Consider the following 57,671-nt stretch of genomic DNA (forward strand, 5'->3'; position numbering starts at 1 on the left):
ACCTTAAATCATTACCCTGCTTACTTGCTGATTAAACAGCTGTTATTAGCCTATGTAAATTTTGTTTGAAGAGGTTATACATTCATCATAATGGATTTGCGGGCAGCGGGGTAGAGGCGTTGGAACTGAAATTTGGTTTAAAGCCATTTATTCGATATGATGGAAGGAGATTGGCTAGGCTGTAGAGCTTGGAAGCATGCCATCCATTCAAAACAAGCCGGGAGGAGATTCGAAATGTCAGTTTACGAATATCATGCAACAAATACCAAGGGTCAGGATGTCTCGCTTGATCAGTATGCAGGCAAGGTTCTGATTATTGCAAATACGGCAAGCCAGTGCGGACTTACGCCGCAATATGGAGAGCTTCAGCAGCTGTATGACCAATATAGCCAGCAAGGACTGCAGGTTCTTGGTTTCCCGTGCAATCAGTTTGGCGGACAGGAGCCGGGTACAAGTGAAGAGGCCGAATCATTCTGTCAATTGAATTATGGCGTGAATTTCCCAATCTTTGCGAAGATTGACGTGAACGGGGAAGATACGCATCCGTTATTTCAATATTTGAAATCCGAGCAGCCAGGACCGAACGAAGGCGGAGAGATCGCTTGGAATTTCACAAAGTTTCTGGTAGACCGCGAGGGCAAGGTGGTTCAGCGATTCGAACCGCGAGATACGCCGGAATCGATGAAGGGCGCCATTGAATCTCTGCTTGGCTAGTGGCACAAAGTAACGATTACATTAACAGGGCTGTTTCCTTGGGGGATATTCCTCTGGGGAGAATAGTCCTGTTTTTTTGGATTTTTCATGGCACATTCCGTTAGACCAGTCGAAGCAAGATCCTCCAAGGCAGAACGTATAGGAGAGGATGAACGCTTGAATTTCATGAGGCTGGACTCCTAATAGCTTACCCTGATACAGAACCTGTATTCTTGATCTAATCTTGAGTATTGGCGATGAGAACATCATGAGCATCAATGCTCTTTAGGTCAACATCTTTTATCATTCCAATTATGTGAAATTATGAACAATGTGTGAATAACGCAATTACCTATTGAAATGTGAAATTAATCACATTATAATAAAAGCATTAAGTGAAAACATTCACAAATAATATTACCCGTCACCACATTCATGCTCAACAAGCGTTACCAAGCATGAATCCAGGCAAAAGTGCTCATCTTAATCAAATATACAGCTTCATACTTGGAGGAGGAAAAACCATGAAAGTAGCAGTTATCGGTTGTACCCATGCAGGAACGTCCGCCATCGTGAATACCGCCAAACTTTACCCGGAAGCACAGATCACCGTTTATGAACGCAATGATAACATCTCATTCCTGTCCTGCGGCATCGCGCTTTACGTCGGAGGCGTTGTAAAAGACCCTGACGGTCTGTTCTACTCTTCGCCTCAGAAGCTCGACGAGCTGGGTGTTGAAACCAAGATGAAGCATGAGATCATTTCGGTGGATACGGATAAGAAAAGCTTGAAAGTTCGGAACCTGGTTACAGAAGAAATTTTTGATGATGCCTATGACAAACTGATTATCACAACCGGATCATGGCCAATCGTACCGAAGCTTGAAGGCATCGATCTGAATAATATTCTGCTCTGCAAAAACTATAATCATTCCAATGCGATCATTGAAAAAGCGCAGGAAGCGAAACACATTACGGTTGTCGGCGCCGGTTACATCGGCGTAGAACTGGTCGAAGCCTTCCAACAGAACGGCAAGCAGGTTACCCTGATTGATAGTGCCGACCGCATTCTGAACAAATATCTGGATCCTGAATTTAGCGGCAAGATCGAGGAATCCTTCCGTGAGAAAGGGATTGAGATGGCCCTTGGCCAGACCGTGACTTCTTTCCAAGGCAAGGATGGCAAGGTGAACAAGGTTATCACCGACAAAGGTGAGATCGACACGGATCTCGTGATCCTCTGCATCGGCTTCCGTCCGAATACGGAGCTGGTGAAGGGTCAGGTAGAAATGTTGAAAAATGGCGCCATCGTCGTGGATCAATATATGCAAAGCAGCAAGCAGGATGTATATGCAGCAGGCGATTGCTGCTCCGTGCACTATAACCCGACCGGCAAAATGATGTATATTCCACTGGCTACTAACGCAGTCCGGATGGGTACGCTCGTTGCACGCAATCTTGTGTCGCCGACAACCCCGTATATGGGAACGCAAGGTACGTCGGGATTGAAAATATACGAACACAACATTGCGTCGACGGGATTAACCGAAGGAGCCGCCAAGGACGAAGGCTTGAAGGTGGAGACGGTCACCATTACGGATCATTACCGTCCGGAATTCATGCCTACCTTCGAAGAGGTTACGCTGAAGGTGGTATATGAGCAAGACAGCCGCCGCATGCTTGGTGCACAGGTCATTTCCAAAGTGGATATGACGCAATCGATTAACACGCTGTCGGTATGCATACAGAATCGGATGACGATTGATCAATTGGCCTTCATCGACTTCTTCTTCCAGCCGCATTACAATAAACCGTGGAATTTCCTTAACACGGCTGGACTGCAGGCATTGCCGGCGGTCGAAACAAAAACACCGGTACATTCGTAATTGATTCACCAAGAAGACTCCCTGATTCGGGGGTCTTTTTCTTGTTTTTGAAGGATTATGGATTTTGACAGCGAATTGGAAAATATCCGGACATGTAGATTTCGACTTTCAGGAGGTAGGATAAAGTATGAATAAAAAAGTAATGTTGGCCTCAGCTGCATTGTTCTCCATGCTGCTGACGGCCGCTTGTTCCAATGATCAGGCAGATCCGCCTGCAGAGACTCCGCCGGCTGTTGTGGACAGTGGGGGGACAGGTCAGACGGGGACGTCTGAAGAACAGCCGCCTGCAGAACCCCAAGGTGAAGACCAACCGGCCGACAACGCAGAGGTGAAGCCGATCGGCGAACCTGCCGCAGTGGGCGATACGGTGGATTATCACGGCACGGTCATTACGCTGAACGGCGTACGTGAATCCGATGGTGATGAATATTTGAAGCCCCAGCCCGGCCATACGTTTAAGGTGGTTGACATTACCGTGAAGAACAATGGCCAGGAGCCGCTGGTCATCTCTTCCGCGCTGTCTTTTTCCCTGACGGATTCGAGCGATCTTAACTATACGGTTCCCATTACGGATGACGTGAAAATGCTGGACGGCACCGTTGCCCCAGGCGGCGAGCTGACAGGTGAAATACCGTACGAAGTGAAGCAGGGGGTTAAGGGACTGCAACTGAGTTATGGCGATCCGATGAAAGAAGGAAGAGCCATTTGGGCAGTGGAATAAAAAAATAATATTGGTTTCGGGATGTACGAATGATGAAAGGATTTTGCTGAGGCAAGGTCCTTTTTTCTATGTGATTGTGAAGACGCTGCTTTACATGCGGGAATGTTTTCAGTATGATTAAACCGTACAGTCGGTTTTTTAGCTGTGAGCGGTGTTCATCATCTTCACAGATTCATTTTTATTAAGAGAATCAGGTTTTGGTACGTGAATTCCGGACTATTATTTCCAAGCAAGGAGTGCTTACATCGATGTCTTCAGAAAAAGCGCAGCGAAAGCGCGACATGATTCTGGATAAAGCGAAGGAACTGTTCATCCAGCGCGGGTATGCGGCAACATCCATGGATGAACTGGTCAAGTATACGGGTGCCAGTAAGGGAAGCATCTACTATCACTTTGAGAGCAAGGAAGATTTGTTCGTCAAGCTGCTGGCGAAGCAGAATCAGGAATGGATGGAAGCCTGGGACGATCAAAAAGCCCGTTACGCCAGTTTCGAGGAGAAGCTGTACGGCATTGCCGATCATATGGTCGACGACTTCCAGAATCCGCTGACCAAGATTGCGGAGGAATTCTATATCAATCAGCCGGAGAATAAGACGATTTTGGGCGAGTTGCTGGCCATCCTGCAAGGTCCGCGCACGCTCTACCGCGAGATTTTAGCGGAAGGAGTAAGCGAAGGGCGAATACCTGCAGAGGATGTAGAGGAAATATCCATCATATTTGCATCGCTGCTCGATGGGATGTCGGTGTCGCACTTTGAACGGTCCCAGGAGGAATCAAGGCAGCTGTACCGCAAGGGAGTCACTTATTTTTTAAGCGGTGTGTTATCGAGTCGAGGATCGTAGTGTACCGGAGGATTTATCGGAAACGCTTCTTCTCGATTTGCAAGCGGGGCGGGCGTTTCCGCATAAACATATTTAAACCGAATAGTCGGTTTTAATTAGGGGGATAAAACATGAGGCATTTGTTTGGCAACCGCGCGTTTGTGCTGCTGATGGTTTCGGATTTCATGCAAAATATCGGGATCTGGATCCGCAACATGGCATTGTTGTTCTTCATTATGGAGAAGAGCAACCATGATCCGGTTGCCGTATCGCTGCTTACCGTAATTGAATACGCGCCGATCTTTGTGATCTCCATGATTGGCGGCGTGCTGGCGGACCGTTGGCGTCCCAAGCGAACGATGATCTGGGGGGACATTCTCAGCTTTTTATCCATATTGCTTATCCTGTTCGTAGTGTATGCGGGATATTGGCAGGCCGTGTTTGCGGTGACCCTGGTTTCGGCTGTTGTATCACAATTCTCGCAGCCATCGTCCATGAAGCTCATCAAGCGCTGCTTGCCGGCTGAGCATGTGCCCGCGGCCACGGCTTTGTCCCAGACCTCAATGTCGCTGTTTATCATTTTGGGGCCGATGGTCGGTACGACGATTTATCAAGCTTTTGGATTACAGGCATCATTAATCAGCTTGTTGGTTCTATTCGGTGCTTCGGCGATCGTGCTAATGTTTCTTCCTTCCAGTGTGGATGAACCCTCTAACAATTCGGAATCGACCGGTTCCTTTATGAAGGACATGAGGGCGGGCTTCACTTATATCGGTTCCAGTCGGCTGTTGAAGGTGATGCTGGTGGTCTACGTTTTATTGGCGCTCGGCAGTGGACTTGTTCAGCCGCTTGATATCTTTGTCATCACGGAGCGTTTACAGTTGGCAATGTCCAGCGTTCAGTGGTTCACCGCGCTAGAGGGCCTAGGTATGTTAATTGGCGGCGTCCTGGCTGCTGTCATTGCGGGGAGAGTGAAAGGGAATTACTTGTTGTTCGCCGGGCTTGCCTTCCTTGGCCTCTCGACCTTTGTCGAGGTGCTGTCTCAGTGGCCGATCCTGACCGGCACGATGCGCTTCGCAACTGGGGTGCTGATGGCGATGGCGCAGACGGTTCTGATGGCCGTGATGATGCAGCAGGTGGAAGAGAAATTCATCGGTCGGCTGAATGGCGTGATGACGCCGATGTTTACCGGCATGCTGCTCATCGGCTCCGGGTTTACGGGATGGTATATGTCGGTAACCTCCATTGTGGTCGTGTATTTTACGGCAGGCGCGCTCTTCCTGCTGTCGTCCTTGATTAGCATGAAGCTTCCGATCTCGAACGTTCCGGCTCAGGAAAAGGAAACGCCTGTTAGAGTAGAGACTGCCGCCGAGGCATAGGATAGTGGTTAGAACTTGTTGCTGGTAAATTGGCATAGGCTGCTGGTTTAGAACGTGTTGCTGGTAAACTGGCATAAGCTTGCTGGTTTAGAACAAGAGGGCTGGTAAAAGCACCAACCAAGCGGTGTCGGGATTATTTCCTGGCACCGCTATTTTTATATGTACCGCTGGCTCGAATTGAGCGAATGATTGATCTTAAACGTGATCAGGGCAGCCAGAACACAAGGCTGTCCGATCCTGACGCACAAGGTCGTGATATAATTCACGTTCTTGCTCTGGCGGCTGCGGTACAATATGGGTAACTGTAACTGTAACTGTAACTGTAACTGTAACTGTGACTGTGACAGAAACATCAGAAGCTGCATTCGGAGATTTCAGGACGGAATGCGGGAGAAATGGGGGAACGGCCATGGCCTATAACAAGCCTGATCGCATTGCGGAGATCACCGTGGAGAACGGGGTGAAAAAAGCACATAACTCCGTCATGAACGTAACGATATTAGGATTTTTGGCGGGTGCTTTTATCGCGCTCGGCTTTTTGCTGGATATTCGCGTGATTGCCGGGGCGTCCGAGGCTTGGGGAGGCATTGCCGGTTTTATAGGCGCGGCGATATTCCCTGTCGGACTGATTCTTGTATTGCTCGCAGGCGGAGAGCTGCTGACGGGCAACATGATGGCCGTGTCCCTGGCCAGATTCAAGAAGCGGATTTCCACGAAGGAGATGATACGGAATTTGGCTCTCGTCACGGTAAGCAATATGGCGGGGGCGTTGTTCGTCGCTTACTTCTTCGGTCATGTGACCGGTCTGACAGGCAGCGGCGTTTATCTGGAGAAGCTGGTGGATATGGCGGGACACAAGCTGGACGACAGCTTCCTGCAGGCTTTCTTGTCGGGCATCGGCTGCAACTGGCTCGTAGCGCTCGCCGTGTGGCTGTCCTACGGATCGGACCAGATGAGTGGCAAAATTCTCGGGATCTGGTTTCCGACGATGGCGTTTGTAGCCATCGGCTTTCAGCACGTGGTGGCCAACATGTTCCTCATTCCGGCCGCGATATTTGAAGGGTATTACAGCTGGGGTGAGTATTTCATAAATTTCATTCCGGTTTGGCTTGGCAATTTCGTCGGAGGCGCGCTGTTTGTGGGGGCTGCCTACGGGACCGTATATTTGAAGAAGAATGATAAGGTTGAGGTCATTCCACGCGGCGAACAAGATGCTGCGCTGCCTTCCGCTCCGGCTACCGCCACTGCTCAACAGGTTCATTCTGCGTAGAGTGTTTCTTAATACCGTAAGTCTGGCAAAAGTCAAACAGTGGAAAATAGCTGCGATGGACCCGTCCTTTAAGAAGGGATCGGATGATCGCAGCTTTTTTGTTGTTGGCGGAGCGGACTCTTTGTATAAGGCGCAAAAGAACAAGCCCCCTATTTTTTTAAAATGGTAAGGCACCGTCGTAATAATCACATCTCTCCGATACAGTAAATGTGCACGGATGAGCAAGCTGGATTGATTGTGCAGGAAGTTATGCCAGCCCTTCTTGGGGATGAACTGCGGGATGATCACGGAACCTGGTAGTCGGATTCGCTTGCCTTCCGCTGTACGGTATGGATAATGCCATATAAAACAAATTCGCCATGCCGGTCTCGGGGGAGGAGACATGGGCATGGCGAATTTTTGGGAGTGGTCCATGATTTGGCAAGGAAGAGAAAGGGTCTGGGTTCCTCTTCGTTGCTCTTGATAGGAATATACCCGGAAGGAAGTAGAGTGAATCACCGATGCAGAAAAAAATGTAAGACTTTACTGGAGCCCTGATTTTCTTTTAAGATAAAGGGATATGATTCAGCGTGTACAAGGGGGAATAGACGAAATGACTCAAGCGATGATTCATCAGGAAAACGGCGTGTTTCCGGCGGTCTGTCCGTTGGACTGTCCCGATACTTGCGGCCTGCTGCTGCATAAAGAGAACGGAAAAATCGTGAAGGTTACCGGTAATCCGGATCATCCGATTACGCAGGGAGCCATCTGTAATAAAGTCCGTAATATGGCGCATCGCGTGTATCATCCGGAGCGCGTGCTATATCCGCTGCGGAGGGTAGGGCCTAAAGGTCAGGGAACTTTCGAGCGAATCAGCTGGGATGAAGCGGTTCAGGAGATTACTGAACGCTACAAGAAGCTGATCGAGGAGCACGGCTCTGAGAGCATACTGCCTTACAGCTTCTACGGCAACATGGGGATATTAAGCGTTGACGGCATGGATCGGAGGTTCTTCAACAGGCTGGGCGCCAGCCGGCTGAAGCAGTCGATCTGTAATTCCGCAGGCAATGAGGGCTGGAAATCCGTTATGGGGTTTAATGGAGGCACCGTCCCGGAGGATACCGTTCATGCCGACGTCATCATCGTCTGGGGTGGCAACATCGTCAGCACCAATATGCATCAGGTGGTGTTGGCAGAGAAAGCGCGCAAGGCCGGTGCCAAGGTCGTTGTCATCGACGTGCATAAGAACCAGACGGGGCAATGGGCGGATTGGTTCATTCCGCTGTTTCCGGGCACGGATGCGGCACTGGCCGTCGGCCTCATGCACATCATGTTCCGTGACGCTATGGTGAACGAGGAATTCCTCCGGCGGTATACGATCGGTCATGAAGCCTTGCGTGAGCATGTGAAAGACTATACACCAGAGCATGTATCCTCCATTACCGGAATTCCAGTTGAGGATATCGAGAAGCTGGCCGAGCTGTACGGCCGGGCGGATACTTCCTACATTCATATCGGTAACGGTCTTCAGCATCATGACAATGGGGGCTTGACGGTGCGCAGCATCGCGGCGCTTCCGGCCTTGACCGGACAATGGCTGAAGCGGGGCGGAGGGGCTGCCAAGTCGAACGGCGGGTACAACAGCATGGACAGCGATGCGCTGGAACGTCCCGATCTCCGGCCGAATCCGGATGCACGGACGATTAACATGAACCGGATCGGCGAAGCGCTTGCGATGACCGAGCAGCCGATTAAGTCCGTGTTTGTCTATTGCAGTAATCCGCTGGTTGTTGCTCCTGACACCGAGCGGGTGCGGGAAGGATTTGCACGGGAGGATCTGTTTACCGTCGTGCACGACCTGTTTATGACGGATACAGCCAAGTATGCGGATATCGTGCTCCCGGCAACCTCCTCGTTTGAGAATACGGATCTGTTCGCTTCCTACTGGCATCAGTACATTCAGCTGCAGGAGCCGGTCATCCCGGCGCTTGGGGAGAGCAAGAGCAATGTAGAGCTGTTCTCCCTACTGGGGCGGGCTATGGGGTTCACTGACCCGGCCTTCCATGAGACGGAAGAGGAGATGATGGCAAGAGCGCTCGACTTCCCGGATAACCCTTATCTGAACGGCGTCACGCTGGACAAGCTAAAGGAACACCGCTATGTGAAGCTTGATATGACGCCGCTTGAAACATATCTGGATCGTTTGCCGACGCCTTCGGGCCGGATCGAGCTTTACTCCGCGCAGTTGGAGGAAGCAGGTCTTCCGCCTCTTCCGACCTACGTTCCGCTCAAGGAAGGTTATGACGGTGTAAGGCGCGGCCGCGGGTACAAATACCCGCTTATGTTCATTTCGCCGCCGAACCACAACTTCCTGAATTCGACCTTTGCGAATGTGGAGAAGCATCAGAAGCTGGAGAAGGAGCCAACCCTGCAGATCCATCCGGAGGATGCAGAGGAACGCGGTATAGAGGACGGAGACATGGTTACGGTATACAACGACCGCGGAACCTATGAAGTTCGGGCCAAGGTAACGGATAAAATGCTGCCGGGCACCGTTGTCAGCCAAGGCCTGTGGTGGGAAGGCGAGGGCCGCAAACAGCGTGCCAATGCCCTTACACCCGACAGGCTGTCGGATATGGGCGAAGGGGCTACCTTCTTCTCAACGGTGGTCGAGGTCAGTACTAAAATAACCGGTGCATAAAGATGAATACATTGACTGTCTTGCGGGTCTATATGACCTCAAGGCAGTCTTTTTTTTAGAGATAAGAAAGTATAAACATCCGAGGCTTAGTAACCCCTTATCTCGGAAGAGAAACTTCCGCTAAATGCGTCTGTCTATTGAGGAAGCGTCGATAGACGTTTTTTTGTTGGCTGGAAAGGGTGAAACATTCCGGTAGAAGTATAAAAAATCGGGGTTTTATTATATAGATTCAAAATATTTCCATAGGTAGAATGATACTAAGTCAATTGCAAGCGGTTTCGAAAACGGTAAATATTCAGAGACCCGGCATGCTTTTACATCATTTCGTAACGGGAGGATAACTTATGCCGCAAGCTACTGCAGAACAGCAACCATCGCCCATTGCCCGGCAGCCAAAAGTCCATAGTAAAAATTTTCTTAGGCGATTCATGAAGCAATGGGATGTTCAGCTCATGGTGATACCCGGCGTCATTCTAGTTTTCATTTTTGCCTATCTGCCTATGTACGGCGTAATAACCGGATTTATGGATTATAACCTGTTCACCGGCTCGAGAATTTGGGATAACCCGTGGGTTGGTTTTAAACATTTTGAAGCTTTTTTTGCCGCCCCCGAGTTTGAAAGGATTTTGCGCAACACGATTGTGATCAGTTTATTGAAATTCTTTATCGGATTTCCAGCACCGATTGTACTGGCACTTTTATTGAATGAAGTTCGCCATATGTTATTCAAAAGAGTCATCCAGACGATTACATATCTGCCTCATTTCTTATCATGGGTTATTGTGGCAGGGTTCACCACCGCCTTGCTATCAACGGAGAACGGAAGCATCAACATTCTGCTGGAGAGCATAGGGGCCATTGATGAACCGATCAATTTCCTTTCGTTAAAGGAGTATTTTTGGTCGATCCTGATTTCGGCCAACGTATGGAAGGAGATCGGATTTAACTCGATTGTATTCCTGGCTGCGATTGCGAGTATTGATCCTGCTCTCTATGAGGCTGCCGACATCGACGGTGCAAGCAAGTCCAAGCAAATCTACCTGATTACGATTCCTTCGATTATGCCGGTCATCATTATCTTTATGATTCTTGCGATCGGCAACTTGCTCAATGCAGGCTTTGAGGACATCTTGCTCCTGGCATCCAATCCGGTGCTGCGGCCGGTATCCGATGTTATTGATACGTATGTCTATCGAGTAGGCCTAGGGTCACACCGTTATTCTTATGCGGTTGCTATCGGATTGTTCAAGGCGATTATCAGTGTTGGACTGCTTACGATCGCGAACTATCTGGCTCGAAGATCTGGTAATAGCTTATGGTAACAATCAGCAGCCCTCAGGAGGTACGGCATGTTAAAAAGAATTAGCTTTGGTGATAAGGTCATGCTTATCGTGATTTACGTGTTCCTCAGTTTATTAGCCTTCTCGGCACTCTATCCTTTCTGGAATGCGGTGGCTGTTTCCTTCAACGTAGGTGTCGATACCGCAAAGGGCGGAGTCACCTTCTGGCCAAGAGAATTCACAACCGAAAATTATAAAATCATACTCCAGGACGACCGACTGCTTAACGGGTTCTTCATATCCATAAGCCGTACCGTAATCGGCACCGCAACCTCCATATTCATGACAGCGCTTCTCGCATTCGGGATGACCCGAACTTATCTGATCGGACGAAAATATTACACATTGTTCTTTATATTCACCCTCTACTTTGGTGGAGGGTTGATTCCAACGTATCTCCTTATCCGTTCACTCGGTCTGATGGACAGCTTTCTGGTATTTATTATTCCATCCTTAATCAGTGTGTGGAACATGATTATTTTTCGGACCTTCTTTCGAGCTCTTCCCGTAGGGCTGGAAGAGTCAGCCCATATTGACGGCTGCAGCAATTGGGGCACATTCTTTCGGATTATTCTCCCATTGTCCGGACCGGTTATCGCTACGCTGGCTCTGTTGACTGCCGTTGGACACTGGAACGACTGGTTCCTGCCGAGTATCTACATCACCAGTGATCATTTACTCCCCATTCAGACGATTCTGCGGCAGACCTTGAATGCCAATATTGTATCGGGTTCAAGCTCCGTGCTCGATAGCGCTTCTGTTGCCCTACTGGATCAAGCAAGGCAAATCACTTCAAAATCGCTCACAATGGCGATGATGATCGTGGTGACCTTACCGATCATTCTTGTCTATCCTTTTGTGCAAAAGTATTTTGTCAAAGGTGTACTGGTAGGCTCGCTGAAGGAGTAGTTGACGAACGGTTTAAGGCGAATAGCTTTGAACATATATATTTTTGTTAATGAGAGGGGTTAAGTGAATGAGAAAGACGAAAAAGCCGTTGCTCGTATTGGTCTCGTTGCTATTGATAATGGTTACGGCTCTAGCGGGATGCGGAAAATCGGCAGCTCCAGCTCCAGCACCACCGGCAGCAAACAATGATGGCGAGAAGAAAACCGATCCGCCAGCAGAGGGGAATCGTGACGGCAAATGGGTACTTGGTGAGAAGCCGCTGGAGTTTTCAGCATATTCTCACTATGAGAACTCGGACTTCCCTAAATGGGAAAGCACGCCTGTCGGTAAATATTTAAGTGAAGAAAAACAAGTGAAAATCAACATGATTGCGGCTGCTGGAGCACATACGCAAAAGCTGAGTGCGATGATGGCTTCAGACGACCTGCCGGATATGATCTGGACAGACAAGAACCATCCAGACTTGGAGAGACTCCGCAAAGAAGGAAAACTGGTAGCCTATGATGATTATTTGGATAAGTATCCCAACCTGAAGACATGGATGGGCGATCTGAACATGTTACGTTCAGATGATGGCAAACTGTATATGTTCCCTAACTGGTATTCATCCAATCCTTACGGTAACGCCGGTTACGTAGTTAACAAGAAAATCTATAAAGAGCTGGGCGAGCCTCCGCTCGAAACAACGGACGATCTATATGATTATCTGGTGAAAGTTAAAGATAAGTACGGCAGCAGCATCATTCCGTTCGAGCCGCACCGTGCACAGGAAAGACAGGGACTTGGCGTGTTATACACGGCCTTCGGAGAGGGAGCAAGTTACACGAATCTGAATGCTAGCTTGCTTGCGGTTCCAAAAGACGGAAAACTGACGTCAGTACTTACAGATCCGGTATTCCGAGAGGCTCAGAAATATATTGCTAAACTGTACAGAGAGAAGCTCATCTCTCAAGATGCCTTTAACCAAACGGAAGATCAGATTTTGGAGAAAGTCATGACAGGCAGAGTGGCAGTATTTGCAGGAGCAAGTCCCACAACGATGGCAGGCGAAGCGCACCCTGAATTGATCAAACAAGATCCGGATGGCGGGTATTTCATGATTTGGCCTATTCATAAGCCAGGTCTGGATAAGAATAAGATTTATCCAGGCACCTACACAAGCTTTGGATGGAATGCTGCCTATATTACAACGGCTGCTGAGGACCCTGAAGCGATTTTCGCATTCCTCGACTGGTACACAGGTCCGGAAGGGATGAACGTCCAATTCTTCGGTCCAGAAGGAAAGAACTGGGACGGATTCGATGAAGATGGTAAGCCGAATTTCACCGAGAATTATGATCCGGCAGAAGTAGCAGAAATTCAATCTAAGAATGAGCCTGTTATGTTCGTAGGTAATACGAGTTATATTGACCCTGCCAAATATAAATACATGGAGAATCTCCCCTTCGAAGAGCAGGACTGGAGAACACGTTACCAACAAACGATTACTTGGCCAACTCAATTAAACGTTACAGAATTTGTTAACCTCAATCCGGCTCCAGATTCGGATGAAGGCATTATCAAAGCATCTGTCGATGAACTTTTCCTCGAAATCTATGCTAAGTCCGTCATGGCGAAGAGCGACGAAGAGGTTGATAAAATTCTCGATCAAGGAAACAAGGATTTGATGGATTTGGGCTATGGTCAGCTTCTGGAATGGCGGACGATCAAATGGCAGGAGAATTTAGCTAAATTGAACGGAAAAAAATAACACAGTAATGTCAGGGGGACTTCCCAAAGAATCCATAAGGTTCTTTGGGATATCTCTGTTTTGCGAACATAATTGTCTGGAGGGGGTTCTATGTACAAGGTGCTGCTTGTGGATGATGAAGAACTAGATCTCGAAGGCATGAGAAGATTCATTCCTTGGTCCGATCTGCATATGGAGTTAGTGGGGAGTGTCAATAATGCATTGTCGGCATGTGAAATTATCAAGAGCGAAGATGTTGATATTTTAGTCAGTGACGTCAATATGCCTTATATGTCTGGACTCGAGCTGGCACGGATTGCGCTTGAACATAAACCTAACATGCGAATCATATTCGTCAGCGGATATCAGGAATTCAGCTATGTACAGCAAGCACTCTTATTGAAGGCTTACAGTTATGTTCTCAAGCCGATGAACGATAGGGAGCTTGTTGCTTCCTTAATCAAGGTAAAGCGGGATCTAGATGAAGAAAACAAGCAGCGCGAGGTGGAGATGGCTTATCAGGAGATGATCCCCATTGTCAAAAGCGATTTTCTTATACGTCTGCTTGAGCGGGAAGAATCAGAAGAATTACTGACAAAGATGAGTATCTCTTATGAATTCGACCAGTTGAAATGGCCGGTTCGCGTCGCAGTCATGGAGCTCGATAATGTTTCATGGCGTCAGGCGGGGAGCCTTTCCTCACAGAGGGAATTGGCGAGAATATTCCTGCAACGTATTCAAGAGGCGATTACGGATAGTGGGAGCAGCATGCTTCCTTACTGTAAGCTGTCTTCGCAACGAGTAGCGATACTGCTGGAGGACAGTAACGCTACTCCAACGATAAGCACACTGATGGATAGCGTTCAGCAGCATTTGATGACATCCATGACAACGGGCATTGGTGAACCCGTACGCACCTTGGATCAACTTCACCTGTCGTATAGGCAGGCTGTTGAAGCGGTGGAAGGCAAGATGTTTCTGGGCAAGGGAAGTATTATCAAGTACGAAGACGTCAGTGCCGAGCCGGGAATGCTGGATGCAAGGATGCTTGATGAACGCATGAACGTCCTCTTAAAGGCAATGGAGGAATACGAGCTGGTTCAAATCTGTGATGAACTGGAAAAATTATTCGGCTCTATAAGGAGTCTGCGCTCCCGTTTTACCGTGCATAATATGTCGAATTATATTATATGGAAGCTCGAACAATATTTAAGCAGTCGCAATGAAGACTTGTTTGACCTGTTAGGCATGGATATTCATCATCTGGATATCTTGATGCAGTTCGAAACACTCAGCGATATTCGTTCATGGTTCATCCAGCGTATATTCGAAATTTCCGAAAGATTATATGAGAAATCCAATTCCAAGGATAGTAAATTCATCCGCAGTGTCATCCAAACGATGAAAGAACGAATGAGTGAGAATATAACGATAAAGGATATTGCCCAGCATTTTTCTTTTTCGCCGAGTCATATCGGATTTTTGATTAAAGAGAGGTCAGGAAATACGTTTAATGAACTACTTGTACAACTGCGCATGGAAAAAGCGTGTGAATTGCTAAAACAGCCTGGCCTTAAAGTTTATGAAGTCGCCGATCAGGTAGGATACCGCTATCTTCCTTATTTCAGCCGACAATTCAAAGAAAAATTCGCCATGACACCCATGGAATACCGAAAGAGAGAATTGGGATGAACAATCACTGGATTCCATCATCCGGAACAGACGGCAAGAAGCTGGGGTATATACCCGTCGGTTATAAGCTCATGCTGACCTTTACGGTCTTTACTTTGCTATTGGTTTCTGTAAACTTTTATATTTCGCATTCGATGTATGATGAGACTATGCGCGAACAGACCCGCGTCAACATCCAGGGGACGCTTCAGCAGATTCGGGATAACGTTGCCTATAAGGTGGATGATATCGTCCAGACATCGGCGACATTGTATGATGATCCTGCATTCATTCAGAGCATCCGCCGGGATTTATCGGGTGCTGATAATCATGTCCGTATGAACAATGTGATTCTCCCAAAGCTAGAGAGCGCTGCAAAGGCGGTTGGCCTTAATTTAAGGCTATCCGTCTATTTTCATAATCAAACGGTGTACGAGAAGTATAAAAATTGGAATCTCGAAATCAACCAAGATTTCAACGAACAAACCTATGATATTTACCATATGACTCGGGTTTCCAATGAGTTTTGGTATTTCACACTGCCGGGGGAGAAATACAATGCAACCATGATCTGGAGGCAGGTGGAAGAGGATGAGCGGGATGGACGGATCTCGATGATTCGACGAATGGTGGATATGAACAATCCGCTGCAAATTAAAGAAGTGGGAATCATGCGGTTCAGTGTTCGCTTGTCGCAGCTGTTCGATAGTGTAGATTACGCGAAACTTGGGGACGGAAGTATGTTATCGGTACTGGATCCCTTCGGGAATGTGGTGTTTACCTCTGGCCCATCTGTTGAAGATAATAACGAAACCCTCGTCAAAGTAAATGAACCTACGGGGTTAACAGCACACGATCAGAAGCATTATTTGATCATCGAAGAAGATTTGCCACAGAAGAACTGGAAGATCGTTGCGCAAGTTCCGCTTAATATTATTGAACAGGAAGCCAAGAGAGTACGAACCGTTTTGATAGTCATTTGTATCATCTGCGTAGTGTTATTTACATATACGGGGTATGTTATTTCCCGATCTTTCTCTAAGCGAATTCTGAAGATTGTAGGGGTACTCAATGCATTTCGGGAAGGGGATCTGCATAAACGGATCGCTTATCGGGGCAAGGGGGAGTTCCCTCAAATTGCGAATGCCTTGAATGCGATGGGCGAGGATATCGAAGCGTTAATAAAAAAAGTGTATTTAACCCAGCTACAAAAGAAGGAAGCAGAGCTTGAAATGCTGCAAACGCAGATTAATCCTCATTTCTTATACAATACGCTATCCTCCATTAATCAGCTTGCGAAATTCGGGGAGACGGAGAAACTTCAGGATATGGTGGTGCAGCTGGCACAATTTTATCGGCTTACCTTAAATTCAGGCAGAATATTGATACCCATCGCTTTAGAGATTGAGCAGGCCAATGCGTATCTGGATATTCAAAAAGTAAAATATGGTCAGCGCATGGAAGTCACTTTTGATATCGACACGAATATATGGCCTTACGAGACTATAAAACTGATTTTACAGCCCTTCATTGAAAATGTGCTGAAGCATGCTTGGAGTGGAGATCGTATTCATATTCGGGTTTCAGTCCAAATGGAAGGCGATGATATCCTGTACAGAATCATAGATGATGGCCTGGGTATGAAGCAGGAACGAATCCAAGAGATATTGGATCCCCAGGATCATAGTCACACGGGCTGCGGGATTCGAAACATTGACCAGCGGGTGAAGCTGCATTATGGGAGCGAATACGGCGTGTCCATCTTCAGCAAAGTCGGAATCGGGACTTCGGTTCAAATACGCATACCTGCAAGATCCAGAAATTCAAACCCCGATAAGAAGGCGGCGGGGTAGACGGGGAGCTCTGAACCAAGGGATTCTTCAACAATTGAGGATCCGCTGTTTAGCGTCCTGTTCGCTGTTATGGTAAAGCGTCAATGAATGTGCTTGCTAAAAATGGATCTCTCAAGCGATACTAGGATTTGGGCGATAAGAAGTGACAAGCAATGTTCATTCTTACAGGATTATAGGGACAGCAAAAAGACGGCGTTCGCCTCTTTTTTGAAGAATAATTAGAAAAAGCCCGCATGGGCTTTTTTTTTAACATATTAGAATTTATAAAGTTTTTTGGGGTCCCCGCAAAGTATTTGGAATAAGCATCGGAGCATAGGCTCCACTTTGTGGGGCTATTTTAGGTTATATGCGTAAATTTACTGCTGCGAGGCTGCTGGGAGATAATAAACATGAAATGGTTGGAGCAGTACCCTAAGGAAGTAAAAGGTTTTCTTGTTGCAAGTCTCGTTGCCTCTGCAGGCGGGTCCCTGATGTGGCCGCTGACAACGATGTATGTATTCGATGAACTGGGACGCAGCATGAAGGATGCGGGTTTTGTCATACTGATTCAGTCCATGGGGGGAATTGCCGGTCAACTCCTTGGCGGTGCGCTGTACCACCGGGTTGGGGTGAAAAAGCTCATTGTGGGCTCGCTGCTGCTGAATGCCCTCGGACTGTTCACCCTTCCGTTCATTAATGGACTATGGGGCTTGTTCATCGCGATGATGGGTTTCATCGGATTCTGTAACGCGGTATCGATGCCGGCCATTCAAGCATTTATCGGCTTCCGGTTTGCCGATCGGCGAGGCGAGTTGTTTAATGTCATTTATGTTGCGAATAATATCGGTGTAGCCTTAGGGACGGCCATGAGCGGTTTCCTGGCGGAAATATCGTATCATTTAAGCTTTGTCTTAAACGGCGTCACGTCCTTCGGATTTGCGCTTTTCTTCCTGTCCTATCTGACGAAACTGGTTGGAACGGGCGCATCGCAAGGGTCCCATCATCCCCAGCCCAAGAGTCCGCTACCGGCGGGCCCCGGCGCTTGGGCATTGCTCGGGAACACTCGGATTTATCTCTTTATGGGATTGGGTTCTCTGTTTCTGTGGTTCGGTAATTCCATCTGGAACACAGGGGTGTCTCCGTTCATCATCTCGGAGGGGATGTCCAAGACGGCTTACGGTTATTTATGGACGCTGAACGGGATCCTCATTTTTGCCGCGCAGCCGCTCACGAATGCCATCAAGCGCTGGGCGGCCCGTACGGAGAGCAGTCAGATGACGGCAAGCGCTTTGTTCTATCTGGCAGCTTATGTCGTCATTGTGACGGTGCACAGTTATCCGGGCATGATCTTGGCGATGGTGTTGGCCACACTGGGGGAAATGCTGATTTCGCCTGCGATCCCGGCTTTTATCTCGGAGCGTGCAGGACAAGCGGCTCCGTTCTATATCGGCGTGACAGGCGGCATGGGTGCCGCAGGCCGGGTGATTGGGCCTTATGCGATGGGAACGATGTATGACGGCGGCGGGTTGACGCCGGTGGCATGGTTGGCTGTAGGTGTTGCCGTGTTGTCATTCCTGTCATTTGCCGTGCATGCCCGGATTAGTAAGGACATCCCGCTGCATCAAGACGCTCATGACAAGAATGCAGGTCACCTTAACGCATAGCCCAAGTTCTAATAGTTGATATAATTTCAGGATAGAGATTAAGCAGCAGGCCTTCTTCGGGGCTTGCTGCTTTTTTTGTCTAAGGTTCAGCGTGAAGGGAGCCGATATGTTAGGCGCGGATTTCAAGCGATTGGCCGGAGAGGGCGGCACCGATTGTCGTGGATATTTATGCCTCTATTCATGAACAATAATTCTTGACCCGTGAAACTCGTCTGCAAGAAGCAAACCGGTCTGGTATAATAGAGGGAATGGTTATCAAAGCGAGGGATGGCGATGAAGACCGGTCAAGAGACATTGACCATCCGGTTCTCCGAGATGAAGGATGCAGCTGCACTCATGGAACTCGATGAACTGGTATGGGATCGCAATACGGCCCCTGCCCCATTGGAGTGGAACTCAAGAGATCATTATCTTCTGCATTGTCCGCCAGGCACACAGCTCGTGGCCTTGCATGAGGGGGAACTGTGCGGTTACATCGGATTCCGGTCGCCCACAAGCCTTCACAGTAATCGTCATGTGCTGGAGCTGAACATCGCGGTTCACCCTGCTTATCAACGGCAGGGCATCGGGCAGCGGCTGATCGATGCTGTGAAGGATATGGCGCGCGCAGAGGGCATTTTGAAGCTGAGGCTGCGGGTGTTGTCCAGCAATCCTGGCGCATTTGCTTTTTACAGGAACTGCGGGTTTCAGGAAGAGGGCAGGCTGATTCAGGAGTTTTATGTGGATGGACGTTACGTCGATGATATCTTAATGTGCTGCTTCTTATCATGATTGATCACATTATGGTATCCCTCTAGGCCGGTTACCGAGCGGCAGAGAGATGAAGGTCATAGGGTTGAACAGTCCGGCAGCTTGCCGGGCTGTTTCGTATGTAAAGCCAACCAGGGTTTTCTGGTTGGTCTTATGTTATTTGGCCCGCCACTTAAAACGGCTTCTGGACAAGGGCACACGCTATTGCATATAGTAGATGAAAAGAAAAGAAGGCGGAGGTTATTTACCATGACCATGGGCATTGTATCGCTGAATGTGGGAAAGCCTGTAACGGTTGATTACCAGGGAAAGGACCTGTCCACGGGAATCTATAAGCAGCCTGTGGAGGGTCCGTTGTTCCTAAGTTCATTGAATTTCGAGGGGGATGGTCAGGCCGATCTCGTCAATCACGGCGGCGTGGATAAGGCGGTGTGCGCGTACCCCTCCGAGCATTATCCTTATTGGGAACACTCCTTGGGCAAACAGATGGCGTATGCTGCCTTTGGCGAAAACCTGACGATGCGGGGGATGCTGGAGGATCGGGTCTGCATCGGGGATGTATACCGGATAGGCGGCGCGGTGGTACAGGTCAGTCAGCCCCGATATCCTTGCTTTAAGCTGTCGCAAAAGCATGGCGTGAAAGATATGCCGGCAAGAGTTCTGAATACGGGCTACAGCGGGTTTTACTTTCGAGTCCTGGAGGAAGGGGATGTCCGTGCCGATTCAGCGGTCACTCAGCTTGAATCCCATGCTTCCGGCATAACGGTGCAGGACGTGCTTCGCATGATGAAAGATGGACGGAAGGATGAACGCGGATTGTCCCGCATGCTGGAGATCGATGTGCTGTCAGCCAGCCTGAAGTCGCAATTCGGCAAATGGCTGGAGACCCTGCGGGAGAATCAGGAGTGAGACGTTGGTTCTCGCCAAGCTTCTAAGCCAAGGTTAGCCTACGTTCTAGAATACATACAGACAACAAAACCGGCTTGCGTCCAATCGTGGGATTCAAGCCGGTTTTGTTCCGGATATAGAGGTTACCTCATCCGCTTCCATTCGCTCTGAATCATGCCGTAGACCGCGTGGTTAACATAGCCTTGGGGCAGCTTCTCGGCTTCCCTTATGACTCCCTCCAGCACAAACCCCAGGCGTTCCGGAATGGCCCGGCTGCGATGGTTGGCCGTTGCACAGCGGATCTCCACCCGGTTCAGGCCCATGCGCATTAGCGCGTGATCCGTGAACGCGCGGCATGCGCTTGTCATCAGGCCTTGCCCCGTGAAATGCTGATCCAGCCAGTATCCGATACTGACCGAGCGGTTGTTCCAATCGATCTCATGAAACGAGATGGTGCCTGCCAACTCCTCCCGGACCCAGATGCCGGCCGAGAAGCCGCCGTTCTCGGCCGCTTGCTTCATAGCGCCTTTGATATAATTGGTGGTATCGTTGACTTCGGTGACGGCATCCACCCACGGAAGCCACTTGCGGAGGCGGTCCCGGGAACGATCGGTAATCTCGAACATCGCCCTTGCATGCTCTATGGCAAGCGGCCGCAATTCAACATGGTCATCTAATGTGTATCCAAACATAAGGTATCTCCTTTGTTCTCTCGTGAAGTGTATGTAGCTTTAACGAGTCCGCTTCACTTTTTGCTCCAATGCGTAAATATCTTCTTCAAGGGAAATCATACGCTGACTGACAACCGTTCTGCAGTCGCTGAGCGCTTGATTGTATAGATGAGGCCCTAAGGTCTCCGTGAAAAAATCAAGAACACCCTCTGCGGCTAGATGGCCGAGGGTTTCGCCGCGCTCGGTTTCAAAGTATTCCTGAACCAGTCCAATCAGCTGTTCGCGTTGTTCTTTAGGGAATTTGGTAGGTTTCATAAGATGATTGCAGGCCTCCTTCATAGCTGTTTTTCTCTCCATGCTACCCTATTGACCAGCCCCCGTCAAAACGATTTTCGCGGCATTTTCGGCTGTGGGAGAATCTTCTGTGCGCGGGTTAGATGCTGGGAGCAGACTGCTTGCCGGAATCCTCATCGCAAGCTGGCAACTTGCGGCACGGAGGTGCCGAATTCCTTGAACAATCGCGGCATTACAGGTATATTTAAGGGAAACACGTTTATACAGGAGATAGACAGAAATTACAGGACGAAAGGTTGATCAACGTGGAGAACCATCGGGGCACCCCCTCCAATTTCATAAAAAATGTTATTACCGAAGACCTGAAGTCCGGTAAAGTCAAGGAAATCGTTACCCGCTTTCCGCCGGAGCCGAACGGCTACTTGCATATTGGACATGCCAAGGCCATATGGATCAATTTCACACTGGCCGATGAATTCGGCGGACGGACGCACTTGCGGTTCGATGATACGAACCCGGTGAAGGAAGACATTGAGTATGTTAACTCCATTAAGGAGGACGTGAAATGGCTCGGATTCGATTGGGAAGAGCTGCGGTACGCGTCCGATTATTTTGAAGAGATGTACAATCGTGCCGTGCTGCTGATTAAGAAAGGGAAAGCTTATGTGGATGACCAATCCGCTGACCAAATCCGCGAAACGCGCGGAACCCTGACCGAGCCAGGGCATAATAGTCCATACCGGGATCGCAGCGTGGAAGAGAATCTGGATCTGTTCGAGCGGATGCGCAAAGGGGAATTCGCCAACGGCGAGCGCGTGCTGCGCGCCAAGATCGACATGGCTTCGCCCAATATTAATCTGCGGGATCCGGTCATCTACCGGATCTCTCACGCGCATCATCATAATACAGGCGACAAGTGGTGCATTTATCCGATGTACGCTTTTGCCCATCCGCTGGAGGATGCCATTGAAGGGGTTACGCATTCCCTGTGCTCCCTGGAGTTTGAGGATCAGCGCCCATTCTATGATTGGGTTGTGGCGGAATGCGAGATGGACAGCACGCCGCATCAGTACGAATTCGGGCGTCTGAACGTGGCGCAGACGGTTACGAGCAAGCGCAAGCTGAAGCAGCTCGTCGACGAGAATGTGGTGGACGGCTGGGATGATCCGCGCATGCCGACGATCTCCGGACTTCGCCGCTTGGGGTATACGCCTGAAGCCATTCGCAACTTCGTGTTTGAGACGGGAATTTCGAAGGCGTACGGCACGGTGGACCGCCAAGTGATGGAACACTTTATCCGTGAGGATCTGAAGCTGAAGGCGCCGCGTACGATGGCTGTGCTGGACCCGCTGAAGGTGGTCATTACGAATTACCCTGAAGGTCAGATCGAATGGTTGGACGCCGAGAACAACACGGAGAATCCGGAGATGGGGATTCGCCAGATTCCGTTCTCGCGCGAGATTTATATTGAGCAGGAGGATTTCATGGAAGATCCTCCGAGCAAATATTTCCGCTTGTTCCCCGGCAACGAGGTCCGTTTGAAGCATGCGTATTTTATCAAGTGCAATGACGTGATTAAAGACGAGAACGGCAAGGTCGTCGAGATCCACTGCACGTATGATCCGGAGACAAAGAGCGGCAGCGGCTTTACCGGACGCAAGGTGAAGGGAACGATTCACTGGGTGGAAGCCACACAGGCCGTACCTGCTGAATTCCGCCTGTTCGAACCGCTGTTCAAGGACGAAGAGGAAGAAGCCGAATTGGTGCAGGAGGTTGCAGGCGAAGCGGAAGAAGCAACTGCCGAGAAGTCCCTCCTGGACGACATCAACCCGAACTCGCTGCAAATCGTGCAGGGATTCGTGGAACCGAATATGAAGGATGCTGCGCCGCAGGACAAGTTCCAGTTCTTCCGGCATGGATATTTCAACGTCGACTCGAAGTATTCGCAGCCAGGCCGTCCGGTATTTAACCGCGTGGTCTCCCTGAAGAGCTCATTCCAGCTTTCGAAGAACTAAATCAAAATAACGGCATAGGCGCGTTGAAGAAGACTCCTGTGCTCTATAACGTAAACAAGACTCGAAGATTCCGTTACAGGATTCATTCGAGTCTTGTTATATTTACGATGGTACCATCTCGTTGATGGCTTGCGTACAGGACCACGATCTAACTCGCAGCGTACTCCTCCAGCTCGTCGCTATCGAGATCGTCCGGATGCAGCGGCTGATACCCGTGCTTGCGAAGGTTGTACCACATCCAGCCAAAACCGATGGCACCCACAATGGCAAGCATCGTGCCGGTGCGGTACATGATCTGCGCCCCGAAGTTCTGGAACATCCAGCCGCCGGCGAGACCGCCGATGACGCCGGATATGCCGCTCCAGCTTAAGGTATAGATCGCTTGTCCGGAAGCGCGATACGGCGTCGGTACAAACAGCATCGTCAGCTGCACGCCGACATAGAAATAGCCGCCGAAGGTTACGCAGTGCAGGAGCTGGATGATGGCCACCTCCAGCGCGCTGTTGGCTTCCGCCATCAGCAGCCAGCGGAGGGCGAAGAGCAGGCTGACAATCGTCAGGCAGCCGACCAGGACATTGATTTTCCGTTTCAGGAAGCGGTCAAACAGAATGAAGATCACCACTTCAAATATCGACGAGAAGAAGATCGCAAGGCCCACCATCTGCTTGGTACCGCCAAGCTCCAGGATGTAAAGGGACATAAAAGTGTTATTGGCTGTGTTCGGGATGGATACCATAATGCCTAACAGGATAAAACAGACAAAATAGGAGTTCAGGAACAGTCTGCTGAGTCCTCTAAGGCTGACCGATGCCGATGCTGTCGTCTTCTGGATGGATGGCAGTGTAAACATGAACACGGCCGCCACTAGCAGCATAATCGAGAACACGATGGCGATGCGCCCCGACCCGAGCCGGTCGATGACAGGCCCTGCAGCGATGGCCGTCAGTGCCCATCCAAGCGAGCCCCATAGCCGGAACGAGCCGAATTTTTGCTGCGTCCCCTCAATATAGGTTAGAATCAGCGAATTTGTCTGCGAGAACATCGGAGTCTGGAAGAAATAAAAGAAAATCATTGTCATGTATATCATTGCATAGGTATTCGCCTGAAATACAAGCTGAACCAGCAGCAGCGTACCGGTCATCATGATCAGCAGCACCCGCTTGATGTTTGCCGCCCGATCACCCCAGAATCCCCAGAACGGATTGGCGAAGATGGACACAAATGGCGCGATCGCCATCAGGCTGCCGATTTCAATTTTGCTCATGCCGATGTCTTGCAAATATAACTGGAAGAAACCGGTGAAGATGACCATGGTTCCGTAAATGAAGAAGTTGAACAGCTTGAGCGATATCAGCGAAGGTTGGGCGTTGTCCATATTCCGCAAGTAGGTCATTCCTTTCAAACCGAATACAATCCACAATCGCGGCATCGAAAAAAAGCCGCTTTCCCTTTCAATGTATCACGCATTGAAAAGGGATACAAACCATCTTTTAAATGATTTTCCATTATTCTGGTTATTAACCTATAAACTGAATCGAGTTTTTTACAACGTGTAAGAAAGGCTGGTAGAACATATGAGCTGTCAACCCATAGATGTCGGCCTTTCGCCAGATCAGGTGACGGGTATCGTACTTGCAGGTGGAGCCTCCCGGAGAATGGGAAGAAACAAGGCGCTTCTGCCCATGCAGGGAATGAGTTTGATCGAGCGAACGGTCCAGGCGCTTGACGAGGTTAGCGGCCGCGTCATCCTATCCACCAATACCCCCGAATCTTATCAATTTCTCGGGTTGGAATGCGTTCCCGACCTTTATGTCGGGCAAGGCCCGATGGCGGGACTTCATGCCGCGCTCAAGTTATCCCAAAGCACATGGAATATGGTCGCTGCGTGCGACATGCCCCATATCCATGAGCGTTTCCTTCGGGGATTGCTGAATCTGGCGAATCAGCAGCTCACAGCCGATGCTGTAATTCCTGTTGTAGAAGGCAGGGTGCATCCGCTGCTGGCGGTATATCGCAAAGAAATCGTAGAAGGCCTTGAACGCAGGCTGATCAAGGGACAACTTCGCATGGTGGAGTGGGTGCAGGAGCTGAATGCCGTCTTCGTGCACGAAGAGCAATTAGAGGCAATTACGGGCCTTGATCCGCGCAAAATTTTATTTAATATGAACACGCCTGGGGAATACGAGGCAGCAGCCGGCCTGATGAATGCCGACTTGCCTGAGGATAGATAGTAGAGTTCTATAGAAGGTGTGCAGAAGCCCGACAAAACGGTATTCATCTTAAAAAAATAACCCCGCCAGCTAAATGCTTGACGGGGATTTTAATATCAACCATATGACTGCTTTCCGCTATTATACGCACAGCCGACGGTTTACCCGCCGATCTGTGACATACGCCGGCCGGTTGGGGTATGGCTTTGCATTTTTTTCTCGAGCGCCAGCGCCATTTCATGATTCAACGGTTTGGAACCCAGCGCTTTGCGGAACAGGTTTGCCACCGCGGATGGATCATCGACGACGCGGCGCACGTTAAATTCGTCGGACCAGTACAGGCAAGCCTTGATGTGGCCGTCAGCCGTCAGCCTGAGGCGGTTGCAGGAATCGCAGAAATGATCGCTGACCGGATGGATCAGACCGAAGGTTCCTGTAGCTCCAACCACCTTCATATTTCGTGAAGGTCCGTTGCCGGATGGCCCCTGCTCTTCCTGAATGGTCCAACCCGCCTCCTGGCACACTTCAGATACCCGGCTGAGCGGCAGATACGAATCTCGCCAGGCATCGGACGCTTGCCCGATCGGCATGTATTCAATAAAGCGGACATGTAGGGGACGATCGAGCGTCAGCGCGATAAAGTCGCGAATTTCGTCTTCGTTGAAGCCCTTCATTAACACCATGTTTAGTTTGATGGGATCCAGGCCGGCTTCATAAGCGGCTTCAATGCCTTCCAGCACTTTACGCACTTGACCGCCGCGCGTAATGCGCGCGTAGCGATCCTCATGAAGCGAATCCAGACTGATGTTGATTCGGGTAAGTCCGGCTTCCTTAAGCAGGCGAGCTTTGGAGGGGAGCATGATCCCGTTGGTAGTCAGGGATATATCTTGAATTCCTTCAATGGAAGCAATCATATGGACCAAGGATTCCAGGTCCTTGCGTACCAGCGGCTCGCCGCCGGTAAGGCGTACTTTGGAGACACCCATTGGGGCAAGGACGCGCATGATCGCTGCGATCTCTTCATAACTCATAATCTGATCGGGAGGTTGGAATTCCATCCCTTCTTCCGGCATACAATAGACACAACGAAGATTGCATCGATCTGTCACCGAGATACGAATATAATCATGGACCCGACCGAAAGAATCTTTAAGCGGTTCGATCATGGAAATCCCCCTTTATAGCATGCATGGTCACATTGTAGCCATTCCCCGAACGGGAGTCAATGCATTGTAAGGGTCATGTCAGCCGGACAAGCTGCGTGGATAAGTTACAGGATTTGTGAGAAGTATCACAGAAAACGCTTTCGGGATCCAGTATATTGAAGCTGTGGACAAAAGCTTTCTCCCCTTGAAAGCGAGTAGTGACATTCTAGATTTCCGAAAGTTTCCTGATTTTTCCGAAATTTTCGGAAATCATTTCAAACTGCTTTCATTAGACGTTCATCTAAGATATACTGTCAAGGATATCACATCCAACAAGAAAGGTTACCAATAGGAGGTTCGATATGGCGATATCACCTGTTCAAACTTTGGAGGTGCCTGACGTCTGTCACAGATGGCTTGAAAACCGGGGTACGGTCTACGAGCTGCTCATCGATTTTTTGGGCAATTGGCCCAGCTTGTCTATGATTGCGGAATGGAGCCGCGGAAGCGGAATTAGCAAGGCTGCGGAGTGTTCGAAGGCCGGTACGGACCTGATGACCTATTTATGTGGACGCTCACCTGAGGAATTGGTTCGGATTTGCGAATACGAAGGGGCGGAATACCGCCGATTGCTTCAGCAGTCCAAACAGCGTCAGGCGGCAAAGTCTCATTACACGAAGGATGGATGCGCTCAGGATTTAGCCGATTGTTATGCATCCGTCGGTGTTGCCTTTAATAAACTGCACGGGGAAGCGGACGATCATATAGCCATTGAACTGGAATTTATGACACTGCTTCATGACCGTATGCTGAACAATACGTATTGTGAACATAGCATGCTGAAATTGATGGAGGTTCAAGAGAAGTTTCTGGAGGAGCATCTGTTGTCATGGGTGCCATCCCTCTGCAAGGATCTAAAAGGCTCCACGGAAAGCCCGCTTTATCAGTCGGTATTCAGTCTGCTCGAGGAGTTCCTCGCACAGGATCTGAACATGCTGAAGACGTGGAAGCATTCCAGGGAAGCTGTGCTGGTACATTAGCGAGCCAGGACCATATCATAGTCATCCAAAAAAAGCCCCAGCCTCCTAATGTAGGAAGCCGGGGCTTTGATGTTCTAATTAATCTTCGATTCTTTTCTTGCTGAACTTCATCAGGAACTCGTACACGATAGGTACCACCACGAGCGTGAGCAGCGTCGAACTGATCAGACCGCCGATAACCGTGATGCCGAGTCCTTTCGAAATGATGCCTGCGCTGTTCTCCCAACCGAATACGAGTGGCAGGAGAGCGCCGATCGTTGCGAGTGCCGTCATCAGAATTGGACGAAGACGGGTAGCGCCGGCTTCAAGCAGGGCTTCGCGGGTGCTCATGCCTTCGCGTTCCATATGGATCACGCGGTCGATCAATACAATCGCATTGGTCACGACGATACCGATCAGCATGAGTACGCCCATGAGTGCAGACACGTTCAGTGTCTCGCCTGTAACAAGCAAGCCGATAATGGCTCCGATGACAATGAACGGCAGCGAGAACAGGATGGCGAACGGCGCGAGACCGCCACCGAATGTAACCACAAGCACAAAGTATACAATCGCAATGGCTGCCAGCATGGCGAGTCCAAGCTGTCCGAAGGTTTCGTTGATTTGCTCGGTAACGCCTCCGAACTGGACGGATACGCCGTCTGGAAGTTCAAGCTTGTTCACTTCAGTTTCCAGGTTGGTGGAGGCCGACCCAACATCGCTGGACAGGATATCGGCTGTGACGGTTACAACCATTTTCCCGTCGATGCGCATAATGGAGTCAGGAGTCGTTCCTTTTTCCACCTTGGCCACATCCTTGATCGGCACTTCGATACCGAGTGGAGAGGTGACGGTTTCGTTCTCGATTTCTTTGATGCTCTTATAGGTTTTGCTGTCCGTCTCAATGTAAACATTGTAAGTCTTGTCCTCAATTTTGACTTCGGTCAAGACCGGACGTTCCCGTACGGGAGACAGCTTCATTGCCAATTGTCCTGCGGTCAGGCCAAGGGAGCTCAGCTTCTCTTGGTCAGCAACCAGCGTATACTGCTCGAACGCTTCGGACAAGCTGGTCTCTGCATTCTCGAAGGTGGCTGTATCCTTGTTGGCAAGCTCAGCAATTTGATCAGCCACCGGCTTGATCTGCTCCAGAGAATCGCCAAAGACGTTAACCGTTAACTGGCTGCCGCCAAAGCCGCCGGCTGCCATGTCCATATTGGACCAAGTACCGTCCGGTACTTCCTTGGCAAGATCTTCGACAAGGGCTTTTTTGACATCTTCGAAGTTTTTCGTGTCCGGGTCATACATAATATAGAACAATCCGGAATTCGCTGATCCCATACCAAGCGGATTGCTTCCGCCGATGGAGTACTGCATCGTTTCGACTCCAGGTTGATCCAGGATCAATTTCTCCGCTTTTAATGCGCGTTCCTCCACATCCTCCAGCATGACGCCAGGTTCAGGAGAATAAGTCACCATGGCATATTTGTCTTCCTGTTCCGGAATGAAGCTAACGCCAAGGTACTTCGTCAGGAACAAGCTTCCTGCTAATAACGCGATGGCTGCCAGGAATGTAATGGCTTTGTGATTCAGCGTCCATTTCAGAATGGATCGATACCCGCGGGCCATTGCGCCCGGTTTCTCCGCATGATCATGTTTGTTCTTCAAGCCTTTGCGGAACAGGCTGTGCGCCATAGCGGGCACGAGCGTGATCGCTACGACCAGGGAAGCGAGCAGTGCGAAGACCATCGTCAATGCAAATGGCATGAACAGCTCTCCGACCATACCGCTGACCAGGGTAAGCGGCAGGAATACCGCGATGGTTACGATAGTGGAGGACATGATCGGCACAAACATTTCACGTGTAGCGGCGCTGATGAGCTCCCGGCCCGTTAATTTCTCGGTCGAGAGGGACATGCGCCGGTAGATATTCTCGATAACGACGATCGAGTCATCGACAACCCGGCCGATGGCAACGGTCATGGCACCGAGCGACATCATATTCAGGGTGATATCCATTTGTCTCAGACAGAGCACAGCAATCAGCAAGGACAATGGGATCGAAATAATCGATATAATCGTCGAACGGATGTTGCGCAGGAATACCATTATGATCAGAACGGCGAACAATGCGCCGAATAATGCCTTGGAAAGCATCGTATGAACAGAGTCTTCAATTGGCTTGCCTTGGTCCAGCATGATCGTCAGATCCATGCCAGGATAGAGGCCTCTCAATTCTTCTGCCTTGTCTTTCACCTGATTGACAACGTCAACCGTATTGGCATCGTTTGCTTTCACGATTTGGATACCGATTGATTCCTTCCCGTTGGTGCGGGAGATGGATTCCGAGGTTCCAATAACTTCAATTTTGGCAATCTCGCTGAGTTTTACGGTTGGAATGCCGGTTGGAACGGCAGGAGCACCGCTTGGTCCGCCTGCAGCAGCACCGGTTCCAGGAGCACCTTGTTGGCCTGCCCCGGCATTCGGAGCGCCGGCTCCGGCAGCTGCATCACCGGAAGGCTGCTGCGATGGTTGTTGACCTGCCCCGGCATTCGGAGTGCCGGCTCCGGCAGCTGCATCTGCACCGCCGCCGCCCGGAATAACCGGAATAGCGATATTTTTCAGATCGTCAATGCCGATAATGCCGCCATCAATAGCAACGGCCTTCTGGGATTTGTCCATTTCGAACATGCCGAGCGGAACGTACAGCGCGGAACCCTGCACGATACCTTTGACGGTATCCTCCGTCAAGCCAAGCTCGTTCAGTTTGTCCTGATTAAACTTAAGCTGTACCTCGTTCACGAATTGGCCAGCTACCTGGATGGAAGCAACGCCGTCCAAATCCTCCAGCTCCGGAACGATATCGTTCTCTGTGATGCGTGTTAATTCATCCAATGCCATGTTGTCTTTGTTCGCAATACTTAGGGAGACAACCGGCATGGAGCTCATGCTGAATTTGGATATGGTAGGTTTCTGAGCGTCATCGGGCAGCTTTACCTCGTTTATGGCTTCACGAACAGCAGCTGTAGCGTTGTCCAGATCACTACCATAATCAAACTCAACCATGACGTTGGCTGCATTCTCCATGGATGTGGAGGTTACGGTTTTGACGCCGTCAATATTGCGGAGTCTCGTTTCGAGCGGTTTGGTGACATCCTCCACAACACCTTCAGGGGCTGCGCCCGGATAGATCGCGGTGACACTTAAGAACGGGACGTTAATATCCGGAATGGTTTCCTGCTTCATCGTCAGTCCGCTGTATAACCCACCGAAGCTGACGATGATGGTCAGCAGCCAGATCGCAAACTTGTTGCGAAGCGAGAAATTGATAATTCCTTTCATTAGGCGATTCTCTCTCCTCTCCAAAACTCTATGTCTCTAACTTAGACTAATTTCCCTGCATCATTCCACCGGGTGTCAGATAGCTTTCGAGCACGGTAACAATGGTTCCCTTCAGCTCCGCAAACAATGCTTCAATTTCCTCGATTCCCTCCAAGTTAGCAAGCATTCCTTTCAGAACGGCCCGGCTGGGCTGGAGGGCAAGCAGTTCTTTCTCCATAATATTGAGCGACTCCATCGCATCTTCCCGGACATCCGTCTCTACCTGAATTTTCTTTAGTTCATTCTTCATCGCCTTAATGACGATGAGCGGGTGACGAGTTGTACGAATGTCGGTTTGGCATAATTGGCCCAATTGCCCTACCGCCTCCATCGGGATCAGGGGTTCGGGCCGTCTGCGCAGAATACTGTCCACAATATCATCGAGCAGCTGAATTTGGTGATCAGCGGTGATTCCCACATTCAAATGGAACCCGGGCATGAACAGGAAGCGGATATACGAACCCAGCATACTGCCCATAAACATGCCGATTTCCAATGTGTATGGCTCTACTTCGGGCCCATAAATGGATTTCAGCTTATTGTTAAACCACTGCAATGCAGCCAGCATTTCCTGTTGCATGTCTTCTTTGTCAAAAGGCGGTTTCCCCGGCATCTGATCATGGAACTGCTTCAGGAGAAATTCCCGGATCTCCAGAAAATGGATCAGAAGCACTTCCGTCTGCTTGCGCAGCTGCTCCTTGGGCGCGAGAAGCGGATCGTGGTCGACCCGGAGAATCTCATCTTTAATCCGGCTTGCGATATGCTCGTAAATGCTCTTTTCCAGTTCCTCTTTGGACTTGAAATGAAGATAAAGGCTGCCTTTCGACATCCCGCATACTTCGGCGATTTCCTGCATGGAGGTAACCGAAGAGCCCTTCGCGGAAAACAGCTGCATCGCAGTGATGAGAATTTGCTGTCGTTTTTCTGCCGTTTTATCAGCCAATCAATAGCTCACCTCACTTGAGAACTTTGTGGTTCTTGGATTGACCATAAGGTCAAGAATTATTATATATGAAAAAGAACGACCGTTTCAACTTTACTACGGTCGTCCTTTATGTTAGGTTCTGAAAACTTATGAAATTTTACAAAAGTAATTAACTGATCAATTTCAGGCCGACGGCCGAGCACAGGATCATGGCAATGAACAGAACCCGCCGCCAATCCTTCGGTTCACCGAACAGGAACATGCCCGTCATGGCCCCGCCGGCCGTTCCGATTCCCGTCCAGATCGCGTAAGCGGTCCCCATAGGCAGTACGGTCATGGCGTAAGAAAGAAGGGAGAAGCTGATGGCAAACGATAAGGTCAGAATCAGTACATAACGCCACCCCTTGCGCTGGGAGACCCCTTTGATGCCGATGACGCCGCCGATTTCGAACAATCCTGCAAACACAAGTGCAATCCAAGCCATTACTTGCTCACCTCCGGTTCCACATGATCAGCCGTAACCAGCTTCAGGCCGATGACACCTGCCAGCAACACGCAGATCAGAAGCACCTTGACCAGTTTAAACGGTTCCCCGAAGAACAGCATCTCCGACGCCACCGTTCCGGCTGTCCCAATTCCCGTAAACACGGCATACACCGTTCCGACTGGCAGCCGTTTGGCTGCTTCAATAATAAGATAGAAGCTTGCTGCAATGGCGACGATGGTTCCAAGCCACTCCCAGATGTTGGAGGAATGCTTCAAACCCATCACCCATATGACTTCAACCAATCCAGCCAGCAGCACAAAACCCCAGTTGCGATTCATTATGATTGTCACTCCTTTTTATGAAAAGAACAGTAAACTTACACTTAAAAATTCTTGTCGACTTGAACTTCCTGCTTATGATGCGTCATTTCACCGGGATTTAACACTTGTGGTTTGTATTTTTGTTTGTTACCCCTAACCAATACACAGGCCAAGCCGCGGCAAGACGTCTCATGGCCCGTTCCTCCCCGCCGTACACGGTTTCCAGATGGATTCCATCCACCAAGGTCATAAAGGCAATCGCCGCATTGCGCGGATGACGGATGATACGTCCATGCTCCGGACAGCCCGCGGCAAGCAGCCTCGACAAGTTCAACTCCTGTTGATCCAAGAGCGGATACACCATCGCCATCACTTCGTCATACAGCGTACTTGGCGGAAAGAAGGCCATTCGCATGAAGAACCGCACTTCATCATCCAGACGATAAGCTTGGAGACGGCTTTCAAGGAATCCGTGCAGCTGCTGCTCCAGCGGCCAATCGGCATGGTTAAGGAAATAGGCTACCATCATTTCCTCCTGACGATGGAATACGTCCTGAAGCACTTGCAGAAACAAATCCTTCTTGCTCGAAAAATGGGCGTAAATCGACGGTTTTTTGATCCCGCAGTCGTCTGCAATATGTTTCAGCGATGCCCCTTCGTAACCGTTTTTGGCAAAGTGGGCAAGGGCGGATTGCTTAATATTGGCGGCACTCATAACATTCCTCCTAACTAACGGTCGTTAGTTTATTTTTAACAAATGGCGTTACCATTGTCAATATTTTATTTTGGGGCATCGGTCCCTTGTCAGCTCGCGGAGAACAGTCTTTAGTTCCTGAGGGAGATCATGTAGAATATGGTGTGACCAGCATCGTACATACATAGAGACATTAACGATGAAGAACAAGGGGTATACGATATGAGAAAGGGAATACAGGCTGTATTGATTACCGCGCTTTTGTTCGCGTTTTATTATTTTGGCCTGGATTATTTCGGGAAGACGACCGGGACCATTATCGGGATATTCTCCACGCTAACCGTAGTATCCATCGGTTTCATGATTTTTATGGAGAACCGTCATCCCACCAGCACGATGGCCTGGATTCTGCTCTTGGCGTTAGTCCCTATCGTGGGGCTTGTGTTTTATTTTTTGTTTGGACAGAACTATTTTAAGCGGAGAAAATACGACAAAAAGGCACGTAAGGACGTTCTGGTATACACCAGCGAAGTGCTCCGCAAGAACACCCCGGACATCTCCTGCTTTAAGCCCGAAGTGCAGCAGCTCCTTCAGCTGTCTACCCGCCTGGCACGCACGCCGATTTCCTTCTCGAGCGATACCAAGGTGCTGACCGACGGGGAAGAGACATTTGCAGCCTTGATTGCGGAGCTGGAACAAGCGGCGCATCACATTCATATGGAATATTACATTTACCGTCCGGATGCGATCGGGACGCAGATCCAGGAAATATTAATTCGGAAGGCGAGAGAGGGGGTTGCCGTGCGGTTTATGGTAGACGCCGTTGGCAGCTTGCAGCTGCCGCCTTCCTTTTTGCAGGAGATGAGGGATGTGGGTGTACAGGTTGCCGTATTCGGCAGTCCAAAGACGATTTTCTTCACGAGCCGTGTAAATTACCGCAATCATCGCAAAATCGTTGTGATTGACGGGAGTGTCGGATTCGTTGGCGGATTGAATGTAGGGGATGAGTATTTAAGCCGCAGCAAGGCATTCGGTTTCTGGCGTGATACCCATATGCTTGTTCGCGGAGAGGCTGTCAGAACGCTCCAGGTTGTCTTTCTGCAGGATTGGCAGTACATGACGGGAGAGCAGCCGAGTGAGCCGATATATTATTCACCGGATTTACTGGAGAGTCGTGCCGGCGCCGTTCAGATTATCGCAAGCGGACCGGACAATGAGCGAAGAGCCCTGAAGAACATTTTCTTCTCCATGATTGTGTCGGCTCGCAAGTCGGTATGGCTGGCTACGCCGTATTTTATACCGGATGAAGACATATTCACCGCGCTCAGGGTTGCTGCCCTGTCCGGTCTTGATGTACGGATTTTGTTTCCGTCGAAGCCGGACAAATGGCTGCCCTTTCTGGCTTCCCATTCCTATTTTCCGGATCTGCTGGACGCCGGGGTAAGGGTATATGAATATGAAAAAGGGTTCATGCATTCGAAGCTGCTGATCGTTGACGGGGAGGTTGCAACCATTGGCACGGCTAACATGGACATGCGGAGCTTCCATCTTAATTTTGAGGTTAACGCTTTACTCGTTCATACGGAAAGTGTAGGCAAGCTGGTGTCCGATTTCGAGCAGGACCTGGAGTCCGCCCTCCTGTACGATCGCAATCATACCCGTAAAAAGAGAATCATGACCCGCCTGCTGGAGTCGGCCGCCCGACTGATGTCACCTCTGCTGTAGGCCAAGCGGAGGTTGGCCATTCAGGCCTAGACCGGCCCTTCATGCGCGTACATACATACTATTGAAGGAATTGTTAAAAGGTTGTGAATCCCAGCCATTTTTGCAGTTTAAACAGGATGTCCTTCATCCATGTCGTTTCACCTTGGTAAGCCTCGGCTTCGAGACTAAAGGCTGCGCCTTCGTTGAACCATATTCGATGAAAGTAACGGTCCAGATCCCGGGTAAGCGGATGATCTTTAGGCGCGGCTATCCACAAGTTGTTTTCCAGATTGAGATCGGCCAGATTCCGCTGGGTAAAATTGGTTGAACCGCCGGTAATGACGGATTTCCCCGTCGGTTTGGCAATGTACATGAGCTTGGTATGATACTGCTCCGTACCGGTGTTGTACCAGCGAATGGAGATGTTCCCTTTGGATTTCTTGATGAGCTCGGCCGCAGCAGGACGGTTGGGGATGCCGATCTTATCCCGGCCGAAGGCGTTCTGGTTCGGATCCAGGATGAGGCGTATATCAACGCCGCGGTCCGAAGCTTTTAGAAGCTGGTCCATGACTTTGCTGTCAGCCAGATAGAACATCCCCATCCAGAGCGTGTCCCCGGGCTGTGATTGCTCGATGGCCTCCAGAACATATTTATAAATTTTCCCTTCCGTCAAATAACGAACATCGACATCGTTAGCTTGACCTGAAGGCAGCAGAGGTGGCTTTGAGCCCGGCTCATACTCCGGCAGTTTGATCGGGCTTGTAAGGTTAACGGCGGCTTGCTCGGCTGCAAGCATATCCCTGATGATGTCCCCGCTCGTTTCGAAGGCGATGTTCGAGTGGAACGCGCTGGCGTCATGGATGTTGGCTGATGTGACCAGCGCGGTGTTCTCGCTGATGACGACTTTACGGTGATTGGCCTTCACGTTCAGCAGCTTCAGATAGGAGCGCACCGTAATATCGGGTGCTTCGCTTGCCATCAGATTGGGAAGTGTCCCCGTGCCCGACTGGCCAAACCACTGGAAGAATGTGCGCCATACGGCAGAATAGGCGGGCGTGGAGTCTCGCAGCCGGTCGACATCGGTCATGATTACATGAATGCCGGCAGCCTTCATGGCCTCGAATTCCGGCAGCGAATAGGAGCCATACCCGGTATTCACTTCATCGGAAATAAAGAAGATATCCATGTCGGGATATTTCTTCTTATGGGCAACAAGGCGATGGGCAAGCTCTTCGCTGACTTCGGGGAATTCCTGACCTTTATGAGTGTAGCCGTTGAACAGAAACATATCGATCACCAGGAATTTTCGGGATTCGTCGATAATTTGACCGATGCGGGGTCCGATTTCGCGATCATGTACCGGTTGACCATCCGGTCCGGGGTAGGTCAGGTCGGTCCACATTTTAACGTCGCTCTGGTACAGCGGGCTTTCATAGGAGATCCCTTTCGGTAGTGGCTTATGAGTCTGATAGATCATCACGCCGATGAGCCATAGTATAAGAAGGACAAGGCAGATGAAAATCGTTGTTCGCGTTCGGGAGCTTTTGGTATTCGGTTTCCCTGACACGAGCAGCGTGCCTGGATCGGTTGTAGGTAGTTTTTCTGAATTGCGGTTATGAATGAAATGGCGGAAACCCAAGATAGCCCATCCTCCTATCGCTGTTGTATACCGTTAATTAACTTGAAAGTCCCGTTCTGACGCACTCTTCGTTTCTGCAATTCAGCAAGTGTGAGATATGGAGACGGAGTTGATCCTAGGAAGCCGGGGTAGAATGATATTCGGGTTTGTTTTTTCAAAACATGCGGTAGAATGGGTCAAGACCGAGTCGTTTATATTTTTGCTAATGGATGATGTGCATATCATGCAGACGGGATAACCTGATGCCAATGATATGCTTATATATGGCTTATCTAAAGGATGAGCGTAGTGGATAAGGAGGCACGGGATGAATTCAGAACATAACGAGACTGCGGGTCAAACAGCTGAAACCATTTCAGGCAGAGGTTTGGAAAGACCCGAGGGCAGGCTGGTGCCGGAAGTGCCTACGGGCGAGCGAAAAATAGAGCATGTGCGCTTATGCCTGAATGAAGAAGTTGGCTCCGTAGGGGTAACCACCGGTTTTGAACGTTACCGCTTCCGTCACTCCGCACTGCCGGAAATCGACTTTGAAGATATTAAGCTGGACACTGCATTTCTTGGTTTTTCCGTACGAACCCCATTTCTGATCAGCTCCATGACTGGGGGAAGCAAGGCCACCGGAGAGATCAATAGACGTCTGGCTGAAGCCGCGCAGCGGCGCGGCTGGGCTCTTGGGGTAGGCTCCGTGCGGGCAGCGGTGGAGAAGGAGGAGCTTGCTCCCACTTTCCGTGTCCGGGAGAGTGCGCCGAGCGTGCCGGTTATCGCCAACCTTGGAGCGGTGCAGCTGAACTATGGCTTTGGCCTTGACGATTGTCAAAGGGCGGTGGATATTGCGGGGGCGGACATGCTGGTCCTTCATTTAAACGGACTTCAAGAGGTGTTTCAGCCGGAAGGGAATACACGGTTTGGCTGTTTGCTTAGGCGAATTGAGGATCTGTGCCGTACGCTTTCGGTACCGGTCGGCATTAAAGAAGTCGGATGGGGCATCGATGGTGAAACGGCGCGGAACCTGCTCAATATCGGGGCAGCCTTCATCGATGTGGCTGGTGCGGGCGGTACCTCATGGAGCCAGGTTGAAAAATTCCGCAGCCCGGATCCGGTTCGCCGCGCTGCGGCTGAGGCTTTCGCCGGGTGGGGCAATCCTACCGCGGAATGCATCGTGGAGGTGCGCGAAGCTGCGCCAACCTGTGCGCTTATCGGCAGCGGCGGGCTGCAAAGCGGCGTTGATGCGGCTAAAGCGATCTCGCTTGGCGCCGATCTGGCAGGCTTCGGGCGTGGACTCCTGGGATCGGCCGTCGAATCGGTGGAAGCGCTGGATCAGCGGCTTGCCCAGGTGGAGTTAGAGCTGCGGACGGCGATGTTCGGAATCGGCGCAGGGAATATCGATGCGTTGAAGTCAACCCAACGGCTGATTCGCGTTTGAATGGCCGGGGTGATTGGCGGAATCTGCCTTAAAGCGATGGCAGTATATTCGTGTTGAAGTCTATCGGGTATCTGCTATAATTAATAAGATTGTTTAGCTTACGATTAGTAGCTTCGGCGGTAAGAACCGAAGCTGTGTAATACTTACAAATATAGAAGTAAACCTGATAAGGAGTTGTCACATAAATGGCTTTAAAAGCAGGAATTGTCGGTTTGCCAAACGTCGGCAAATCAACATTGTTTAATGCGATCACGCAAGCGGGCGCCGAATCGGCCAACTATCCGTTCTGTACGATTGATCCTAACGTCGGTGTTGTGGAAGTGCCGGATGAGCGCCTCGACAAGCTGACCGAGCTGGTTCAACCGAACAAAACGGTACCAACCGCTTTTGAATTCGTGGACATCGCGGGCTTGGTCCGCGGGGCCAGCAAAGGGGAAGGTCTTGGGAACAAGTTTCTTGCCCATATTCGTGAAGTGGATGCCATCGTTCATGTTGTTCGCTGCTTTGAAGACGAGAACATTACCCACGTTGACGGTAAAGTGAACCCGGTCAGCGATATCCAGACGATTAATTTGGAGCTGATCCTTGCGGATCTCGACAGCGTGGAGAAGCGGATTGACCGCGCGAAGAAGAACATGAAGGGCGGCAACAAGCAGTATGCTCAGGAAGTAGAACTGCTGGAGCGCCTGAAGGAAGCCCTTTACAACGATCAACCGGCACGCAGCGTGGAGCTGAGCGATGATGAGAAGCTGATTGTTCGCGATTTGCACCTGCTGACATTGAAGCCGGTATTGTACGCGGCTAACCTGAGCGAAGACGGCGTTGCGGAAGCCGACAGCAATCCTTATGTACAGCAGGTTCGTGATTTCGCGGCTGCGGAGAACGCGATCGTGGTTCCGATCAGCGCGAAGGTTGAAGCTGAAATTGCCGAGCTTGAAGGCGAGGACAAAGCGATGTTCCTTGAGGAGCTGGGTCTGGAAGAATCCGGTTTGAACCGTCTCATCAAGGCTGCTTACAGTCTTCTGGGATTGTACACCTACTTTACGGCAGGCGTGCAGGAAGTACGTGCCTGGACGATCCGCAAAGGAACGAAGGCTCCGCAAGCGGCAGGCGTGATTCATACCGACTTCGAACGCGGCTTCATTCGTGCAGAGGTTGTAGCTTACGATGACCTCGTTGCAGCCGGATCGATGAACGGCGCGAAGGAACGCGGACAGCTTCGCCTGGAAGGCAAAGAGTACGTTGTGAATGACGGCGATGTAATGCACTTCCGTTTTAATGTGTAGGAATTGAACGATTCAAAGGCCATGGCTCCATGTCACTTTGTGCATGGGACCGTGGTTTTTTTGAAGGGGAGAACCTTTCCGTGCGGCCAACTGCCTGCTAGTCAAATGCGTCGTTTCATGGTAAAATAAAAAGTCGTTTACACTTCATTGATATGCGAAATGGAGTGCAAAAAGGCATATATTCAGGAATATATCTTAGAGAGGTGAATTCCTTTGTTGGACCGATTACAATCCCTTGCGGACCGTTACGAGAAGTTAAGTGAGCTGTTGTGCGATCCCGATGTCGCTAATGACTCCAAGAAGCTCAGGGATTATTCCAAAGAACAATCCGATTTACAGCCTGCTTATGAGGCTTATGTTGAATATAAAAATGTAATTGAAGAGCTCGAAGCTGCCAAAACCATGCAGGGCGAAAAGTTGGATGACGAAATGCGCGAAATGGTGAAAATGGAGATCGAGGAGCTTACCCAGCGCGAGCAAGAGCTGGCGGAGAAGATTCGGATTTTGCTGCTGCCGAAGGACCCGAACGATGACAAGAACGTGATCATCGAGATTCGCGGCGCTGCCGGCGGCGACGAGGCGGCGCTGTTTGCTTCCGACCTGTACCGGATGTATACCCGTTATGCGGATACTCAAGGCTGGAAGGTTGAGCTCATGGACGTGAACACGAACGATCTGGGCGGCTTCAAGGAAGTCATCTTCATGATCAATGGCCGCGGAGCATACAGCAAAATGAAATTCGAGAGCGGCGCGCACCGTGTTCAGCGTATTCCGGCAACGGAATCCGGCGGTCGTATCCATACCTCCACCTCCACCGTGGCGGTCATGCCGGAGGCGGAAGAAGTGGACATCGAGATCCATGACAAGGACATCCGCGTGGATACCTTCTGCTCTAGTGGTGCAGGCGGTCAATCCGTTAACACCACCAAGTCGGCGGTACGCGTAACGCATATCCCGACGGGGATCGTGGCTACGTGCCAAGACGGCAAATCGCAGAACTCCAATAAGGAGAAGGCGCTGCAGGTGCTTCGGGCCCGTATCTTTGATATGATGCGCCAAGAGGAAGAAGCGAAATATGCCGGTGAGCGGAAGAGCAAAGTAGGTACAGGTGACCGCAGTGAACGGATTCGTACGTACAACTTCCCGCAAAGCCGTGTAACCGACCACCGAATCGGACTTACCGTTCACAAGCTGGATCAAGTGATGAACGGGGAGATTGAAGAGATCGTTTCGGCGCTGACCCTTGCGGAGCAGGCTGAAGCGATGGAAAAAGGAGTATAACGCTTTGAAGCGGACGAGATTTGAATTAACGCCGCAGCGCAGCATAAGAGAAGCCTTTGTGGAGGCTTCTTCTTTTTTAGATGGCATGCGGGTGATGGAGCCGCAGCGGAATGCGCAGCTGCTGCTGGAGCATGTGCTGGGATTGTCGGGAACCTCATATTATATGGCGCTTGCGGAGCCGTTTCCGGCGAACCGGCGCTATGCCTTGGAGGACGTCATCAATCGCAAGGCGCAGGGCGTACCTGCGCAGTATATTATCGGCGAGCAGGAATTTTACGGCCGGCCGTTTGAAGTCACGTCGGCGGTTCTCATTCCTCGTCCGGAAACGGAACTGCTCGTGGAAGCGGTGCTGAAGTATGGCCGGGAGCTCACTCCGCGATCAAAAAGACTAAAGGCCATAGACATCGGCACCGGTAGCGGTGCCATTGCCATTACGTTGGCATTGCAGGAGGCGGCGTGGGATTTGCTGGCGAGCGATATTTCGCCTGAGGCGCTTGAGGTTGCTGCGCGTAATGCGAAGCATCTGAATGCCGATGTCGAGTTCCGGCAGGGGAACCTGCTGGAGCCGTTCGCCGGCATGGCGCCGGACATCCTCGTCTCCAACCCGCCTTACATTCCGGCGGAAGATATCGAGGGACTGCAGCCGGAAGTCCGAGACTATGAACCGCGAACGGCACTGGATGGGGGGCCGGACGGATTGAATCCGTACCGGATCATGATGGAGCAGCTGCCCTTGCTGTCAACGCCGCCGCGGATGATTGCCTTTGAGCTGGGCATGGGCCAGGCCGGGGATGTGGCAGAGCTTTTACGGGGTGCAGGGCACTGGAAGGAAATCGTCACGGTGCCGGATTTGGCGGGCATTGACAGGCATGTCTTGGGAATATCCCGTTAATTGTGTTCTGGAAGAATATCTTTTAAAATAGATGATGGGCTGAGCCGATTAAATGGGGTGTTGTCGTTCAGATCGTTACATGGCCTCAATCGGCAAATCAGTGTTTACAGCTCCGGGCACAGGGGGACCAAAGCATGCTTCAGAAATTCAAGAAGATTGATTTTGTTATCGTTTTTGTACTGTTGATGCTAATGGTTGTCAGTATTACATCGATATATAGTGCCACGCTCGACACCATCGGATTCGAAAAACACCATATCAAGATGGCGATATTTTATATCCTCGGATTCGCAGCCTTTTTCGGACTCAGCTTGATTGATTATCGTTTATGGAATAAATACGCACTGCACATATACATCGGAGGGTTATTAACCCTTTTGCTGCCTTCATTCATCGGCCAGACCAAAAATAATGCCACGGGCTGGATTAATCTCGGTATCGTTGATTTTCAACCTGCAGAGTTGTTTAAGCTGGTGCTGATCATATTTATCACCTATATTCTTATCCGTAAGAACAGAGCGAAGTTGTCTTTTTGGCGGGACATCGTACCGGTTGGGCTATTGACGTTTATTCCGTTTGCCGTTGTCATGGTGCAGAATGACTTGGGTAATGGACTAAGTTATATTGTCATTTTGCTTGGGCTGTTATGGATCGGTAATGTGAAGTTCTCGCACGCTCTTATCGGATTGCTGCTTGTAGCAGGGATTGCATTTGGTGGAGCCCAGGCCTATATCCACTATCATGATGAAATTAAAGAATCGAAAATCATGGAGAGCCGCGGTCATTGGATGGAACGGATCGATCCATGGCTGGTACCCGAAAAAGCTACCGCGAAGGCGAGTTATCATACGAACAACGCCAAGCTGGCCATTGCTTCCGGCGGTATGAGCGGGGAAGGGTACTTGCAGGGGAGCTCCGTACAATCCTCACGTGTGCCTTATACGTATTCGGATTCGATTTTTGTGCAAATTGCAGAGGAATATGGCTTCATCGGCTCTTCCGTTCTGTTGTTGTTATATTTCATACTCATTCACAGGATAATTTTGATATCATTGGAAAGTCGGGACAAAGCAGGTCCGTTTCTAATCATCGGTATTGTTGCCATGCTGCTGTATCAAATCTTTGAGAATATCGGCATGTTTATTGGATTGATGCCTTTGACCGGGATTACGCTGCCCTTCATCAGTTATGGCGGAACCTCACTCATCATTAATATGGCGTGTCTCGGGGTCGTCATGAGTGTGAAGCTGCATGGACAGGAAGTGGAGGAGGATATGCCCAATCCTCAAACGTACCGTTCCGCTCCGCCCAAACAGGCTTGATTCGGTTTATTGGGATTTAGATTCAGAGAGATGCTATCGAGAGCAGCATCTCTTTTGTATTTTTTGCTGGTAACTACAGGAGGGCCCGTGAATTGTATTAGAGGAGGAAATCTTTTAGAATATTTCATAGGGGCTGGCATACTCCTTGAAACGCTCCATCGCAGTGCTGCCTTTAGGCTTTCGTCTCTATCAACGATAAGCAGTGTCAAACTTTTTTTTCGAATAATCGTTATATGCCTGTATAGGCAAACCGGGGCTAACAGCTTCGGGCACAGGGGGACCATAAAGCATGCTTCAAAAATTTAAGAAGATGGATTACGTTATTGTTTTCGTACTGGTTTTGATGATGGGTATCAGCATTACGTCGATATACAGCACAACCGTTGACACCAAATTCGAAGGCTCTCATCTTCGCATGATTGCCTTTTATATTGTCGGCTTCATTGCTTTTTTTGGCATCAGCCTGCTGGATTACCGGTTGTTGATTAAATATGCTAAATATATTTATCTGGGCGGATTGGCCGTGTTGGTCCTCGTTATGTTTATCGGTAAGGATATCAACGGCGCCCAAGGCTGGATTTACATTGGCAGTTTAAGTATACAGCCTGCTGAATTGTTCAAGCTGATCCTGATTATTTTCCTTTCTTTTGTATTGGTGCGCAAAAACAAACCGCTGCTGTCCTTCTGGAAGGACGTTGTTCCGATCGGACTCTTGGCATTCGTGCCTTTTGTGCTCGTCATGGCCCAAAATGATCTGGGTAACGCGCTCAGTTATGTCGTCATTTTGCTGGGGCTGCTCTGGATCGGGAACGTTAAGTTCTCCCACGCGCTCATTGGACTTGCGCTTGTGGCAGGCGTGGCCTTCGGCGGCGCTCAGGCCTATATTCATTATCATGATGAACTGCTGGAATCGAAAATACTGAAGCCGCACTGGGTGGAACGGATTGATCCGTGGCTGTATCCGGAGAAAGCGACCGCCAAGGCCAGCTATCATACAACGAATGCGAAGCTTGCCATCGCTTCGGGCGGCATGAGCGGCGAGGGCTACATGCAGGGATCGTCGATCCAGTCGGGCAGAGTGCCTTATGCGTACTCCGATTCCATATTTGTGCAGATTGCCGAGGAATTCGGGTTTATCGGATCTTCCGTTCTGCTTCTGTTATATTTCATCCTGATCCATCGGTTGATCCTGATCTCCCTGGAATCCCGGGAGCGTGCGGGGCCGTTTCTCATTATAGGGATCGTGGCCATGTTCCTATATCAGATCTTCGAGAACATCGGCATGTTTATCGGTTTAATGCCGCTGACCGGGATTACGCTGCCCTTTATCAGTTATGGGGGAACTTCCCTTGTGATCAGTATGGCCAGTCTGGGAGTAGCCATGAGCGTGAAGCTGCATGGACAGGAAGTGGAGGAAGATATGCCGGATCCGCATGCCTATCGCCCGGCGGCTTCTAAGCAGGGATAAGCTTTTCTTTGTGGGAAGCTCCATAATCACGGAGACGAACTGAATAACCGATCTTAACAAAGATGCGATTCCGACTGGGGATCGCATCTTTTTTTGGTTCATGCTGGACCAATCTATGATTTTTATCAAATTTGCTAGATTCAACGTTTATATCTTTTACCAGCGGACATACTGATAGCATCATAGAGTTTCGTTCATAGAGAGGCGGTTGTCCGAGATGAAAAATTATAGTGAAACCCTCCGTATTATCGTGAAGAAAATGGTTGTGCTCTTATCCTGTATGTTTATGGTCATCATGGCTTGGGAAGGACAGCAGATTGATGCTTCCGTTGTTGGCGGTCCGATCCCTCAGGAATCGATACGACTTCGCATATTGGCGAATTCCGATAGCCCGTCCGATCAGCTGGTCAAAAGAGAGATTCGTGATTCGGTCGTTGAGCAAATGCAGCTCTGGGTCCTGCAGCTGGAGAACCCGCAAAGCCTGGAAGACGCCAAAGAATTAACCCGGCAGCATCTTCCGGAAATCCGCCAATTGGTGGGTGAAGAGCTGAAGAAAAGAGGGATTACGTACAGTTACACCGTAGAGCTTGGCGTTGTGCCGTTTCCGACGAAGTTATACGGGGGCACGGTGTATCCGGCCGGCGATTACGATGCGCTGCGGATTACGTTAGGTGAAGGTCAAGGGCAGAACTGGTGGTGCGTCTTGTTCCCGCCGCTGTGTTTCATCGATGGTGGCAGCGGGGATGCGGCGGCGCAGCCTGTTGACACAGGTATCCAAACGGTTTCAGCAGAGGCCGGCGACGAGGCTTCCCAAGAGGAAACACCGAAGAATGCAGGCGACAGTGAACCGGAGGTCCGCTTCTTCTTGTGGGATATGTTCCTTGGCATTTGGAACTGGGTGGTAAGCTTGTTCTAGGATTATAAACGAGTTGATTTTCAATCCTGATCGGGTATGATAAACTTTGAAGTAGAAGTGCGAGTTCAAAAAGTCGGATTTTCAGCACCGAAGCTTATGCTTCCGATGTGCGTTTTTCCAAAACGCTTCAGTTGGATGAAGCTAGGGAGTGAGGAGCGGAGCTACACGTTTTCAGAAAACGCCTTCGAAAGCATCTGCTGTTTTGGGTACGTGAGCACCTAAGATGTTTCCGCAGGAAACATGACTTCGTAAGCATCCACTTAGGCCCGGCTGAATTCAAGATTCGATACCGAGCTGCTTCCTGATTCGCTTCGTGTTAGATATAGGATTTATAAGTTATCAACGGTGTTGATGGAATTCTATATCGCAAGAAAACCTACTTCCGAATCGCGGTCGCTCAGCTCTGAATTGACCTCGATTGGTTTTCTTATCAAAAGCGGACTTTTTGAACAACCTCTAGAAGAGTGCTTTCTCTTTGGCGCGACTGGTTTGAATGGGAACCGGCACGGGACTGAAGAACGAAAAGCGCTTTTTATTTTGGGGCATAGGCAACACATGCGTTGGAGTTTATATAATTCATATACAGAAAGTTTGGGATAGGAATGGAACAGAACGGGAATGGCATGGAACCTAGCCAGCTGCGGGATAACGGCTTCCGCGAGGCTGCTGCAAATTCAACCCAGGTGTGGCATGTATCGAACTCGCTTTCCAGGGAGAGCTTGAGTTTGGAGAAGGAGGCGAAGCAGGCGCTGCAGGAAGCGGGGCAGATGCTCGAGCGGGGCGGAACCGTGGCCTTTCCGACGGAAACAGTCTACGGGCTTGGCGCAGACGCCGGTAATACGGAAGCGGTCGAGCGTGTCTTTGCCGCGAAGGGCCGGCCGTCGGACAATCCATTGATCGTGCATATTTCAGAGCTAACTCAGCTTGACGGTTTGGTCCGTCATGTGAATGAGACAGAAAGGGCGCTGATGGCAAGGTTCTGGCCTGGGCCGCTATCGCTGGTGCTGCCCGTTAAACCGGGTACCGTATCCCCTCGTGTGACGGCAGGGCTCGATACCGTTGCCGTGCGGATGCCGGATCACAACGTGGCGCTGGCCTTGATCAGCGCCGCCGGGCGTCCGCTGGCTGCGCCGAGCGCGAACCGTTCCGGTCGGCCAAGCCCGACGCTGGCCAGCCATGTCCTGGAGGATTTGGCCGGGGCGATCGACGGCGTCCTCGACGGCGGCCCTGCCGGGGTGGGCGTCGAGTCAACGGTGGTGCAAGTCGGCGAAGACGGCGCCGTCACGGTGCTCCGCCCGGGCGGCGTCACGGCCGAGCAGCTTGCCGCGGTTGCGGCAAGCGTGCGCATGGACCCGGCGCTTCATCGCGCCGCCGGGGAGGCGGAGAGCCCGGCGCCGCGCTCGCCAGGCATGAAGTACACGCACTACGCACCGAAGGGTGCGATGTGCGTGGTGCAGGGCCCGCGTGCCGACGCGGTATCGGCACGCATCGCGGCCGAGCTTGAGGCGGCTGCCCGGCGCGGGGAGGTGACCGGCGTGCTGTCGTTCGACGAGCACATCGGTCACTACCGCGCGGACGTTGCCGTCTCGCTCGGCAGCCTGGCCGCGCCGGAGGAAGCGGCCCGCCGGCTGTACGCCGGCCTGCGCCGGTTCGATGATGAAGGCGCAACCTTCATCCTGGCCGAAGCGTGCCCGGAGCAGGGCCTCGGAGCAGCCGTCATGAACCGGCTGCTCAAGGCCGCGGGACACCACATCATCGACGTGAATTAAAGCAGCCGCATGAACGCTGTTGGCATCATTTACCCCTTGTCCGCATATGGTGTACAAGACCATGGGACTTGGGGGAATGGGCATGCTGGAGGCGTCTGTCCAATCGGGACAGCTTGCGGCGATTCTGCTGATGGCGGTTGCACTCGGGCTAGACGCATTTTCGCTTGGAATCGGAGTTGGAATGAGAGGCGGTATGCGCTTAGGCCATATGCTGGGCATCAGCTTCATGATCGCGTTGTTTCACATGCTGATGCCGCTGCTGGGCTTATTTGCCGGCCGCTACGTTGGCATGTTACTGGGCCACGTCACAGGGCTTGCTGCCGGCGGGCTGCTGCTTTTATTGGGCGGGCATATGATGTATAACGCCCTGCGGGGCGGAGAGGGGCAGCGAATACATCCTACCGCATTTTTAGGCATGCTGCTGTTTTCGCTTAGCGTCAGCATTGACTCCTTCTCGGTAGGCGTTTCGCTCGGAATGTTTGTGAATGATGTGCTGTTAATCGTAATTTCCTTCGGGGTCGTGGGCGGTTTGCTGTCCATTCTCGGTTTGCTGCTTGGCCGTCAGGTAAGCAATAAGCTGGGGGAGTACGGTGAAATGCTGGGCGGACTGATTTTGGTTATCTTTGGCACCATGTTTATTTTTTGACGCAATATTTGTTACAATAACCCCAAAGAACCTACGAACGGGAGGAACGGACCGTGAAAAATATACTGTTTGTCTGCACGGGAAATACCTGCCGCAGTCCAATGGCGGAAGGCATGCTGCGCAAGCTTGCCAAACAACGGGGCATTCCGCTGGAAACGAAGTCCGCCGGCGTCTCGGCCGTGGATGGAATGCCGGTGTCCCATCATGCGGAATCCATACTGCGAGACCAGGATATCCAGGAACGCTTGGTGTCCAAGCCGTTGACCGCGAACCTGGTGGAATGGGCGGACCTGATTCTGACGCTGACCCAGTCGCATAAGCAGTATGCTATAAGGCAGTTTCCGCACGCCGCAGACAAGATGCACACGCTGAAAGAGTTCGTTGAGGATGACCGCCGGGTGCTGGACGATCTGCGGGAGCAGGATAGTCTGTATGCAGCGCTTGAGCTGGCCAGATCTCTGGGCCACGATGTCAGCGACCGTGACCGGGAGCGTCTGATCGAGCTGCGTCAGCGCATCCCGAGCTTCGATATCTCCGACCCTTTCGGGGGCTCGCGGGAGGAATATGAAGCGACGGCCGCAGAGATACGGACGGCGTTGTTCCGTCTTTTGGACAAGCTGGAAGCGGATCGGCACAACTAAGCCTTGTCTTTAGAGATATGAAGCCTGCCATTGGGCTAAAAAGCCACTTGCCTTTCGTATGGTATTGCTTTAAGATGAAGTTGAAAAACAAATGATCCGGTGTAACTGGCGACGAAGTGGATGAAACCACGATGGAGCATCGGAATATACGGCCGGTCGCCTGGGCAAAGAGCATTTGGAGCACAATACGTGCGCCGACTGCTCTTTTTTCGTCTTTTGCGCCCGATTTGGGTTATAATGAAACAAGCTAAAACGCAAAAGCGAACATACGAGGGGGTTTTTCATAGATGAAAATTGCATTGGGTACGGATCATGCCGGCATTCGTCTGAAAGAGGAAATCGTGGAAGTCATTCGGGGTCTTGGCCACGAGGTGGAGGATCTGGGCTGCGGCTGTTCCGATTCCGTGGATTATCCCGATTATGCCCTTCCGGTATGCGAGAAGGTCGTCTCGGGTGAAGCGGACCGCGGCATTCTGATCTGCGGTACGGGGATCGGCATGAGTATTGCGGCCAACAAGGTACCTGGCATTCGCTGCGCGCTGACACATGATGTGTTCTCAGCTAAAGCGACGCGCGAGCATAACGACAGCAACGTGATTGCGCTGGGTGAGCGTGTCGTCGGGCCCGGACTTGCTGCCGAAATCGTCAGCGCATGGCTGACGACGGATTTCAGTCATGGCGAGCGCCATGTCGGCCGCGTGAACAAGATCAAGGCCATCGAGGAGCGTTACCTGAAGAATGAATCGCGATAAGTGAACGCGTAATGCAGCGGCGGCTATCGTGATATGGGATTGAAGCATCTTCTGTGAAAAAATCATCGGGAGGACTGTGACATGACGGATATCTCCAAGGTTTCCTTGAACGAACAGACAGCGCGTATTGTCCGCGAACTGGCCAAAGCGGCCGTTTTAGGCCCGGGTAAAGTGCTGGTCATCGGAGCCAGCACCAGTGAAGTGGTTGGACGCCGAATCGGTACGGGCGGGGCTCTTGAAACGGCGCAGCAGCTTCTCCAGGGCATTGCCGAGGTTCAAGCGGAATTCGGTTTCGCGGTGGTCTATCAATGCTGTGAGCATCTGAACCGTGCGCTTGTCATGGAACGCGAGCTGCTTGAGCGGCTGAGCTTGACGGAAGTGGCTGCAGTTCCCATTCCGGGTGCGGGCGGGTCGATGGCTTCCGCAGCTTACCGCAGCATGAAGGAGCCCTGCCTTGCGGAATCGATTGAAGCCCATGCGGGTGTCGATATCGGCGAGACGCTGATCGGCATGCATTTGCGGAGAGTGGCGGTTCCATTCCGGCCGACCGAGCGTTATATCGGGGAGGCGCGCGTAACTGCGGCTTATACCCGCCCCAAGCTGATCGGCGGAGAACGTGCGGTGTACCGACTCGAGCAGAGGGATGATTCCACGCTGTGCGATTGATTCGAATGAGAACTCGCTTTTTCAATGATGACTACTTGTAGTTTTAAGTTTGCAAGAAAAAATAACGATGGATTATGGGAGGATATGAACATGATGGAACATTTGCGGAAGAGTGACCCGGCTGTATTGGAAGCGATGGATTTGGAGCTGAAGCGTCAACGCAGCAACATTGAGCTGATTGCCTCTGAGAATATTGTCAGCGAAGCGGTTATGGAAGCAATGGGGACGGTGCTGACGAATAAATATGCGGAAGGCTACCCTGGCAAACGCTATTACGGTGGCTGTGAGCGTGTGGATATCGTGGAAGATATCGCCCGTGACCGCGCCAAAGAATTGTTCGGAGCCGAGCATGCCAACGTTCAGCCGCACTCCGGTGCCCAAGCGAACATGGCGGTATATTTGGCAGCCCTGAAGCCCGGAGATACCGTGCTCGGCATGAACCTGGCCCATGGCGGCCATTTGACTCACGGAAGCCCGGTTAACGCTTCTGGTCTTCTGTACAATTTCGTTGCCTATGGCGTGCAAGAAGACACGTTCCTTATCGATTACGACGAAGTCCGCAAAGCGGCATTCAAGCATCGCCCTCGTCTGATCGTGGCGGGTGCAAGTGCCTATCCTCGCATTATTGATTTTGAAAAGCTTGCTGCCATCGCCAACGACGTAGGCGCGTTGTTCATGGTCGACATGGCACATATTGCAGGACTCGTTGCGGCAGGTCTTCATCCGAATCCGGTTCCGCATGCCCATTTTGTAACGACAACGACGCATAAGACGCTTCGCGGACCTCGCGGCGGTATGATTCTGTGCAAAAAGGCTTGGGCGCAAGCGATTGATAAAGCGGTATTCCCCGGCTCCCAAGGCGGGCCGCTTATGCATGTGATTGCTTCCAAAGCCGTAGCGCTTGGCGAAGCCTTGGATCCGTCTTTCAAGACGTATGCAGAGAATGTCGTGAAGAATGCGAAAGTGCTGGCCGATACCCTGATCGAGGAAGGCCTGAACATCGTTTCCGGCGGAACCGATAACCACCTGATGTTGGTGGATACCCGTAATCTGGACATCACTGGCAAAGACGCGGAGAAGGTTCTGGACTCCATCGGGATTACCGTGAACAAGAATGCCATCCCGTTTGATCCGACCAGCCCGTTCGTAACGAGCGGTATCCGTATTGGTACCCCTGCGGTTACTTCCCGCGGTATGGATGAGCAAGCGATGGTTACAATCGCGAAAATTATTGCCATGACTTTGAAGCAGCCGAAAGACGAGGCAACGCTTGAAAAAGCAGGCCGTTTGGTGGCTGAGCTTACCGATCAATATCCTCTCTATGCTGAAATGAAATATTAATCACAGTTTCCTTCGCATAAGAAGTCTATGATAAGAGGACCCCGCCTGATGCAGGTGGGGTCCTTTTAGGAGCTATGAACATTCTGGCCAGATTGCTATGCTCTCATTTTCCCGGTCAGGTCCTTTCGCGGTTAGCATCAATATAGGCGAGAATGGAAAACCTAGGTTCAGGGCAGAAGAAGATCCGATTCCGTTATAAGGTCAAAAACTCATGGAATAAAACATGACCCGTGCAGGTGTCAATTGACTATAGGGAATGATATAATAGACAGGATTTATGGAGCTCACAACTATTTACGCCCATATTGAAATAACATTTGTACTCAAACCGGAGGGACCAGACATGGGAAAATTGGTGATTTGTGATCACCCGTTGATTCAACACAAACTTACATTTATCCGCGATATGCGGACTAACACAAAAGACTTTCGCGAATTGGTAGACGAAGTCGCGACTTTGATGGCTTATGAAATTACGCGGGAGGTTCCTCTTGAATCGATATCCGTGCAGACGCCGGTAGCTGAAACCCAAGGGAAAGTCATTTCCGGCCGCATGCTCGGCTTGGTTCCGATCCTGCGCGCCGGTCTGGGCATGCTGGACGGCGTTGTCAAGCTGCTTCCAGCGGCAAAGGTAGGGCATGTCGGATTGTTCCGTGACCCCGAAACGCTTCAGCCTGTTGAATATTATACGAAGCTTCCAACCGATGTGACGGAACGGGAATTGATCGTCATTGATCCGATGCTCGCGACGGGCGGATCCGCTATCGCTGCTATCGACGTGCTGAAGAAACGCGGCTGTACCCAGATCAAGATGATGAACCTCGTGGCTGCACCGGAAGGTGTGAAGGCTGTCCATGATGCTCACCCGGACGTGGACATTTATGTTGCTGCTCTCGATGAGGGTCTTAACGACCATGGTTACATCGTACCGGGCCTTGGTGATGCAGGGGATCGGCTGTACGGCACGAAATAAGAGTCAAGCCAGTCACTCGTACGTCTTGATATTTGAAAACAAGCAAAGAGGGGTATTTTCAAACATGTCAAAAGTGAAAGTGATGACGATATTTGGGGTCCGCCCCGAAGCCATCAAGATGGCGCCGCTAATTCTAGAGCTTCAACGTCACCCTGAGCATATCGAATCGGTCGTTTGTGTTACTGCGCAGCATCGGCAAATGCTGGATCAGGTGCTGGATGTGTTCAAGATTGTTCCGGATTATGATTTGGATGTCATGAAGGACCGTCAGACGCTCAACGAGATCACCGTGCGCGTCCTGGAGGGTCTTGAGCCTGTTCTGCGTGAAGCCAAGCCGGATATTGTATTGGTGCACGGCGATACGCTGACAACGTTCCTGGCCAGCTATGCAGCCTTTCTGCAGCAGATTCAGGTCGGCCATGTGGAGGCGGGTCTGCGCACATGGAACAAGCTGAATCCTTATCCGGAGGAGATGAACCGTCAGCTGACCGGCGTGCTTGCTGATCTTCACTTTGCTCCGACGGACTGGTCCGCTGAGAATCTCCGCAAGGAGAACAAGCCGGATTCCCGCATTTATGTAACGGGTAACACGGCTACGGATGTATTCCAGTACACGGTGCGCGAAGGTTATACCCATCCGGTTCTGGACTGGGCGAAGGGCAAACGCTTGATCCTGATGACGGCACACCGCCGCGAATCCCAAGGGGAGCCGCATCGTCAAATATTTGAAGCGGTAAAGCGCATTGCCGATGAATTTGAGGATATTGCCATCGTATATCCTGTACATCCGAGTCCAGCTGTTAAAGAGCCGGCTCATCGCATTCTGGGAGATCACCCGCGCATCAAGCTGATTGATCCGCTGGATGTCGTGGATATGAACAATATTTACACCCATACGCATTTCATCATTACGGATTCCGGCGGCATGCAGGAGGAAGCTCCGTCATTCGGCGTGCCGACGCTGGTGCTTCGGGATACGACCGAACGTCCGGAGGGCATTGAAGCCGGTACCCTGGAGCTGGTAGGCACCCAGGAGGAGAATGTGTATGAACGCATTAAGGTTCTTCTGACCGATCAGGCGCTCTACGAAAAGATGAGCAAAGCTGCTAATCCGTATGGCGATGGACAAGCTTCACAGCGGATTGTCAATGCGATTTTGCACCATTTCGGCATCCGAAAAGAGCGTCCAGAAGAATTTCACAGAATGTTCACAAAGGTATAGTTTACCGTATTCTGATGAGCAAGGGGACAGCATACAGTTGAACTGTACGGTTACCGCGGCGTTTTGCGCAATTTAGACTGCTCAAAACGCCGATTTTACACGGTAAATCCATCAAATCGATTCATTGACAAACTCTTGTTATATTCAGTAAAATGAGTTGGGATTAGAGGTTCATATGAAAAATCCGAAAAGTCAAGATAACCCTTGGTTGATAGCGCTATACATTAGCGGGGCAGGCGGTTTGCTTGCCGCTTACATTCTCATCGGTTTTTTTACCGGGCGATGGCTCATGAATCATTTGGACGGGCCCAGAGTGTGGCTTGCCATTGGTACGCTTTCGGGGCTCTTTGTAGGGATTTTGAATATCGCTCTTCTCATTAAGAAGTATTTGGGGGCGCAAAGTGAATGATTTGACAACATCCATTGTGAACGGTGTGACTAGAGTATCGATACTCTTATTATCTGCTTTGTTTTTGGGATGGGCGTTATATCCGGATTATCGACCAGAGGAATCTGGGTTGATCTTGGGAATCGTTGGCGGTTTGTTCAACGTTCGCTTTCTTTCCATTAAAGTGAGGCAGCTTGTGGACTTGGCCGTGAGCCAGGAGCGCAGACGGTTCAGCTTTGGATTCGTCACAAGACTTTGCATCGCGTTTTTAATCGTGATGATGGCAGCCAAGCTCGAACAAGTATCGCTCGGCGCGACGATCATTGGCCTGTTTATTCCCCAACTGTTGATGATTCCTGTCAGCATTATTGTTGGTTTGAGAATGAAGAATTGATAAGCGCTAATTGGAAAGGGGTGAAAACAATCTTATGCATGATTCACCGATTATTGATTTAGGTGGATTTCGACTTGATCTATCAGCCGTCATTATGTTGCTAGTAACTTGTATTATTGTCTTTGTAATGGCACGGCTGGCCGTTCGTAATCTGTCTGTCGAAAACCCTTCCAAAATGCAAAACTTCATGGAGTGGGTCGTAGAATTTGTGCAAGGCATCGTAGCCAGCGCTATGGATTTGAAAAAAGGGAAGCCTTACATTTCGTTGGGCCTGACCTTGATTATATTCATCTTCGTAGCCAACGTGCTTGGATTGCCGTTTGCTATCATCACAGACTTGCCTGCTAACTTTCAAGTGTTTGGGCAGACGATCGAAGCGACGAAAGATCTTCATGATGGTCATATGGCTCACGTTCTCTGGTGGAAATCGCCGACAGCAGACATATCCATTACTGCGGGTCTGGCGATCGTCGTATTCTTCCTTATGAACTATTTGGGTCTGAAGCTGAACCGCAAGCATTACCTGAAACACTATATTGAACCGTTCCCGGTGTTTTTACCGCTGAATATCATTGAGAACTTGGCCAAGCCGGTCGCACTGGCAATCCGTTTGTTTGCCAACATCTTCGCAGGTGAGGTGCTCATCACGGTAATCCTGAAGATGGGATTCCTCGGAATACCGTTCCTGGCTGTATGGCAAGGGTTCAGTATATTTATCGGAGCATTGCAGGCTTTCATCTTTACAATCTTGACCATGGTTTATATTGCACAAACCACGGTTCACGAAGAAGAAGCGCATTAATAAGCTCGGCCGAAATATGCCGGCATATCGGCACTTTCGAAAGAGATATATTATATTAACCAAATTTGAACCAAATTTAAGGAGGATATTTATCAATGGAATTTTTAGCAGCAGCTATTGCAGTAGGTTTGGGCGCATTGGGCGCAGGTCTGGGTAACGGTATGATCGTAAGTAGAACAGTAGAATCTATCGCTCGTCAACCGGAAGCTCGTGGTCCGTTGCAAACGACAATGTTTATCGGTGTTGGTATCGTCGAGGTAGTTCCACTCGCTGCTACCGTTATTGCTTTCTTGATTATGTTTTCTTAATAAGAATACAACGGTTTGGCGGGGAGGGCCGATGCCATCCGCGCCTTCGTTTTGTTAAGAACTGCAATTCGCATTAACGGAAAGGAGTGACTTCATCCATGGAAGTACTTTGGGAGAATATTGTAATCTCAATTCTTGCATTTGCTATTCTGTATGTTCTGCTTCATAAATATGCTTTCGGTAAATTGTTTGCAATCATGGAGCAGCGTCGGGAATTGGTCGTGAGCCAGATCGACGAAGCTTCCAAGACTCGCGAGCAGGCACATGTCTATGTTGAAGAGCAAAAGCAAGCACTGAACCAAGCGCGTCAAGAAGCTCACGAGATCATCGAACGTTCCAAGCAAACGAGCAGCAAGCAGGCTGAACAGATTCTGGAACTGGCAAAAGAGGAAGCGGATCGCATCAAAGTGGATGCCATACGTGAAATCGAGAGTGAGAAGACGAAAGCCGTCGACGAGCTTCGCAGTGAAATCGGCAGTGTTTCCGTGAAAATCGCTACCAAGCTGATTGAACGGGAAGTGAAGAATGACAAAGCTCAAGAAGAACTGGTGGATCAATACCTTAAAGAGGTAGGAGGCAGACCATGAGCCAAAATACAGTAGCAGCCAAGCGGTATGCGCGGGCGCTGTTCGAAGTGGCGGCTCAGCAGCAGAAGGGTCTGGAAGTGGAAGAGGAATTGCGCGCTGTTGTGCATGCCATTGAAGGCGATGCCGACATTCAGAAATTCATCTCCACGCCGAATATTCCCCAGTCCGTGAAGATGAACGTAATCAGCCAGGCGTTGGCAGGGAAGGTATCGCAGCCTGTATTGAACACGATCGAATTGCTTCTCGACAGAGGGCGTACAGAAATGTTCGCTGAACTGCTGAACAGTTATGTGAAGATACAAGGTGCGAGCTTAGGATTGGCGGACGCCACTGTGTACTCCACCTACCCGCTTAGCGATCAGGAAAAAGAACAGGTAGCTTCGGAATTCGGGCAGTTAGCACATCAGAATATCCGGGTGACCAATGTTGTGGACGAGAGTTTGCTCGGCGGCCTGAAAGTTGTCATTGGTGATAAGCTTTATGACGGAAGCCTTGCCGGGAAGCTGGAACGTCTTGAAAAGTCTTTTAATAGACGAGCATAGTAGATAGGGGTGAAAACGTTGAGTATCAGACCTGAAGAAATCAGTACTTTAATCAAAAGTCAAATTGAAGAATATAAATCCGATATCACTGTCTCTGAAGTAGGTACGGTAATTCAAGTAAGTGACGGTATTGCTCGCGTGTACGGCCTGGAGAACGCGATGTCCGGGGAACTTTTGGAGTTCCAGAACGGCGTGTTCGGTCTGGCGCTGAACCTTGAAGAGAGCAATGTCGGTGTCGTTATCCTGGGACCTTACTCTGAAATCAAGGAAGGCGATCAGGTTAAGCGTACGGGACGTATTATGGAGGTTCCTGTAGGTGAAGCTCTGCTAGGACGCGTTGTCAATCCGCTGGGTCAACCGCTTGACGGCAAAGGCCCGATCGAAGCGGCTGCCTACCGTCCAGTTGAGAGCAGCGCACCAGGCGTTATCGACCGTAAATCCGTACATGAGCCTATGCAGACAGGTATTAAAGCGATCGACGCGATGGTACCTATCGGCCGCGGACAGCGCGAGCTGATCATCGGTGACCGCCAAACGGGTAAAACCACCGTTGCAATCGATACGATCCTGAACCAAAAAGGTAGCGGTGTTAAATGTATCTATGTAGCCATTGGGCAAAAACAATCCACTGTAGCACAGGTTGTTGAAACGCTTCGCCGTCATGGCGCACTGGAGTACACGATTGTTGTTACGGCTTCGGCTTCTGAGCCGGCTCCACTGCAGTACATCGCTCCATACGCAGGCTGCGCAATGGGTGAGTACTTCATGTACAAGGGCGAGCATGCACTTATCATCTATGATGACTTGTCGAAACAAGCAGCAGCATACCGTGAGTTGTCCTTGCTCCTCCGTCGTCCTCCGGGTCGGGAAGCTTATCCGGGTGACGTTTTCTACCTGCACTCCCGTTTGCTGGAACGTGCAGCGAAGCTCAACGATGAGCTTGGTGGTGGTTCATTAACCGCGCTGCCATTTATTGAAACACAGGCTTCTGACGTATCTGCATACATTCCAACCAACGTAATTTCGATTACGGATGGACAGATCTTCCTGGAGTCCGAGCTGTTCTACTCCGGTCAGCGTCCAGCGATTAACGTCGGTATTTCGGTATCCCGTGTCGGTGGTTCCGCGCAGATCAAAGCGATGAAAAAGGTTGCAGGCGGCATGAAGCTGGATCTTGCGCAATATCGTGAGCTCCAGGCGTTCTCCCAGTTCGGATCCGATCTGGATAAATCAACCTTGGCTCGTTTGAACCGTGGTGCAAGATTGATGGAAATCCTGAAACAGGGTGTAAACCAGCCGTTATCCGTAGAACAACAGG

General features: G+C 50.5%; 51 protein-coding genes, 1 pseudogene and 1 riboswitch (1 of these 53 running past the window's edge). Of the genes and pseudogenes, 41 read left to right on the forward strand and 11 right to left on the reverse strand.

Annotated features, from left to right (window positions below):
• Nucleotides 1-234: 234 nt before the first annotated feature.
• From AK95_RS04820 to AK95_RS04845, 6 genes are all read left to right on the forward strand, one after another.
• Complete coding sequence (locus AK95_RS04820) at nt 235-714, forward strand: glutathione peroxidase (RefSeq protein WP_071218828.1); 480 nt, start codon at nt 235-237, stop codon at nt 712-714.
• Nucleotides 715-1,217: 503 nt separating this feature from the next.
• Nucleotides 1,218-2,579: an FAD-dependent oxidoreductase gene (locus AK95_RS04825; protein WP_071218829.1), complete on the forward strand. Its 1,362-nt coding sequence runs from the start codon at nt 1,218-1,220 to the stop codon at nt 2,577-2,579.
• Nucleotides 2,580-2,706: 127 nt separating this feature from the next.
• Nucleotides 2,707-3,300, forward strand: a complete 594-nt coding sequence (locus AK95_RS04830; RefSeq protein ID WP_071218830.1) for a DUF4352 domain-containing protein — start codon at nt 2,707-2,709, stop codon at nt 3,298-3,300.
• A gap of 248 nt (nt 3,301-3,548) precedes the next feature.
• A complete protein-coding gene (locus tag AK95_RS04835) occupies nt 3,549-4,142 on the forward strand; it encodes a TetR/AcrR family transcriptional regulator (protein ID WP_071218831.1) in 594 nt (197 codons plus the stop codon).
• Nucleotides 4,143-4,252: 110 nt separating this feature from the next.
• On the forward strand, nt 4,253-5,500 hold the full coding sequence (locus AK95_RS04840) for an MFS transporter (protein ID WP_071218832.1): 1,248 nt from the start codon (nt 4,253-4,255) through the stop codon (nt 5,498-5,500).
• A gap of 409 nt (nt 5,501-5,909) precedes the next feature.
• A complete protein-coding gene (locus tag AK95_RS04845) occupies nt 5,910-6,770 on the forward strand; it encodes a formate/nitrite transporter family protein (protein ID WP_071218833.1) in 861 nt (286 codons plus the stop codon).
• A 153-nt stretch (nt 6,771-6,923) separates the two neighbouring features.
• Here the strand turns inward: AK95_RS04845 and AK95_RS35285 are convergent.
• Nucleotides 6,924-7,105: pseudogene (locus AK95_RS35285) on the reverse strand (amino acid permease); the annotation flags it as partial.
• Between the two features lie 257 nt (nt 7,106-7,362).
• On the opposite strand from AK95_RS35285, the gene AK95_RS04850 reads away from it, so the two are divergent.
• The 9 genes from AK95_RS04850 to AK95_RS04890 all read left to right on the forward strand — a co-directional run bounded on the left by AK95_RS04850 (nt 7,363) and on the right by AK95_RS04890 (nt 20,254).
• Entirely contained in the window at nt 7,363-9,450 is a 2,088-nt protein-coding gene (locus AK95_RS04850; RefSeq protein WP_235612990.1) for a molybdopterin-containing oxidoreductase family protein, read from the forward strand.
• A gap of 344 nt (nt 9,451-9,794) precedes the next feature.
• Nucleotides 9,795-10,772, forward strand: a complete 978-nt coding sequence (locus tag AK95_RS04855) for an ABC transporter permease (protein ID WP_071218835.1) — start codon at nt 9,795-9,797, stop codon at nt 10,770-10,772.
• Nucleotides 10,773-10,799: 27 nt separating this feature from the next.
• A complete protein-coding gene (locus AK95_RS04860) occupies nt 10,800-11,699 on the forward strand; it encodes a carbohydrate ABC transporter permease (RefSeq protein ID WP_071218836.1) in 900 nt (299 codons plus the stop codon).
• A gap of 67 nt (nt 11,700-11,766) precedes the next feature.
• Nucleotides 11,767-13,449, forward strand: a complete 1,683-nt coding sequence (locus tag AK95_RS04865) for an extracellular solute-binding protein (RefSeq protein WP_071218837.1) — start codon at nt 11,767-11,769, stop codon at nt 13,447-13,449.
• A 90-nt stretch (nt 13,450-13,539) separates the two neighbouring features.
• Nucleotides 13,540-15,120 (forward strand): response regulator, encoded by a 1,581-nt coding sequence (locus AK95_RS04870; protein ID WP_071218838.1) that lies wholly within the window; start codon nt 13,540-13,542, stop codon nt 15,118-15,120.
• Nucleotides 15,117-16,952: a cache domain-containing sensor histidine kinase gene (locus tag AK95_RS04875; RefSeq protein WP_071218839.1), complete on the forward strand. Its 1,836-nt coding sequence runs from the start codon at nt 15,117-15,119 to the stop codon at nt 16,950-16,952. The genes AK95_RS04870 and AK95_RS04875 overlap by 4 nt, the downstream gene beginning before the upstream one ends.
• A 389-nt stretch (nt 16,953-17,341) precedes the next feature.
• Nucleotides 17,342-18,595, forward strand: a complete 1,254-nt coding sequence (locus tag AK95_RS04880) for an MFS transporter (protein WP_071218840.1) — start codon at nt 17,342-17,344, stop codon at nt 18,593-18,595.
• A gap of 273 nt (nt 18,596-18,868) precedes the next feature.
• On the forward strand, nt 18,869-19,366 hold the full coding sequence (locus AK95_RS04885) for a GNAT family N-acetyltransferase (protein ID WP_071218898.1): 498 nt from the start codon (nt 18,869-18,871) through the stop codon (nt 19,364-19,366).
• A 228-nt stretch (nt 19,367-19,594) separates the two neighbouring features.
• Nucleotides 19,595-20,254 (forward strand): MOSC domain-containing protein, encoded by a 660-nt coding sequence (locus AK95_RS04890; protein ID WP_071218841.1) that lies wholly within the window; start codon nt 19,595-19,597, stop codon nt 20,252-20,254.
• Nucleotides 20,255-20,376: 122 nt separating this feature from the next.
• On the opposite strand, the gene AK95_RS04895 is transcribed toward AK95_RS04890, so the two are convergent.
• Together AK95_RS04895 and AK95_RS04900 are read right to left on the reverse strand one after the other, a co-directional pair.
• Entirely contained in the window at nt 20,377-20,925 is a 549-nt protein-coding gene (locus tag AK95_RS04895) for a GNAT family N-acetyltransferase (RefSeq protein WP_071218842.1), read from the reverse strand.
• Nucleotides 20,926-20,964: 39 nt separating this feature from the next.
• Nucleotides 20,965-21,219, reverse strand: coding sequence for a DUF2164 domain-containing protein (locus AK95_RS04900; RefSeq protein WP_071218900.1), 255 nt, complete (start codon nt 21,217-21,219; stop codon nt 20,965-20,967).
• 275 nt (nt 21,220-21,494) lie between these two features.
• On the opposite strand from AK95_RS04900, the gene AK95_RS04905 reads away from it, so the two are divergent.
• Nucleotides 21,495-23,213 (forward strand): glutamine--tRNA ligase/YqeY domain fusion protein, encoded by a 1,719-nt coding sequence (locus AK95_RS04905; RefSeq protein WP_071218843.1) that lies wholly within the window; start codon nt 21,495-21,497, stop codon nt 23,211-23,213.
• Nucleotides 23,214-23,361: 148 nt separating this feature from the next.
• Here AK95_RS04905 and AK95_RS04910 read toward each other — a convergent pair whose 3' ends face one another.
• A complete protein-coding gene (locus AK95_RS04910) occupies nt 23,362-24,642 on the reverse strand; it encodes an MFS transporter (protein WP_235612991.1) in 1,281 nt (426 codons plus the stop codon).
• 145 nt (nt 24,643-24,787) lie between these two features.
• On the opposite strand from AK95_RS04910, the gene mobA reads away from it, so the two are divergent.
• Complete coding sequence (mobA, locus tag AK95_RS04915; protein WP_071218844.1) at nt 24,788-25,444, forward strand: molybdenum cofactor guanylyltransferase; 657 nt, start codon at nt 24,788-24,790, stop codon at nt 25,442-25,444.
• A gap of 140 nt (nt 25,445-25,584) precedes the next feature.
• On the opposite strand, the gene moaA is transcribed toward mobA, so the two are convergent.
• Nucleotides 25,585-26,589 (reverse strand): GTP 3',8-cyclase MoaA, encoded by a 1,005-nt coding sequence (gene moaA / locus AK95_RS04920; RefSeq protein ID WP_071218845.1) that lies wholly within the window; start codon nt 26,587-26,589, stop codon nt 25,585-25,587.
• 341 nt (nt 26,590-26,930) lie between these two features.
• Between moaA and AK95_RS04925 the strand changes: the two genes are divergently transcribed.
• Nucleotides 26,931-27,608 (forward strand): TorD/DmsD family molecular chaperone, encoded by a 678-nt coding sequence (locus tag AK95_RS04925; protein ID WP_071218846.1) that lies wholly within the window; start codon nt 26,931-26,933, stop codon nt 27,606-27,608.
• A gap of 78 nt (nt 27,609-27,686) precedes the next feature.
• Here the strand turns inward: AK95_RS04925 and AK95_RS04930 are convergent, their stop codons facing one another.
• The 5 genes from AK95_RS04930 to AK95_RS04950 all read right to left on the reverse strand — a co-directional run bounded on the left by AK95_RS04930 (nt 27,687) and on the right by AK95_RS04950 (nt 33,412).
• Nucleotides 27,687-30,926, reverse strand: coding sequence for an efflux RND transporter permease subunit (locus AK95_RS04930; protein ID WP_071218847.1), 3,240 nt, complete (start codon nt 30,924-30,926; stop codon nt 27,687-27,689).
• A 46-nt stretch (nt 30,927-30,972) separates the two neighbouring features.
• Nucleotides 30,973-31,908 (reverse strand): TetR/AcrR family transcriptional regulator, encoded by a 936-nt coding sequence (locus AK95_RS04935; protein ID WP_071218848.1) that lies wholly within the window; start codon nt 31,906-31,908, stop codon nt 30,973-30,975.
• A gap of 151 nt (nt 31,909-32,059) precedes the next feature.
• Nucleotides 32,060-32,374: a DMT family transporter gene (locus AK95_RS04940; RefSeq protein ID WP_071218849.1), complete on the reverse strand. Its 315-nt coding sequence runs from the start codon at nt 32,372-32,374 to the stop codon at nt 32,060-32,062.
• Entirely contained in the window at nt 32,374-32,715 is a 342-nt protein-coding gene (locus AK95_RS04945; RefSeq protein ID WP_071218850.1) for a DMT family transporter, read from the reverse strand. The genes AK95_RS04940 and AK95_RS04945 overlap by 1 nt, the downstream gene beginning before the upstream one ends.
• Nucleotides 32,716-32,815: 100 nt before the next feature.
• On the reverse strand, nt 32,816-33,412 hold the full coding sequence (locus AK95_RS04950; protein ID WP_071218851.1) for a TetR/AcrR family transcriptional regulator: 597 nt from the start codon (nt 33,410-33,412) through the stop codon (nt 32,816-32,818).
• Between the two features lie 201 nt (nt 33,413-33,613).
• Here AK95_RS04950 and cls point away from each other — a divergent pair, with 201 nt between their 5' ends.
• Complete coding sequence (cls, locus tag AK95_RS04955) at nt 33,614-35,116, forward strand: cardiolipin synthase (protein WP_071218852.1); 1,503 nt, start codon at nt 33,614-33,616, stop codon at nt 35,114-35,116.
• A gap of 73 nt (nt 35,117-35,189) precedes the next feature.
• Here the strand turns inward: cls and AK95_RS04960 are convergent, their stop codons facing one another.
• Nucleotides 35,190-36,668 (reverse strand): phospholipase D family protein, encoded by a 1,479-nt coding sequence (locus AK95_RS04960; protein ID WP_481855809.1) that lies wholly within the window; start codon nt 36,666-36,668, stop codon nt 35,190-35,192.
• 373 nt (nt 36,669-37,041) lie between these two features.
• Here AK95_RS04960 and fni point away from each other — a divergent pair, with 373 nt between their 5' ends.
• The 22 genes from fni to atpA form a co-directional block, all read left to right on the forward strand.
• The gene (gene fni, locus AK95_RS04965) at nt 37,042-38,157 is read left to right on the forward strand and encodes a type 2 isopentenyl-diphosphate Delta-isomerase (RefSeq protein WP_071218853.1); all 1,116 of its coding nucleotides are present in this window, start codon (nt 37,042-37,044) and stop codon (nt 38,155-38,157) included.
• Nucleotides 38,158-38,342: 185 nt separating this feature from the next.
• Nucleotides 38,343-39,443: a redox-regulated ATPase YchF gene (gene ychF, locus AK95_RS04970; protein WP_015737759.1), complete on the forward strand. Its 1,101-nt coding sequence runs from the start codon at nt 38,343-38,345 to the stop codon at nt 39,441-39,443.
• Between the two features lie 213 nt (nt 39,444-39,656).
• A complete protein-coding gene (gene prfA, locus AK95_RS04975) occupies nt 39,657-40,724 on the forward strand; it encodes a peptide chain release factor 1 (protein ID WP_071218854.1) in 1,068 nt (355 codons plus the stop codon).
• A 4-nt stretch (nt 40,725-40,728) separates the two neighbouring features.
• Complete coding sequence (gene prmC / locus AK95_RS04980; RefSeq protein ID WP_071218855.1) at nt 40,729-41,616, forward strand: peptide chain release factor N(5)-glutamine methyltransferase; 888 nt, start codon at nt 40,729-40,731, stop codon at nt 41,614-41,616.
• A gap of 134 nt (nt 41,617-41,750) precedes the next feature.
• Entirely contained in the window at nt 41,751-42,938 is a 1,188-nt protein-coding gene (locus tag AK95_RS04985) for an FtsW/RodA/SpoVE family cell cycle protein (protein WP_071218856.1), read from the forward strand.
• Nucleotides 42,939-43,227: 289 nt separating this feature from the next.
• On the forward strand, nt 43,228-44,406 hold the full coding sequence (locus tag AK95_RS04990) for an FtsW/RodA/SpoVE family cell cycle protein (protein WP_071218857.1): 1,179 nt from the start codon (nt 43,228-43,230) through the stop codon (nt 44,404-44,406).
• Nucleotides 44,407-44,623: 217 nt separating this feature from the next.
• Nucleotides 44,624-45,322, forward strand: coding sequence for a stage II sporulation protein R (gene spoIIR, locus AK95_RS04995; protein WP_071218858.1), 699 nt, complete (start codon nt 44,624-44,626; stop codon nt 45,320-45,322).
• Between the two features lie 623 nt (nt 45,323-45,945).
• Nucleotides 45,946-47,091 carry an L-threonylcarbamoyladenylate synthase gene (locus AK95_RS05000; protein ID WP_481855810.1) on the forward strand — a complete coding sequence of 382 codons (1,146 nt, stop codon included), beginning with the start codon at nt 45,946-45,948 and terminating at the stop codon, nt 47,089-47,091.
• Nucleotides 47,092-47,173: 82 nt separating this feature from the next.
• The gene (locus tag AK95_RS05005) at nt 47,174-47,737 is read left to right on the forward strand and encodes a manganese efflux pump MntP (protein WP_071218860.1); all 564 of its coding nucleotides are present in this window, start codon (nt 47,174-47,176) and stop codon (nt 47,735-47,737) included.
• 53 nt (nt 47,738-47,790) lie between these two features.
• Entirely contained in the window at nt 47,791-48,378 is a 588-nt protein-coding gene (locus AK95_RS05010) for a low molecular weight protein arginine phosphatase (RefSeq protein ID WP_071218861.1), read from the forward strand.
• Nucleotides 48,379-48,469: 91 nt separating this feature from the next.
• Nucleotides 48,470-48,551: riboswitch (ZMP/ZTP riboswitch) on the forward strand.
• A gap of 114 nt (nt 48,552-48,665) precedes the next feature.
• Nucleotides 48,666-49,130 (forward strand): ribose 5-phosphate isomerase B, encoded by a 465-nt coding sequence (gene rpiB, locus AK95_RS05015; RefSeq protein ID WP_071218862.1) that lies wholly within the window; start codon nt 48,666-48,668, stop codon nt 49,128-49,130.
• Between the two features lie 81 nt (nt 49,131-49,211).
• Entirely contained in the window at nt 49,212-49,796 is a 585-nt protein-coding gene (locus tag AK95_RS05020; RefSeq protein ID WP_071218863.1) for a TIGR01440 family protein, read from the forward strand.
• Between the two features lie 90 nt (nt 49,797-49,886).
• On the forward strand, nt 49,887-51,137 hold the full coding sequence (locus AK95_RS05025) for a serine hydroxymethyltransferase (RefSeq protein WP_071218864.1): 1,251 nt from the start codon (nt 49,887-49,889) through the stop codon (nt 51,135-51,137).
• A 343-nt stretch (nt 51,138-51,480) separates the two neighbouring features.
• Nucleotides 51,481-52,110: a uracil phosphoribosyltransferase gene (gene upp, locus AK95_RS05030; protein WP_006213103.1), complete on the forward strand. Its 630-nt coding sequence runs from the start codon at nt 51,481-51,483 to the stop codon at nt 52,108-52,110.
• Nucleotides 52,111-52,174: 64 nt separating this feature from the next.
• Nucleotides 52,175-53,332, forward strand: a complete 1,158-nt coding sequence (gene wecB / locus AK95_RS05035; protein ID WP_071218865.1) for a non-hydrolyzing UDP-N-acetylglucosamine 2-epimerase — start codon at nt 52,175-52,177, stop codon at nt 53,330-53,332.
• A 175-nt stretch (nt 53,333-53,507) separates the two neighbouring features.
• Nucleotides 53,508-53,741 (forward strand): AtpZ/AtpI family protein, encoded by a 234-nt coding sequence (locus AK95_RS05040; protein WP_071218866.1) that lies wholly within the window; start codon nt 53,508-53,510, stop codon nt 53,739-53,741.
• Complete coding sequence (locus AK95_RS05045; RefSeq protein ID WP_071218867.1) at nt 53,734-54,114, forward strand: ATP synthase subunit I; 381 nt, start codon at nt 53,734-53,736, stop codon at nt 54,112-54,114. The genes AK95_RS05040 and AK95_RS05045 overlap by 8 nt, the downstream gene beginning before the upstream one ends.
• Nucleotides 54,115-54,148: 34 nt before the next feature.
• Nucleotides 54,149-54,916, forward strand: a complete 768-nt coding sequence (gene atpB, locus AK95_RS05050; protein WP_071218868.1) for a F0F1 ATP synthase subunit A — start codon at nt 54,149-54,151, stop codon at nt 54,914-54,916.
• A gap of 95 nt (nt 54,917-55,011) precedes the next feature.
• On the forward strand, nt 55,012-55,224 hold the full coding sequence (gene atpE / locus AK95_RS05055) for a F0F1 ATP synthase subunit C (protein WP_006213098.1): 213 nt from the start codon (nt 55,012-55,014) through the stop codon (nt 55,222-55,224).
• A gap of 98 nt (nt 55,225-55,322) precedes the next feature.
• Complete coding sequence (gene atpF / locus AK95_RS05060) at nt 55,323-55,811, forward strand: F0F1 ATP synthase subunit B (RefSeq protein WP_071218869.1); 489 nt, start codon at nt 55,323-55,325, stop codon at nt 55,809-55,811.
• On the forward strand, nt 55,808-56,353 hold the full coding sequence (locus AK95_RS05065; RefSeq protein ID WP_071218870.1) for a F0F1 ATP synthase subunit delta: 546 nt from the start codon (nt 55,808-55,810) through the stop codon (nt 56,351-56,353). Before atpF ends, AK95_RS05065 begins: the two co-directional genes overlap by 4 nt.
• A gap of 18 nt (nt 56,354-56,371) precedes the next feature.
• Nucleotides 56,372-57,671: the 5' portion of a F0F1 ATP synthase subunit alpha gene (atpA, locus tag AK95_RS05070; RefSeq protein ID WP_071218871.1), read on the forward strand. It continues 215 nt past the right edge of the window; the window shows 1,300 of its 1,515 coding nt (coding positions 1-1,300); its start codon is at nt 56,372-56,374; its stop codon lies beyond the right edge, outside the window.

This window comes from Paenibacillus sp. LC231 (genome assembly GCF_001860525.1).
In the GTDB taxonomy this organism is placed as follows: Bacteria; Bacillota; Bacilli; order Paenibacillales; family Paenibacillaceae; genus Paenibacillus_AQ.

What these genes read in the sequence shown, in the direction of transcription:
- AK95_RS04820 (WP_071218828.1), top strand. Translation starts at nt 235, where the DNA reads ATGTCAGTTTACGAATATCATGCAACAAATACCAAGGGTCAGGATGTC.
- AK95_RS04825 (WP_071218829.1), top strand. Translation starts at nt 1,218, where the DNA reads ATGAAAGTAGCAGTTATCGGTTGTACCCATGCAGGAACGTCCGCCATC.
- AK95_RS04830 (WP_071218830.1), top strand. Translation starts at nt 2,707, where the DNA reads ATGAATAAAAAAGTAATGTTGGCCTCAGCTGCATTGTTCTCCATGCTG.
- AK95_RS04835 (WP_071218831.1), top strand. Translation starts at nt 3,549, where the DNA reads ATGTCTTCAGAAAAAGCGCAGCGAAAGCGCGACATGATTCTGGATAAA.
- AK95_RS04840 (WP_071218832.1), top strand. Translation starts at nt 4,253, where the DNA reads ATGAGGCATTTGTTTGGCAACCGCGCGTTTGTGCTGCTGATGGTTTCG.
- AK95_RS04845 (WP_071218833.1), top strand. Translation starts at nt 5,910, where the DNA reads ATGGCCTATAACAAGCCTGATCGCATTGCGGAGATCACCGTGGAGAAC.
- AK95_RS04850 (WP_235612990.1), top strand. Translation starts at nt 7,363, where the DNA reads ATGACTCAAGCGATGATTCATCAGGAAAACGGCGTGTTTCCGGCGGTC.
- AK95_RS04855 (WP_071218835.1), top strand. Translation starts at nt 9,795, where the DNA reads ATGCCGCAAGCTACTGCAGAACAGCAACCATCGCCCATTGCCCGGCAG.
- AK95_RS04860 (WP_071218836.1), top strand. Translation starts at nt 10,800, where the DNA reads ATGTTAAAAAGAATTAGCTTTGGTGATAAGGTCATGCTTATCGTGATT.
- AK95_RS04865 (WP_071218837.1), top strand. Translation starts at nt 11,767, where the DNA reads ATGAGAAAGACGAAAAAGCCGTTGCTCGTATTGGTCTCGTTGCTATTG.
- AK95_RS04870 (WP_071218838.1), top strand. Translation starts at nt 13,540, where the DNA reads ATGTACAAGGTGCTGCTTGTGGATGATGAAGAACTAGATCTCGAAGGC.
- AK95_RS04875 (WP_071218839.1), top strand. Translation starts at nt 15,117, where the DNA reads ATGAACAATCACTGGATTCCATCATCCGGAACAGACGGCAAGAAGCTG.
- AK95_RS04880 (WP_071218840.1), top strand. Translation starts at nt 17,342, where the DNA reads ATGAAATGGTTGGAGCAGTACCCTAAGGAAGTAAAAGGTTTTCTTGTT.
- AK95_RS04885 (WP_071218898.1), top strand. Translation starts at nt 18,869, where the DNA reads ATGAAGACCGGTCAAGAGACATTGACCATCCGGTTCTCCGAGATGAAG.
- AK95_RS04890 (WP_071218841.1), top strand. Translation starts at nt 19,595, where the DNA reads ATGACCATGGGCATTGTATCGCTGAATGTGGGAAAGCCTGTAACGGTT.
- AK95_RS04895 (WP_071218842.1), bottom strand. Translation starts at nt 20,925, where the DNA reads ATGTTTGGATACACATTAGATGACCATGTTGAATTGCGGCCGCTTGCC.
- AK95_RS04900 (WP_071218900.1), bottom strand. Translation starts at nt 21,219, where the DNA reads ATGAAACCTACCAAATTCCCTAAAGAACAACGCGAACAGCTGATTGGA.
- AK95_RS04910 (WP_235612991.1), bottom strand. Translation starts at nt 24,642, where the DNA reads ATGCCGCGATTGTGGATTGTATTCGGTTTGAAAGGAATGACCTACTTG.
- mobA (WP_071218844.1), top strand. Translation starts at nt 24,788, where the DNA reads ATGAGCTGTCAACCCATAGATGTCGGCCTTTCGCCAGATCAGGTGACG.
- moaA (WP_071218845.1), bottom strand. Translation starts at nt 26,589, where the DNA reads ATGATCGAACCGCTTAAAGATTCTTTCGGTCGGGTCCATGATTATATT.
- AK95_RS04925 (WP_071218846.1), top strand. Translation starts at nt 26,931, where the DNA reads ATGGCGATATCACCTGTTCAAACTTTGGAGGTGCCTGACGTCTGTCAC.
- AK95_RS04930 (WP_071218847.1), bottom strand. Translation starts at nt 30,926, where the DNA reads ATGAAAGGAATTATCAATTTCTCGCTTCGCAACAAGTTTGCGATCTGG.
- AK95_RS04940 (WP_071218849.1), bottom strand. Translation starts at nt 32,374, where the DNA reads ATGGCTTGGATTGCACTTGTGTTTGCAGGATTGTTCGAAATCGGCGGC.
- AK95_RS04945 (WP_071218850.1), bottom strand. Translation starts at nt 32,715, where the DNA reads ATGAATCGCAACTGGGGTTTTGTGCTGCTGGCTGGATTGGTTGAAGTC.
- AK95_RS04950 (WP_071218851.1), bottom strand. Translation starts at nt 33,412, where the DNA reads ATGAGTGCCGCCAATATTAAGCAATCCGCCCTTGCCCACTTTGCCAAA.
- cls (WP_071218852.1), top strand. Translation starts at nt 33,614, where the DNA reads ATGAGAAAGGGAATACAGGCTGTATTGATTACCGCGCTTTTGTTCGCG.
- fni (WP_071218853.1), top strand. Translation starts at nt 37,042, where the DNA reads ATGAATTCAGAACATAACGAGACTGCGGGTCAAACAGCTGAAACCATT.
- ychF (WP_015737759.1), top strand. Translation starts at nt 38,343, where the DNA reads ATGGCTTTAAAAGCAGGAATTGTCGGTTTGCCAAACGTCGGCAAATCA.
- AK95_RS04985 (WP_071218856.1), top strand. Translation starts at nt 41,751, where the DNA reads ATGCTTCAGAAATTCAAGAAGATTGATTTTGTTATCGTTTTTGTACTG.
- AK95_RS04990 (WP_071218857.1), top strand. Translation starts at nt 43,228, where the DNA reads ATGCTTCAAAAATTTAAGAAGATGGATTACGTTATTGTTTTCGTACTG.
- spoIIR (WP_071218858.1), top strand. Translation starts at nt 44,624, where the DNA reads ATGAAAAATTATAGTGAAACCCTCCGTATTATCGTGAAGAAAATGGTT.
- AK95_RS05000 (WP_481855810.1), top strand. Translation starts at nt 45,946, where the DNA reads ATGGAACCTAGCCAGCTGCGGGATAACGGCTTCCGCGAGGCTGCTGCA.
- AK95_RS05005 (WP_071218860.1), top strand. Translation starts at nt 47,174, where the DNA reads ATGCTGGAGGCGTCTGTCCAATCGGGACAGCTTGCGGCGATTCTGCTG.
- rpiB (WP_071218862.1), top strand. Translation starts at nt 48,666, where the DNA reads ATGAAAATTGCATTGGGTACGGATCATGCCGGCATTCGTCTGAAAGAG.
- AK95_RS05020 (WP_071218863.1), top strand. Translation starts at nt 49,212, where the DNA reads ATGACGGATATCTCCAAGGTTTCCTTGAACGAACAGACAGCGCGTATT.
- AK95_RS05025 (WP_071218864.1), top strand. Translation starts at nt 49,887, where the DNA reads ATGATGGAACATTTGCGGAAGAGTGACCCGGCTGTATTGGAAGCGATG.
- upp (WP_006213103.1), top strand. Translation starts at nt 51,481, where the DNA reads ATGGGAAAATTGGTGATTTGTGATCACCCGTTGATTCAACACAAACTT.
- wecB (WP_071218865.1), top strand. Translation starts at nt 52,175, where the DNA reads ATGTCAAAAGTGAAAGTGATGACGATATTTGGGGTCCGCCCCGAAGCC.
- AK95_RS05040 (WP_071218866.1), top strand. Translation starts at nt 53,508, where the DNA reads ATGAAAAATCCGAAAAGTCAAGATAACCCTTGGTTGATAGCGCTATAC.
- atpB (WP_071218868.1), top strand. Translation starts at nt 54,149, where the DNA reads ATGCATGATTCACCGATTATTGATTTAGGTGGATTTCGACTTGATCTA.
- atpE (WP_006213098.1), top strand. Translation starts at nt 55,012, where the DNA reads ATGGAATTTTTAGCAGCAGCTATTGCAGTAGGTTTGGGCGCATTGGGC.
- atpF (WP_071218869.1), top strand. Translation starts at nt 55,323, where the DNA reads ATGGAAGTACTTTGGGAGAATATTGTAATCTCAATTCTTGCATTTGCT.
- AK95_RS05065 (WP_071218870.1), top strand. Translation starts at nt 55,808, where the DNA reads ATGAGCCAAAATACAGTAGCAGCCAAGCGGTATGCGCGGGCGCTGTTC.